The following is a 53,892-nucleotide window of genomic DNA, read 5'->3' on the forward strand; positions in this document are numbered from 1 at the left end:
ATCACATGCGTGGTGACCGTGGCGTCGCGGTTGGGGGCGATGTCAAAGTAATACGGCTGCGCCACCTCCACCCCGTTGACCGTGTCGACGCTGAACAGCGGTGGCAGCAAGCCGGATTTGCGTTCGTTCGTCAAGGGCAGGCTCAGGGAAGGTGCCGCGAAAATCGGCACGTCCTGAAAGCGGAACTGCACGCCTTTCGCGTCGATCGTGGACTCTTCTTCGTTGATCGTCAGTTGGGTGGCTTTCAGCAGCCATTCGGGCAGCCATTCCGGCCCAGGCGTGCGTCGGCAGGTCGTGTAGTTGGCTTGGCGAAGGATGGTGCGGTTGTTGTCCACAAACTCCACTTCGGCCGCCTGGCCATAGCCGCCACTGCTGTACAGCTCAAAATCCGGTTTTTCAAAAATGCCCTGAAAGCTGTCGACTTTCAGATTCAGATGCGGCCCCATGAAGACGCTGCTTTCACGGCTCACACGCACGTGGCCTGAAGCGTCCACCACATCCTGGGTTTGGTCGTAGTCCACCCGGTCTGCGCTCACGGCCAATCCGGGCCGCCGGATGCTGGCCTGGCCCTTCACGACCAGGTCCATGTCGGGGCGTGCGGTGATTTGCTCGCCCTTCACAAAGACCGCCCCTTCGGATTGCTGGCGCTCGGAGACTTTTTCTTCCAGCAAAGGGCTGCTGCGCAAGGGCAAGCCTGCGGGTTGGGCTTGGGCCCAGCTGGCACCCAGCGTCAACAAGGCGGCCGCGACCGCCACAGCGCGTGGGGCAGAGAGGGCAGCGGGGGTTAACGGCAGGGATGGCGAAGAAAAATGGGTGACCACAAATGGCAAAAATGATGGAAAGTGGCAGCCTGTCATTGCCCAGAAAGGACGCTGGCGGGCTTTGTAGAATGCGATTATCCATGAGCCACCCCTCTTCACCCCCAATCCCCTCGCCTGCACCTGTTTCTGAAGTCAGCTGGGCAGACCCTGTACGGCAAGCTTTGTTCCAGCACTGGATCGCAGGCATCGCCTCAGCGCAAGGACTCTTGCCCAAAAGCGTGCGCATCGCCTCGGCCGATGCCAGCTTTCGCCGCTATTTGCGGGTGGACACCGTACAAGGCGACAGCCGCATCGTCATGGACGCCCCACCCGACAAAGAAAACTCGGAGCCCTTTGTCCGCATTGCCGCCTTGATGAAAAACGCGGGCCTGAACGCCCCCGTAGTGCTGGACTGGCACGAAGCCCATGGCTTCATGCTGCTGACCGACCTGGGCGACGCCACCATGATGTCGGCCATCGATGCCGAGCGCCCACAGGCCAACCATGGCCTGTACATGCAGGCGGTCGACACGCTGGTGCAGTGGCAATTGGCCTCGCGCCCCGGTGTGCTGCCGCCCTACGACGCCGCCTTGCTCAACCGCGAGCTGAGCCTGTTCCCTGACTGGTATTTGGGCCAGCACAAAAACGTGCAACTCGCTGGCCAAGACAAAGAGACCGTGGACAAGGCGTTTGCCCTGATCGTGCAGCGCAACCTGGCCGCACCCAGCGTGTATGTGCACCGCGATTTCATGCCGCGCAATTTGATGATGCCTTTCGGCGGGCGTGCGCAGCTCGGTGTGCTGGACTTTCAGGACGCGGTGTACGGCCCCATCACCTATGACATCGCCAGCCTGATGCGCGACGCCTTCCTGACGTGGGACGAAGACTTCGTGCTCGACATCACCATCCGCTATTGGGAAAAAGCCCGCAAGGCCGGGCTGATGGATTTTGAAGACTGGCACAGCGACTTTGGCGCGTTTTACCGCGCTGTGGAGTGGATGGGCTTGCAGCGTCACCTCAAGGTCGCGGGCATTTTTGCCCGCCTGACCCTGCGCGACGGCAAACCCAAATACCTGGCCGATGCGCCGCGCTTCATCCACTACATCCGCAAGGCCTGCGACCGCTACCGCGAACTTGGGCCCCTGCTCAAACTGATCGACGAGATCGAAGGCACCACGCCCCAGGTTGGTTTCGCTTACGGTCGGATGTGAGCACCCCATGCCGCGTTTTTACTGCCCCGCCCCCCTGGCCACCGGCCTGGCGCTCAGCCTGCCCGCTGGAGCTGCCCGCCATGTGCAGGTGCTGCGCATGCAACCGGGCGATGTCATCACCCTGTTCAACGGCGAAGGCGGCGAGTTTGACGCCACCGTGACCCGCATGGGCCGCAGCGATGTGGAGGTTGAGGTTGGCGAGCACCGCGCAGTGGAGCGAGAAGCCGCCCGCGCCGTGCATTTGCTGGCGGGCATCACCGCCAACGACCGCATGGACTGGCTGGTCGAAAAAGCCACCGAGCTGGGTGTGGCCAGCATCACACCGCTCATGGCCGAGCGCAGCGTGCTCAAGCTCAAGGGCGAACGCGCCGACAAAAAGCTGGCCCACTGGCAAGGTGTGGCCGTGGCTGCAGCCGAGCAGTGCGGCCGCAACCGCGTGCCCACCATTCACCCCGCCGTGACCCTGAACGAGTGGCTCAAACACGCCGCAGCCGGTGAGCGCTGGGTGCTGTCTTTGTCTGAAGGCACCCGACCGCTGTCGCAAATGACAGGCACGGCATCCGTGACCGTGCTCAGCGGTCCTGAAGGTGGTTTGAGTCCCACCGAAGAAGCGGCGGCCCTTTCGGCCGGTTTTGTGCCCGTCACACTGGGCCCGCGCGTGCTGCGCGCTGAGACCGCTCCCTTGGCTGTGTTGGCCGTTTGCGCCTGACCCGTCCAGCACGCTTTGTGTTGTAGGAGCTTGCCTGCAAGCGATGGCAGGCGAGACGTTTGATTTGCAGGAGCCAGTTTGTTGGCGACAGGTGCTTGTGGTTTGCGAGAGTGATCGCTTGCAGGCAAGCTCCTACAGAGATGGGCAGGCCAAGGCGACATGGCTTTATCTGCGGCAGGCGATACACTGCCCGGCATGAACGCCAACCTGATCCTCCTCACGCTCTGCCAGGGCTTGTTCCTGACCAACAACGTCACCTTCATCGCCATCAATGGCTTGGTGGGTCTGAGCATTGCGCCGCTGGGCTGGATGGCGACTTTGCCCGTCATGGGCTACGTGGTGGGCGGTGCCGTGTCAACCGGCCTGGTGGCCAAGAGCCAGTCACGTTGGGGGCGAAAAGTGTCGTTTCAGCTGGGTTTGGGTGTGGCTTTGTTTTCGGCCCTGTTGGCCGCTTATGCCGCTTGGAGCCACAACTTCTGGCTGCTGGTGGCGGCCACCGTGATCGCGGGTTACTACAGCGCCAATGGCCAGTTGTACCGTTTTGCCGCTGCCGAACTGGCCGCTGACAGCTTCCGCGAAAAAGCGGTCTCACTGGTGTTGGCCGGTGGTTTGATCGGTGCCATCGTCGGCCCCAACCTGGCTTCGCGCACCCGCACTTTGCATGAAACGCCGTTTCTCGGGGCTTACATGGCCTTGGGTGTTGTGGCGGTGCTGGCCATGCTGTGCATGGCCTTCATCCGTTTCCCTGCGGTGCCCGCCAAAAAGCCCGGAGACAGCACGGGCCGCCCTTTGGGCGAGATCATGCGTCAGCCCGTGTTCATCGTGGCGGCAGCGGCCGCAGCGCTGAGCTACGGCGTGATGAACCTGCTCATGGCCGCCACCCCGCTGGCCATGCAGGTGTGCGGGTTCAGTTTTGACGACGCGGCGCTGGTGCTGGAGTGGCATGTGATCGGCATGTTCGCGCCTGGCTTCTTCACGGGCCACTTGATCAAGAAATTCGGCACTCTGCAGATCATGGCTGTGGGTGTGGTGATCAACTTCGCCTGCATCGTCATTGCGCTCACCGGGGTTGGGCTGCACCAGTTCCTGATCGCGCTGTTCTTGCTGGGTCTGGGCTGGAACTTTTTGTTCACCGGCAGCACCACGCTGGCCATGAAGGCCTGGACGCCGGCTGAAAAAGACCGGGGTCAGGCCGCCATCAACTTCTTTGTGTTCACCACCATGGCGTTCACGTCGTTTGCATCGGGTGCCTTGGTCACCACGCAAGGCTGGGCCTGGTTGAACATTGGCTCATTGCTGCCTGTGGCGCTGACCGGTGTGGCCTTGGTGTGGATGGCGATCAAACAGAAAAGCGTCATGAAAAGCGGGTCATCAGCCAGCGCTTGAGCGCGGTGAACACCTGGGCGCGGTAGAGGTCGTTGAAGATCTCGTGGTACATGCCTTCAAAGCACTGGGCCTGCACCACGGCCTGCGGTGCCGCTTGCGCGAAGTCGGCGCTGGCCTGCGCATTCACCAGCTTGTCCTGGCCTGCATAGAGCAGCAAAGTGGGGACTGACCACTGCGCAGCATCTTCCAGCGTTTGGGTGCCGTTGTTCAGAATCCAGGCGGCCAGACCTGTGGAAATGCGCCGGTGCACCATCGGGTCGGCTTGGTAGGCTTTGACCACGTCGGGGTCACGTGCCACCAGCTCGGTTTTCAGACCGTTGTCCACCCGCAGGTGCGGCACCACGCGGGGCAAAGTGGCCAGCAGCATTTTTTGAAACAGCGTGGGGAACGCCCCCAAGGCCGGGGAAGACAAAACCGCCGCATCCACCGGGCGCAGTTGTTCGGCCAGTGTGCGCGCCACCACCAGGCCACCCATGCTGTGGCCCAGCAAGATCAGGGGGCTTCCCATCAACGCGGGCTGTTGCCGTGTGTCGTCGATCACCCGGCACAAATCGGCTTGCAAACTGCCGGGGCGCAGCAGGTCGCCGCGTGCACCGTCGGACCGGCCATGGCCTTGCTGGTCGTAGGCGCGCACCGCAAAACCCCATTGGTGCAAATTGGCTGCCAGTTCGCCATAGCGCCCGGCGTGTTCGCCCAGGCCGTGGACCAAGAGCACCGTGCCCAAGGGCTTGGCCGCAGGCAAGATCCAGTCATGCACGGCCAGCTGGCCTGCTTCTCCTTGCAGTTCTGAAATCGTCGGGCGCGAGATGGAAAGCCGCTGCGAAAACATCATGGCATCCGGGCCATGACTTCGGCCACCGCCGCCGTGAGTTTTTTGGCATAGGGCACATGCAAAAACTCGTTCGGGCCGTGTGCGTTGCTCTTGGGGCCGAGCACGCCACACACCATCATTTGCGCTTTGGGGAAACCCGCGCTCAGCATGTTCATGAGCGGAATGGTGCCGCCCTGCCCGATGTAGCCCACGCCCGCGCCAAAGTGCGCCTGGCTGGAGGCGTTGAGCGCTTGCTCGAACCAAGGCAAGGTGTCGGGCGCGTTCCAGCCGGTGGCACCGCCGCCGCTTTCAAAGGTGACTTTGGCTTGGTAAGGCGCGTTGTCTTCGAGCAAGGCTTTCATCTCGGCCACGGCCTGCGCCGCGTCCACCAGCGGAGGCAGGCGCAGGCTGAGTTTGAAGGCGGTGTAAGGCCGTAGCACGTTGCCCGCGTCTTTCAGGGCCGGAAAGCCGTCGGCGCCTGTCACGCTCAATGTGGGCGTCCAGGTGCGGTTGAGCAGGGCCTGGGTCGGGTCGGTGGTGGTGGGCAGGGCAAAGCTGGTCGAGCCACCGCAATCGTAGTGCGCCCACGGAAAACGCTTGTACACCTCGTCGCCCAGAATGGCGGCTGTGGCCTGCGCTTGCGCCAGCCGCTCGGCAGGCACTTCGCAGTGGAAGCTTGCAGGCAGCAGACGGCCCGTGGCGCTGTCTTCGAGGCGGTCGAGCACCTGCCGCATGATGCGGAAACTCGATGGCACCAGGCCCGAGGCGTCGCCCGAGTGGATGCCTTCGGTCAAGATTTGCACCTTGAGCGTGCCGCTGGCCATGCCGCGCAAACTGGTGGTGAGCCACAGCTGGTCGTAGTTGCCCGCGCCGCTGTCCAGGCAAATCACCAGACCCACATCACCCATGCGGGTGCGCAGTGCGTCCACATAAGGCAGCAGGTCATACGAGCCCGATTCTTCGCAGGTCTCGATCAAGCCCACGATGCGCGGGTGCGGTGTCTTCTGGCTCTTGAGCGCCTGCACCGCCGCGATGCTGGCGTAGACCGCATAACCGTCGTCGGCGCCGCCCCGGCCATACAGCTTGCCGTCTTCGTAAACCGGGGTCCAGGGGCCGAGGTCGTTGCGCCAGCCGTTGAACTCGGGCTGTTTGTCCAAGTGGCCGTACATCAGCACCGTCTGGCCTGAACCCTCGTCTGGGCTGCGGGTGGCAGCGACTTCGAAAAACATGACCGGCGTACGGCCGGGCAGGCGGATGACTTCAAGTTGGAGCCCTTCCACTTTTTGGGCTTCCACCCACTGCGCGGCGTTGCGCAGCACGGTCTCGATGTGGCCGTGCGCGGCCCAATCGGCATCAAATGAGGGCGACTTGGCCGGGATTTCGATGTAATTTTTCAGCTCGGGCAGGATGCTGCTGTCCCAGGCTTGGGTGACCTGGCTCAGGGCTTGGGCGCTGTCCAAGGTGCCAGCGGGCATTTCGCGGTGCAGGGGTGCGTTCATGGGCGTACTCCGAAAATGACAACACAAGATCAAAGACTGTAGCGGTTTTGTGCGCGGGATGTCACGGCAGACATGGACCAAGGTGACACGAACGGGCCTCTGTGGGTGGACGGCACCGGCACAATCGGCAGACCGCAGTCTTCAGGGTGTGAACACCCCCAAACGGGAGCAGCCGATTGAGCACACATTCGATGAAATCGCCAACGCCAAGCGGGGCCATGCCCCTGCGGATCGGCGGCATTGTGCTGGCTGCTGGCGCGGGCAGCCGCATGGGCTATCGGCCCAAATGCTTGATGCAGAGGGACGGCGAAAGCCTGCTGACGGGGCAACTGAAGGCCTTGTCGCAAGTGGGCGTGACAGAGCTGCTGCTGGTGCTGGGGCACCATGCCGAGCGCATCCAGCAAGAGGCTTGCCTGAGGCAGTTTCCAGTCCGCACCGTGCGCAATCCGCAGCCCGACGCTGGCCATGTGGGTTCTTTGCGAGCAGGCCTGCAGGCCTTGAGCCCAGAACCCGATGCCGTCATGGTCGTGCTGGCCGATCAAGCCCTGATCAATGCCCAGGACATGGCTGACTTGGTGGGTGCTTTTGTGTCTCGTCCGAAAGGCATGGACATGCTGCAACCCTTTGTGCAAGGCTTGCCCGGCAACCCGGTGGTGTTTTCGATGTCGGTTGCCCGGCAAATCCTGGCATCTGATGCGCAAGTGGGTGCACGGCAATGGCAGCAAGCCCACCCCGAAGGGCTGTACCGGTGGGAAACACCCAATCCGCACTACCGCATGGATGTGGACAATGAAGAAGACCGGCAGACGCTGCAAGCGTTGACGGGACATCGTCTGTGCTGGCCGGATGATTTGAGTCAAGCGCTCGGCGGCTGGACAGAGCCCGTCAAGCCCAAAGAGTGAGGGGCTGAATGCGTGGCTTGGGGTGAGTGTGTTTCAGCGCCAGGCTTGAAACCAGCCCAAGCCCCGCGATGTGCCGCCAGCCGAGGCATCGGCCGGGTTGTATTCGCAGCCCACCCAGCCGTCCCAGCCGCACTCGGCGCTCACGCGGTCAATGGTCTGGAAGATGTGCTGCCAGTTCACCTCGCCCGTGCCAGGCTCGTTGCGGGCGGGCACATCGGCGATCTGAAAATGCCCCACGCGGCCCGTGGGCAGGTATTGGGCAATCTTGGCGCTCAGGTCGCCTTCGACGATCTGGCAATGGAACAGGTCCATCTGCACCTTCACGTTGGCCGCACCCACCGCTTGCACAATGCGGTGCGCGTGGTCTTGCCGGTTGAGGTGAAAGCCCGGCACGCTGCGCGTGTTGATCGGCTCGACCAGCACGTCGCGCCCGGCCTTGGCGGCCTCAAGAGCCGCCCATTGCAGGTTGCCAATCAGCGTGGCATCGGCGGCTTCAGCGCTTGCACCTTCAGCACGCAAACCCACCATGGCGTGCACGCGTGGGCACTGCAGGGCATCGGCCCATTCCAGCGCGTGCACAAAGCCCGCACGGAACTCGGCCTCGCGCCCCAGCACACTGGCCGTGCCCCGGTGCCCATCGGCCCAAGCCACGTTGAAGCCCGCCACATCGGTGCCACCGGCCGGGGTGTTGAACAGCACCTGCTGCAGGCCGTTGTGTTTCAGGCGTGCCGTGATGTCTGCTTTGGCAAACGCATAGGGAAACAAATATTCCACCGCTTGGAAGCCGTCTTGGGCTGCCGCTTCAAAGCGGTCCAGAAACGGCAGGTCGGGGTACATCATCGACAGGTTGGCGGCAAAGCGGGGCATCGTGTTCTTTCGTTGTGCAATGGATTCAATCGCGGCGAGGGCGCTGCGCCTACAGGGTCACCAACGGGCACCAAAGGTCTGGCGCAGTTCGTCCAGGTCGGTGGCGCGCAGCGGTGGGGTGTGCGGTTGCAGCAGCATGAGCCGTGCGGTTTCTTCAAGTTCTTCGAGCGTGGCCATGGCCGCTGCGGGCGTGTCGTGCCACACATTGGGGCCTAGGCGCGGCAGCATCACGGCACGGATCGGCGTGCCTTGGGCGGCGTGGCTGCGGATCAAGGCAGCCACTTCGTGCGCGGCATCGGGGCTGCCCGGGCGGTGGTAGCGCACCAGCGGCACATGGCCGACTTTCATCACAAAGTAAGGCGTGATCGGCGGCAGCAACTCAGGCCCGTGGGCGTTCAGGCTCAGCGCCACACAGTGCGTGCTGTGGGTGTGGATCACGCAGCGCGTGTCGGCGTCGGTCTCGCAGGCGGCGGTGTAAATCTGGCGGTGCAAGGCGATGGTCTTGCTGCCTTTGTCGCCACTCACTTGCTGGCCTTGCAGGTCCAGCTTGGCCAGCCGCGCCGGGTCCAGAAAACCCAGACACGCGTCGGTGGGCGTGATGAGGAATCCATCGTCGAGGCGCACGCTGATGTTGCCCGCTGTGGCGTGCACATAGCCGCGCTCAAACAGGCTGCGGCCCACGCGGCAGATCTCTTCGCGGGCTTGGGATTCATTCATGCGCGGTCTCCAACTGAGGTGCTTCGATTGTAGGAGCGAGCGTGTGCTTGCAAAGCTGGTTTTCGTGGGAGGTCGCCCCTGAGGCCGAATGCCTGCAGTGGCGCACGGCCCACATTCGCGAGCGGGGGCTCGCTCCCACAGGGAGATGGCTCATTGCAAGGTCGCAAAGGCTTTTGTGAAAAAGTCTTCGGTCCCGAAGTTGCCCGACTTGAGCGTGATGTGCACGCCGCCGTTTGGGGTGGGCGCATGGCACCACGGCACACCTGGGTCGATCTGCGGGCCGATCTGCAGCTGCGCAATGCTCATCGCCTGCACGCACGCGCCCGAGGTTTCGCCACCCGCCACCACCAGCTGCTGCACGCCCAGGCCCACCAGGCCCTGGGCCACAGCGGCCAGCGCGTGTTCGACCAAAGCACCCGCCTCGGCCACACCCAGCTGCGCCTGCACGGCTTTGACGGCCTCGGGTTCGGCGGTGGAGTACACCAGCACCGGGCCGTCTTGGAGCAGCGGCGCGGCCCATGCCAGCACCTGCTGCACCACGGCGTCACTTTGGCCATTCATCAAGCTGGCGGGGTCAATGGCCCGAGCGGGCCGACCAGTGGCTTTGAAGTGCGCCACCTGCGCGTTGGTGGCCACCGAGCAGCTGCCCGAGACCACGGCTTGCAGACCCTTGGCAGGCTGCAGTTGGCTGGCCTGCAGCGAAGGCTTGAGGCCAAAGTTGGCGGGCAGGCCAATCGCCACGCCCGAGCCTGCGGTGACCAGTGGCATGTCTTTCAAAGCAGGCCCGAGCCGATGCAGGTCGTCGTTGCTGGTCGCGTCCACCACGGCCACGCCCACGCCTTCGGCGCGCAGCGCGGCGATGCGCTCGCGAACCGCCGTTTCGCCCTGCGCCACCGTTTTGTAGTCGATCAAGCCCACCTTGCGTTGGGTTTGCGCCTGCATCACACGCACCAAATTTGCGTCGGTCATGGGCGTGAGCGGGTGGTTTTGCATGCCCGACTCGTTGAGCAACACATGGCCCGCAAACAGGTAGCCCTTGAACACGGTGCGCCCGTTGTCCGGAAAGGCGGGCGTGGCGATGGTGAAGTCCGTCTTCAACGCTTCCATCAGCGCCTCGGTCACCGGGCCGATGTTGCCCTCGGGCGTGCTGTCAAAGGTCGAGCAGTATTTGAAATAAATTTGCTGCGCCCCTTGCGCCTGCAACCACTTCAAGGCGTCGAGCGATTGGGCGATGGCCTCAGCGGCTGGAATGGTGCGCGACTTGAGCGCCACCACCACCGCGTCTACCTCGGCGGCCAGTGACGAAGTGGGCACGCCAATCGTCTGCACCACCCGCATGCCTGAGCGCACCAGGTTGTTGGCCAGGTCCGTGGCACCGGTGAAGTCATCGGCGATACAACCGAGTTTGATTTTCATGCCTTGCCTTTCGGCAGTTCAATGCCCGGAAAGATCTTGATCACCGCGCTGTCGTCTTCCTTGGCAAATCCCGCGGTGCTGGCCTGCATGAACATCTGGTGCGCGGTGCTCGACAGCGGCAGCGGGAACTTGCTGGCACGCGCCATGTCGAGCACGATGCCCAGATCCTTCACAAAAATGTCCACGGCCGATAGCGGCGTGTAGTCCGCCGCCAGCACATGGGCCATGCGGTTTTCAAACATCCAGCTGTTGCCTGCGCTGTTCGTGATCACCTCGTACAAAGCCGCTGCGTCCACACCTTCGCGCAGGCCCAGGGCCATGGCTTCGGCCGCAGCAGCAATGTGCACGCCCGCCAGCAATTGGTTGATGATCTTGACCTTGCTGCCCGCGCCCGCGCTGTCGCCCAGCTTGTAGACCTTGGCGGCCATGGCGTTTAAAAAAGGCTCGGCCAATGCATAAGCCTCGGGCTTGCCTGCCGTCATCATGGTCATCTGACCACTGGCCGCCTTGGCCGCGCCGCCCGAGATGGGTGCGTCCACGTAACGCAGACCCATGGCCTCCAGCCGGGCTTCGAGCGCGACCGACCAATTGGGGTCCACGGTGGAGCACATCACGAACACGCTGCCCGGCTTCATGCTGGCGGCGCAACCGGGGGTGGTGCCGTCGCCAAACAGCACGCTCTCGGTTTGCGCGGCATTGACCACCACTGACACGATCACATCGCACGCTGCGCCGAGCGAGGCCAGCGTGTCGTGCGCCACACCGCCGTCAGCGGCAAAGGCCGCAGCGACTTCGCGGCGCACATCAAACACCTGCACGCTGTGCCCGGCGCGGCGCAGCGATGTGGCCATGCCCGAGCCCATGGCCCCCAAACCGATCAATCCGACTGTTGTCATGTTGGCTTCCTCAATCCAGTGAAATTTTGGCGAACGCTGCGACTTTTTTCCATTGCGCCATGTCGGCCTGCATGAAGCTGCCTAGGCCTTGCGCGTTGGCCCAGGCTGGCTCTGCGCCTGCCTTGAGCATGGCCGCTTTGACCTCGGGCTGACTGGCCACGCGTTCCAGCGCTTGTTCCAGCTTTTGCTGCACCGGGGCAGGCAAGCCAGCAGGCGCTGCTACGCCAAACCAAGCGAATACTTGGTAGCCCTTCATGCCGGCTTCTTCCATGGTGGGCACGTTGGGCAGGGCACTGCTGCGTTGGGGCGTGGTCACGGCCAAGGCCTTGAGCTTGCCGCTTTGGATCAAGCCCAGCGCCGAAGGCAGGTTGTCAAACATCATGTTCACTTCCCCCGCCATCAGACCCGTCAGGCCCGCTGCGGCCCCACGGTAAGGGATGTGCGTGACGAATGCGCCCGATTGGCTTTTGTAGAGCTCGGCACTCAAGTGCAGCGAGGTGCCCTGTCCGTTCGACGCGTAATTGAGCTGTCCGGGCTTGGACTTGGCCAAAGCCGTCAATTCGGTCAGCGTTTGAATGCCCGAAGCCGGGTTGACCATCAGCACATTGGGCACACGGCCCAGCAGGGCGATGGGGGCGATTTGCTCGGGTTTGTAGGGCAGTTTGCTGTACAGCGCCGGGCTGATTGTCAGCGGCGGTGAGGCCATGAGCAAGGTGTAGCCATCGGCCGCAGCACGGGCTGCTTCTGCCGCACCCAAGTTGCCGCCGGCACCGGGTTTGTTGTCCACCACGATGGACTGCCCCAGCTCTTGCGCCAGCTTGGGTGCCACCAAGCGGGCCATGTTGTCGATCAGGCCACCAGGCGGAAACGGCACCACCAGCTTGATGGGGCGTACGGGCCAGGCTTGTGCCAAAGCGGATGATGAGAGAAAGGGCATGGCCATGGTCAAGGCGGCCACGATCCAGTTTCTGCGTTGCATGTGTCTCTCTCGGTGGGTAAATTGATCAGGTCATCATACAAATTTTTATGCGGGCGTGCATTGGGATTTGTCCTGTGTAGGCCCATGCAAGAGATTCCGCTCGGCAGCCCTCTGCGTTAGCATCTGTCCTCAATACAAAAGAGGGAGATCCAGCATGCGTGCCATTGGTAATTTTTTGTGGTTCATTTTGGGCGGCGTTTTCATGGGCCTGCTGTGGTGGTTGGCAGGATTGCTGGCTTTTGTCTCGATCGTGGGCATTCCGTGGGGGCGGGCTTGCATGGTGATTGGCAACTTCACGTTTTTCCCGTTTGGGCGCGAAGCCATCAGCCGCAAAGAGTTGACGCAAGAGGATGACTTGGGCACCGGCACTTTGGGTTTGCTGGGCAACGTCGTCTGGTTTTTGTTGGCAGGCGTGTGGCTTGCCATTGGCCATGTGGTGTCGGCCGTGGCCTGCTTTTTCACCATCATTGGCATCCCTTTCGGGATTCAGCACCTCAAGCTGGCGGGCATTGCGCTGGCGCCCGTGGGCAAAACCATTGTGAGCAAAGAGATGGCAGCGGCTGCGCGTGCGCGCAATGCACAGGCCGAGGTGGCGCGTCTGCGCCGCGATTGAGCGCTGCACGCCGGGTCGGCAAGGCGACACGGCCGCCAGTTTGGCCCTGTAAGATCGGTCGCCCCAGCTGGAGCCCTTTTTGACGGAGTCCCCCATGAACGCCCCGCTTTCACACGCCGCCCTGTCTTCGGTGCAGGCCGCCGACCTGGCCGCCTTGCCCTTGATCGAAAAATGGATCGCTTTTGCCACCGTCTCACGCGACAGCAACCTGGCTTTGCTCGACTGGACCGAGGCCTATCTGAACGACTTGGGCATTGCCTGCAGCCGCACCTATGACGACAGCGGCCAAAAGGCCAACCTGTGGGCCACGCTGCCTGCGCACGATGGCGAAACCAAAGTGGGCGGTCTGGTGCTGTCGGGCCACACCGATGTGGTGCCGGTGGACGGCCAGCCTTGGGACACCGACCCGTTCAAGGTGACCGTGATCGGCGACAAGATGTTTGGCCGGGGCGTGACCGACATGAAGAGTTTTGGCGCCACCTGTTTGATGATGGTGCCGGAGTTGCTGAAAAGAAAACTCAAGCGCCCGATTCACCTGGCTTTCAGTTACGACGAAGAGGTGGGCTGCATTGGCGTGCGCCGCATGATCGCCGACATGCAGGCCCAAGGTTTCAAGCCTGCGGGCTGCATCGTGGGCGAGCCCACTGGCATGCAGGTGGTGATTGCGCACAAAGGCAAGCATTCGTACAAAACCACGGTGCACGGTTTTGAGGCACATTCTTCGCTCACCCCGCTCGGTGTGAACGCCGTTGAGATCGCTTGCGAGTTTGTGGCCAACCTCAAAAGCATGCACCGCGAGTTGGTGCAAAACGGCCCGTTTGACCCGATTTACGATGTGCCGCACACCACGGTGCACACCGGCGTGATTGCGGGTGGCACCGCGCTCAACATCATTCCGCGCCAGTGCGAAGTGACCTGGGAGATTCGCCACCACCACATGAACTCACCCGAAGACCTGTTTGCCCGGGCCAAGGCGTTTGGCGAGAGCCTGGTGCCTGCCATGCAGGCGGTAGCAACAGACACGGGCATCACGCATGAACTGAAATCGGTGTTGCCCGGCTTTGCCACGGCGGCCGACAGCGAGATCGCGCAGCTGTGTTTTGACTGCGCCGAGGTCGACCCGGCCAGTGGCGCGGGCAAGGTGTCGTTTGGCACGGAAGCTGCATTGTTTCACCAGGCGGGTGTGCCCACCATCGTGTGCGGCCCTGGCCACATTGCGCAGGCGCACCAGCCCAACGAGTGGGTCACGCTGGCGCAGCTGGCTTGGTGCGAGCGCTTCATGCGCCGCCTGGCCGACCGGGTGTGCGTGGCCTGATTGTTCTTAACAGTTTGAACCCTTCACAAGGAAACCCTCATGATTCAACGGCGTGAACTTTTGGCATCCAGCTTGGGCGTGGCCATGTTGTCTGCGGTGGGCTTAGCCCAAGCGCAATCCACCAAAACGGTGCGCATCGTGGTGCCTTTTGCCTCTGGCGGGGTGCAAGACACTTTGGCTCGCGCTTTGTCGCAAGAAATGGGCATGGCCTTGGGGCAGACCGTGATTGTGGAAAACCGTGCGGGTGCAGGGGGCACGGTGGGCACCGGCTATGTGGCCCGTGCTGAGGCCGATGGCTCGGTCATGGTGGCCGCAGCCGCGAGCCACAACATTGCAGGGTCGCTGTACACCAAGCTGGCTTATGACCCGCAAAAGGATTTCACGCCTTTGGCGCACATTGGCAGTGCGAGCTATGTGCTCATGGTGCACCCCGATGTGCCCGCCAAGAACGCAGCCGAATTCATCCGGTATGCCAAGGCCAACCCGGGCAAGATGAACTACGCCACAGCCGGTGTGGGCAGTGCCACGCACTTGGCCATGGCTTATTTCACGGGTTTGGCGGGCATTGATGTGGTGCACATTCCGCTCAAGGCCACGGGTGAGGCGATCAACGAAGTTTTGTCGGGCCGGGCGCAAGCCGTGATTGCGGCCAGCATTGGCGCACTGGCTTTTGCCAAGGACAGCCGGGTGCGTTTGTTGGGCGTGACATCGCCCAAGCGCAGCAAATACCTGCCCGACTTGCCCACCATTGCCGAAAGCGGTTTGCCCGGTTACCAGTTTGATTCGTGGTTTGGTTTGCTGGGCCCTGCCGCCGTGCCTGCAGAACAGGCCAACCGCATTCATGCGGCTGTGAGCAAGCTGCTCAAAGACCCCGTGATTTTGGAGCGCCTGGACAAACAAGGCATTGAGCCACGCGACTTGAGCAATGCCGATTTTGGCAAGCTGCTGGCCGCCGACTATGTGCGCATGGCGCAGGTGGTCAAGGCGTCGGGCGCGAAGCTCGACTGAGCTTGACACCCCAAGGTGCGTGGCTCAGTCAAAGCCCCGCACCATCAGCACCGGCACGGGCGACATGCGCATGACTTGCTCTGCCCCGCTGCCCAGCAGAACCCGGCCAATGCCACGGCGGCCATGCGTGCCGAGCACGATCAGGTCAGCGCCCCAATCGCCTGCGGCATCGGCCACCGATTCGCCCAGACGTTGCCCGATACGGTCAATCAGGCGCGTGTCGGCTTTGACCTTGGCGGCACTGGCCAGCGCCATGCCTTTTTGCAAAATCGTGTGGCCGTTTTCTCGGGCCAGCTGGACCATCTCGCCTGAATATTCGTGGCTGCTGAGCAAAGACAATTCGTCAATGCAATAGATGAGCCGTACTTCGGCTTGGTCAGCCTGTGCCATCTTGAGCGCATAGTCCAACGCTTTGTTGGACGTGTTGCTGCCATCAATGGGCACCAAAATTTTCTTGAACAAGGGCATGGTGATCTCCAGTGCATGTTGCGGGGCCAGGCGCATCCGGGTGTAAGCCGCTGGTCTCATGGGCTGACTCCGTGGTGTCCATCGGTCCTTGATGCTAGAGACAAGCCCACCCCACCAACAGCCATCTTTCGGTCTGTTTTTCTGTCAATTGGCCTATGCCAGAAGGTGTATGCCCGGCACAGGCCCTGTTGCAGATTTTTTAGGAGCTGTGGGTTTTGTAGGAGCTTGCCCTGCAAGCGAAAGCCTGTGGTCCACAAGCGTTTGATCGCCAGCAGGGCTGGCTCCTACAAGGTGCAAGCTTGAAACCAGTTTCGCAGGTCGGTGGCGGATTTTGTAGGAGCTGTGGGTTTTGTAGGAGCTTGCCCTGCAAGCGAAAAGTCTGTGGTCCACAGGCGCCTGATCGCCAGCAGGGCTGGCTCCTACAAGGTGCAAGCTTGAAACCAGTTTCGCAGGTCGGTGGCGGATTTTGTAGGAGCTGTGGGTTTTGTAGGAGCTTGCCCTGCAAGCGAAAAGCTTATGGTCCACAAGCGCCTGATCGCCAGCAGGGCTGGCTCCTACAGGGTGCAAATTTGAAGCCAGCTTCGCAGGTCGGTGGCGGATTTTGTAGGAGCTGTGGGTTTTGTAGGAGCTTGCCCTGCAAGCGAAAAGCCTGTGGTACACACGCGCCTGATCGCCAGCAGGGCTGGCTCCTACAGGGCGCAAGTTTGAAGCCAGCGTGCAGACTTCGCAGGGCCGGATCAAGGGTTGCGGGCGAAAAAAAACCGCCCGGGTCACCCCGGGCGGCTGGTGCGGCTGGTGCGGCTGGCGCTACAAATGTGGCTTACTGGGCCATGGCTTCGATGGCGATGTCGATGCGCACTTCGTCACCCACGTAAGGCGCGTATTTGCCGGCGTTGAACTCGGTGCGCTTGATGGTGGTGAAGGCGTTGGCGCCCAGGGCTGGCTTTTTCATCATGGGGTGGGGCATGGCCTGGAAGCTGGTGACTGTCAGGGTCACGGGCTTGGTCACGCCTTTGATGGTCAGGTTGCCTTCGATGGCTTTGGGCTTGTCGCCTTCAAACACCACTTTGGTGGACTTGAACGTGGCGGTGGGGAACTTGGCGGTGTCCAGGAAATCTTCACCCTGGATGTGGCCGTTGAAGTCGGCAAAGCCGGTGTTGACGGATTTCATGTCGATGGTGATGTCGACCGAGCCCGTTTTGGCGGCGGCGTCAAACACGACTTTGCCGCTGGTGTTGCTGAAGCTGCTCAGTTGGTTGGAGTAGCCAAAGTGCGAGTACGAGAAACGCGGGAAAGTGTGGGTGCTGTCCACGTCATAGGTCACGGGTGCGGCCAAGGCCGAGCCTGCGGCCACCGATGCGAAAGCCAAAGCGGCGGCGAGTTTTTTCAAAGATGTCATGGGAAAGCTCCTGGGTAAAAAAAGAAAGGGTGAGGTTGAAAAAATGGCAGGCGTGGGTTTATTTGCCCAGCGCCGTGGTGATGGAGAAGTTGACCTGGATGTCGTTGGCCACCACGTCGAACTTGGCCCACATGCCTTCGCCGATGGTGTAGTCGGCGCGCTTGAGGGTGAAGCTGCCGGTCAGCAGGCCGTCTTTGCCCTGTGCGGTGTGCTTCATGGGGAACTTCACGTCGCGGGTCAGGCCCTTGATGCTGAGCGTGCCTTGCACTTCGTATTGGTTGGGCGCGGTTTGCTTGATTTGTTTGGCCACAAACTGGGCTTTGGGAAAGGCCGAGGCGTTGAACCACGACTTGGTCACGACTTCGTCATCGGCTTCGCTGGAGCCTGCGTCCACGCTGGCCAGCTCGACTTCAAAGCTGGCCTTGGCCTGCTCGGCTTTGGCCGGGTCGAAGTTCACTTGTGCGGCAAATTTCTTGAACCGGCCATTCATGGCCACGCCCATTTGCTTGTACGTGAAGGTGACGCTGCTCTTGGCAGGTACGATGGTCTGGTAGGGCGCGGCTTGGGCTTGCAAGGCCAGCGCGGTGGCCGACATGGCCAGCAGGGTTTTCAAAACGGTGTTCATGGCGGTTCCTCAATCGTGGGTGGTAGGACGGCCCGGCAGCATGCGGCGCAGCGTGTCGTCTTTGTGAAAAAAGTGGTGGAAAAACGCAGCCGCAGCGTGGCCTGCGATCAGCAGCAGCAAGCCGATGTTCAGGGCCTCGTGCAGCTCGGCCAGGCTTTTGCCCAGTGCCTTGTCTTTGGCCAGCAGGTCGGGGATGGGCAGCACGCCAAACCAGACGGTTTGCACGCCCTTGGCCGAACTCATCAGCCAGCCGCTCAAGGGGATGGCGATCATCAAGGCGTACAACGCAAAGTGACCGCCGTGGGCCGCCCATTGCATGGGTGCGGGCATGTGGTCCGGCATGGCGGGTGGGCGGTGCGTGGCGCGCCAGAGCAGGCGCAGCCAGACCAGCGCTAACACGCTCACACCGGCCCATTTGTGCCACGAGTAGTACTGCAATTTCTCGGGTGACAGCGGCAGGTCGCTCATGTAAAAGCCCAGGGCCAGCAGGCCGAAGATCATCAGGGCCATCAGCCAGTGCAGGCTTTTGGCTGTGCGGGTGTAGTGCCGCGTCGTGGGGGTGCTCATGGTTTTCTTTCTGTCCGGACTCAGTGGAATGTGTAGCCGTCCATGGCGATCACATGGTCACTGACGCCTCGGAAAAACGCTTCGGGCTGTGCACCTTCGCCTGCAGCGCCCAGGGCGGTAAACAAAGGCAACAGGTGTTCATCGGTGGGGTGGGCGCGCTGGCCTGTAACTTGTTGGCGGTAAGCCAGCAGGCCGGGCACATCGCGCTGGACCATGTGGGTGTGAATCCAGTCGGCAAAGGCCTGCACATAGGTGGGGGTGGTCCCGCCTTGCATGCTGACCATCATGAAGTCGCGCAGGTTGTGGGTGATGTTGCCGGAGGCAATGATCAGGATGTTTTGGTCGGCCAAGGAGGCCAGGGCCTGGCCCACGCGGTAGGCGTGTTCAGGGCCTTGGTGGCTTTGCACCGACAGCGGCACCACCGGGATGTCGGCATCAGGGAACATCTGGCGCAAAGGCACCCAGGCACCGTGGTCCAGACCGCGCTGGGCGTCTTGCGCAACGGGCAGGCCTGCTGTTTGCAGTGCCGCCATCACTTGGGCAGCGACCTCGGGGCAGCCGGTGGCGGGGTATTGCATCTCGTACAGGCGGGGGTCAAAGCCACCGAAGTCGTGGATGGTGGAGAGTTGGGTGGCCGTGCCCACGGTGGGCAGCGCGGTTTCCCAATGCGGGCTGACCACCACGATGGCGCGTGGGGTGTCCAGGGCTGCGGCGATCTGGCTCATGGCTGCGCCTGCCGCACCAGGGTGCAGGGCAAACATGGGGGAGCCGTGGGGCACAAAAAGGACGGAGCGGCGGGCAGTCATGGCGGTGTGACCTGAGGTTGGGGGTTGAAAAGGACAGCCCCGAAACGGGTTGGGGGCTGTCGATGGATGGACTTTAGGCGTTTCAACCGATTTGAAAAAGCATCCAATCTACAAATCTTTGTTGCTTAAATTGCAACAATTAAGGCGAAGAACCGTTTTGAACAGGCATTCGCGAGCAGGGGCTCGCTCCCACATTGGACTTTTGCGCGTGGGCCAAGTTGGGAATTTTGTGGGAGGCCGCCCCTGCGGCCGAATGTGTGGGTTGGCGAGGCTGGCATTCGCGAGCGGGGGCTCGCTCCCACATTGGACCTTTGCGCGTGGGCCAAGTTGGGAATTTTGTGGGAGGCCGCCCCTGCGGCCGAATGTGTGGGTTGGCAAGGCTGGCATTCGCGAGCGGGGGCTCGCTCCCACATTGGACTTCTGGGGGCGGCTTCAGGTCTTGAGCGTGCCTTTGGCCAGCTGGCCCACCAGCTCGGGCAGCAGGGTCTGCGGGTCGCCCGCCTGGCAGGCTGCGGCCAGCGTGGCCTGCATGGCTTGCGCGGCCGCGTCGTGCGAGCCGGTTTGCTGCGCCATGTCGGCGTAGTAGCCCAGGTCCTTGAGGGCGTTGCCCATCGAAAAACGCAGGCCGGACGTTTCGCCGCGCAGCAGGTAGGGCTTGAGGCGTTCCAGCGCCGCGCCCCAGCCACCGCCTTTTTCGAGCACTTCGACAAACACCGCGTCGTCGATGCCCGAGCGGCGTGCGCACGCGGCCGCTTCGGCCAGCAGCGTGACCGAGCCGAGCGAGACGAAGTTGTGCAGCAGTTTCATGCTGTGGCCTGCGCTCACGCCACCGGCATGCACGATGTTTTCGGCAAAGGTGGACAGCAAGGGGCGCACTTCTTCAAGCAGCGCCGCATCGCTGCCGATCAGCAGGTTCAGCCGGCCTTGCATGGCTTCGTTGGGCGTGCGGGTCATGGCCGCGTCCATGAAGCGCACGCCACGCTGGGCCAGCGTGGCGGCCACTTGCTGGGTGGAGCCGGGGATGCTGGTGGAGCAGTCGATCACCGTCATGCCTGCACGCAAGCCCGCCAGCAAGCCGGTGTCGCCCGCCAAAATGGCTTCAACCTGGGCCGAGCCGTTGACGCAGAGGATGACGATGTCGCTGGCTTGGGCCACGGCTTGGGCGGTCGGTGCGGTGCTTGCACCTGCGGCGATCAGGTCACCCAAGGGCTGGTTGCCCGGGTGGTCCATGGCGGTGAGCGCGAAGCCTTTTTTGACGATGTTGGTGGCGATGCCCAGGCCCATCAGGCCCAGGCCGATCATGCCGATGCGGGGGTTTTGCATGTGCTGCTCCAACGGCGTTCAGCCGTGTTTGATGGTGACGGTCTTGAGCGTGGTGAAGCTGTAGAGCGCTTCAAAGCCTTTTTCGCGGCCATGGCCGCTGGCCTTGACGCCGCCAAACGGCAGCTCGATGCCGCCGCCCGCGCCGTAGTTGTTGACAAACACTTGGCCGCTTTGCAGGCGACGCGCCATGCGCAGCTGGCGACCACCGTCTTGCGTCCACAAGGCAGCGGCCAGGCCGTATTCGGTGCCGTTGGCCAGTTCGATGGCGTGGTCTTCGTCGTCAAAGGGCGAGATGGTCAGCACCGGGCCGAAGATTTCTTCTTGTGCCAGGCGGTGTGCGATCGGCACGTCGCGGATGAGTGTGGGCACTTGGTAGAAGCCACCCTTTGGCGCTTCGGGCACCAGTTGGCCTTGCGCGGCGATCGGCAGGCCATCGTTCTTGGCCAGCTCCACAAAGCTGCGCACGCGCTGCATTTGCGATTCGCGGATCAAGGGGCCGCAGTTGAGGTCCATGCTGGCGGGGCCGGTGCGGGTGGCGGCAAACGATCTCGCCAGGCGTTCGACCACGGCTTCGTACACCGGGCGGTGCACCAAGGCGCGGCTGCCAGCAGAGCAGGTTTGCCCGGCGTTTTGCACGATGGCGTTGGTCACCACGGTGGTCATGGCGTCCATGTCGGCGTCGCCAAAAATGATCTGTGGCGACTTGCCGCCCAGCTCCAGCGTGACGGGCGCATGGTGCTCGGCCGCGGCCTGCACCACCAGCTGGCCCACACGCGGCGAGCCGGTGAAGGACACGTGGTCCACGCCGGGGTGGCGCACCAGCAGGTCGCCTGCTTCGTGGCCGTAGCCGGTGACGATGTTGAGCGCCCCGGCCGGAAAGCCGACTTCGGCGGCCATCTCGGCCACACGCAAGATCGACAGACAGGCGTCTTCTGCGGGCTTGACCACGCAGGCATTGCCCACCGCCAGCGAGGCCGCCACGCTGCGGCCAAAAATCTGCAGCGGGTAGTTCCAGGGAATGACATGGCCGGTCACGCCAAACGGCTCGCGCAGGGTGAAGACGGTGTGGCCGTTGTAGAAGGGAATGGTCTCGCCCATGAGCTTGTCGGCCGCACCGGCATAGAACTCAAAGTAACGCGCCACAGCAGTCACGTCGCCACGCGCCAAGGTGCTGGGTTTGCCGCAGTCACGCGACTCGATGGCGGCCAGCTCGTCGATGTGCGCCAGCATGTGCTGCGACAGGCGCTGCATCAGGCGGCCGCGCTCGGTGGCGGTCAGGCGGCCCCAGTCGCCTTTGAAGGCGTCGCGGGCGGCGTGCACGGCGCGGTCGATGTCGGCCGCGTTGCCTCGGGCGATGGCGTCGAACTGCTCACCGGTAGAGGGGTCGATGACCGGGATGTCCTGGCCCGATGCCGGGGCGACGTGCTGGTTGGCGATGTAGTGCAGTTTCATGGGGCCGATCTCCGATATTTTTCATTCAGTTTACAGCTTGCCCGCAGATGGCCTTGCCTTGTTGCAAAATCAACAACAATGGACAAGCTCGATGCAATGCAAATTTTTGTGCGTGTGGCCGAAGCGGGCACATTCACCGCCGTGGCCGACCAAATGCAGGTGGCCCGCTCGGTGGTCACGCGCCAGATTGCGGCGCTCGAAAAGCACCTGCGCATCAAGCTGATCACCCGCAGCACCCGCAGCCTGACCCTGACGGCGGCAGGCGCCGCTTATCTGGAAAAGTGCCGGGTCATCCTGAACATGGTGGACGCGGCCGAGGCCAGTCTGGACGAAGAAAACGCCGTGCCGCGCGGTCGCATCCGTTTGGGCTTGCCGATCAGCTTTGGCTTGCAGCGGCTCATGCCCGCCTTGCTCGAATTTGCGCAGGCGCAGCCCCACATTGAGCTGATGATGGATTTCTCGGACCAGCGCGCCAATCTGATTGAAGAGGGCATCGACCTGTCCATCCGCATCACGGCCGATTTGCAGCCTGGCGACATCGTGCGCCACCTGGGTTCGGTCCGTTTGCTGGCGCTGGCATCGCCCGCCTACCTGTCGGAACACGGCGAACCCTTGCACCCGCAAGCGCTGGCTCACCACGAGTGCCTGGTGTATTCGATGTCGATGAACACCGCGACCTGGCCTTTTTGGGTGGATGGGCGGGCGCAGCCGTTCCCGGTGCGTGGGCGTATTCGCGCCAACAATGGCCTGGCCCTGACGCAGGCGGCTGCGCGTGGCATGGGCATCACTTTGCAGCCGGATTTCATCGCTGAGCCTTTTTTGGCCAAGCAGGAGGTGGTGCAAATCCTGTCGGCTTTTGAAGCCCCCGCTTTGGGCATTTACGCGGTTTTGCCCAGCAACCGCTACATTCCGCACCGGGTCAATGTGTTGCTGGAGCATCTGGCCAGGTTTTTGCGCCCGGTGTAAACCCCGGGCACCGAATGCCCTGCACGCGCAGGGGGCTGTCTCGGGCTTGACCCTGTTGGCGCGAAATCCGGCCACAATTTGCGCTCTGTCCGGGCAGCCCGTGCTGTGTGTGCCCCTGCTTTTAAAACCACCCGGAATCCGATTTCAGGAAAACGACATGACTTACCCCAACACCCAACTTTTCATCAACGGCCAGTGGTGCGATGCCGCAGATGGCCGCACGCTGGCGGTGTTCAACCCCGCCACCGGCACCGAAATCGGCCGCTTGGCGCACGCTGGTGTGCCCGATCTGGAGCGTGCCGCGCAAGCTGCGCAAAAGGGTTTTGAAATCTGGCGCGACACGCCCGCCAACGAGCGCAGCGCCATCATGCGCAAAGCCGCCGCTTTGATGCGCGAGCGCGCCCCGCAAATTGCCGGGCTGTTGACGCAAGAACAAGGCAAGCCCCTGGCCGAAGCCAAGGTCGAAGCCATGTCGGCCGCCGACATCATCGAGTGGTTTGCCGAAGAAGGCCGCCGCGTGTATGGCCGCATCGTGCCGCCGCGCAACATCAACGTGCAGCAGCAGGTGCTCAAGCAGCCTTTGGGGCCAGTGGCCGCGTTCACGCCCTGGAACTTCCCGGTCAACCAGGTGGTGCGCAAGATGTCGGCCGCGCTGGCCACGGGCTGCTCGATCATCGTCAAGGCACCCGAAGAAACCCCTGCTTCGCCTGCCGAGTTGATCCGTGCTTTTCATGACGCAGGCGTGCCCGATGGCGTCATTGGTTTGGTCTATGGCACCCCCGCAGACATTTCCCAATACCTGATCGCGCACCCGCTGATCCGCAAGATCACCTTCACCGGCTCCACGCCCGTGGGCAAGCAATTGGCGGCCTTGGCTGGCCAGCACATGAAGCGCGTGACCATGGAGTTGGGCGGTCATGCCCCGGTCATCGTGGCCGAAGACGGCGACATCGCGCTGGCTGTCAAAACCGCAGGCGCTGCCAAGTTCCGCAACGCGGGCCAGGTCTGCATTTCGCCCACGCGCTTTTTGGTGCACCACAAAATCGCCGACGAATTTGCCCGCCTGTTGGCCGCGCACGCCGAGTCGCTCAAGGTGGGCGATGGCCTGACCGCAGGCACCCAGATGGGGCCCTTGGCCAATGAACGCCGCTTGGTGGCGATGCAGGCCATCATGCAAGACGCCCGCGCCAAAGGGGCCAAAGTGCTCACAGGCGGCGAGCGCATTGGCACGCAAGGCCACTTCTTTGCGCCCACGGTGCTGTCGCATGTGCCGCTGGATGCCGACGTGGTCAACAACGAGCCCTTTGGCCCGATTGCCGCGATCCGTTCGTTCGAAAAAATCGAAGACGCCATCGCCGAAGCCAACCGCCTGCCCTTCGGTTTGTCGGGTTACGCGTTCACCAACTCGCTCAAGACCTCGCACCTGCTGAGCCAGCGCCTGGAAGTGGGCATGCTGTGGGTCAACCAGCCTGCTGCGCCTTGGCCCGAGTTGCCTTTTGGCGGCATCAAGGATTCGGGCTACGGCTCCGAAGGCGGCCCCGAAGCGCTGGAGGCTTACCTCAACACCAAGACGGTGTCGATCTTCAACGCCTGAAAGACGGGGTGGTGATGCGCATCCTGGTCACGGGTTTCGAGCCTTTTGGCGGGCAAAGCCTGAACCCATCCTGGGAAGTGGCGCGTGCCTTGCACGGCACTTTGGTGGACGGCGCGCAGGTCACGGCGGTGCAGTTGCCCTGCGTGTTTGCCGATGCGCTGCCGGCCTTGCAGGAGGCGCTGGCAAGGCATCGCCCCGACATCGTGCTGGCGCTGGGTCAAGCCGAGGGGCGCTGCGATTTTTCGGTGGAGCGTGTGGCCATCAACGTGATGGATGCGCGCATCCCCGACAACGCGGGCGAACAACCGATCGACGTGCCGGTGATCGCAGGTGGCCCGGCGGCGTATTTCAGCACCTTGCCCATCAAGTCTTTGGTGGCGGGTTTGAAGGCGGCAGGCTTTGCGGCTTCGGTCTCGCAAACGGCGGGCACCTTTGTCTGCAACCAGGTGTTTTATGCCTTGCAGCATGCGCTGGCTGGGCAAGGTGTGCACAGTGGTTTTGTGCACTTGCCGCTTTTGCCCGAGCAAGCGGCCGACTGGAAAGGCCCCAGCTTGCCCAGCTGGCCTGCCAGCGTTCAGGTGGCCGCGGCGCAGCGGGCGCTGGCTTTGCTGGTGGCGCACCGACAGCAAGGTTTGGCCGATGCGGCCATCGGTGGCGGCACGCTCAATTGAGTGCTGGCGTGCCTTGAAGGCATGGGCGTACTGGTTTGGGGGTATCCCGAAGGGCTGTTTTTGGCGCGACAGCACACAGACGCACCGTGGTGATTTTCCGATCATGAAGCTCCTTCAAAACAACAGGAGCCAACATGACAAGCAACACCATCAGCCAAGCCGTGATCGCCAGCATTTTGAGCATCACGGCCACATCATGGGCGCAAACATCGGTGGGCCTGGGTCGCACCGATTTCAAGGAAAACTGCGCCAGTTGCCATGGGGTGTCGGGCAAAGGCGATGGCCCTGTGCACTCGTTTTTGGTCAAGCCACCGTCTGACCTGACCACCATTGCGCGACGCAATGGCGGCGCGTTTCCTCAGGAGCTGATGTGGGAGGTGATCGACGGCCGCTGGTCGGGCGAGGTGGGACCGCACGGTTCGCGTGAAATGCCTGTGTGGGGCAATGAGTTCAAGGCACGCGCCATGACGCAGCCGGGTGATTCGCCGCGCACAGCCGAGTGGTCTGCACGCAACCGCATCGTGTCCTTGCTCAAATACCTGGAGACGATTCAGGTGCCTTGAAGCCCCGGGCTCTTCACCCCCCGCGCTTGGCTTTCAAGGCGCGCTGATTTCGAGCCGCTTCAGGTCAAAACCCAAGGCGACCAGTTTGTTTTGCAGTTGTTGGAGTGTGGCCGCTGGCATTTGCGGCGTGCGCGACAAAATCCACAGGTACTCGCGTTTGGGCTCGCTCACCAGCACCCACTGGTATTGCGGGTCGAGATCGATGATCCAGTAATCGCCACAGACGAAGGGCAGGAATGACAACCACTCGGGGGCAAAGCGCACCTTGAGTTGTGCCGAAGTCGGACCGCCCACTTGGCGTGCCGCGCCCAGCGCTTCGCTCCATTCGCCCTTGTCGGTTTTGCACCGGTTGAGCACCTGCACCTGGCCATTGGCCAGCAAGCTGTAGGTGGCTAGCGTGCTGCTGGCGCATTTTTTCTGAAACCAGTTGGGGTACTTGGCAATCTCATACCAGGTGCCCATGTAGCGGGCAACATCGACCGAAGGCACGGTGACCAGGGGGGCCGTAGCGCTCTGGGCGTGGCAGGCCGCAGCCCAAGTGGCCAGGCAGACCAGTGCATAAAGACAGAATGCCCGTGTCGTGTTCATGAACAAATGCGACCTCACACCACGATCGGGTTCAGGGCACCGTCCATGCCCATGCAAATGCCCGTGACGTAACTGGCTTTGGACGAGGCCAAAAACAGCACCGCGTTGGCAATCTCTTCGGGTTCGGCCATGCGCCCCAAGGGGATCTTGCCCACGGCTTGTGCCATGGCTTCTTCTGTGCTGATGCCTTTGAGCCGTGCATCGGCCGCCATGCCTTCTTGCAGGCGGTCGGTCAGCGTCAGGCCGGGGTTGATGGCGTTGACGCGAATGCCTTGTGCGCCATAAGCGGCTGCCAGGCCCACGCTCACCAGCATCAGCGCCGCATTGGCTGCGCCGCCGGGCAGGTGAATGGGGCTGGCCACCTTGCCGCCGTTGCCCACCACGTTGACCACGGCACCTGTGCCGCGTGCCGCCATGCGCTGGATGGTGGGCGTCATCATGTGGATGTAGGTGAAGTACTTGGCTTGCATGGCATCGGCAAAAGCCTCAGGCGTGAGTTCGGGGGCGGGCGTGCGCTTGGCCGCACCTGCCGAGTTGACCAGCACGTCCACCGGGCCAAACGCGGCTTCGGCCGAATCGAGTGCGCTCAGTGCTGCCGCAGCATCGCGCAAATTGGCGGCCACGGTGTGGATGCGGTCTGCCGCGAATGTGGCCTGCAGTTTTTGCCGCGCAGCGTTCAGGTTGGCCGTGTCACGCGACACCAAAGTCACTTTGGCACCCTCTTGCAAAAAGGCTTGGGCGCAGGCCAGGCCGATGCCTTTGCTGCCGCCGGTGATCAAAACGTGCTTGTCGCGCAGGTGCAAGTCCATGGGGTTCTCTTCTGCTGAAATGATGAAATTGGAATTCGCGATTTAAACACTCTTCAACAACATTTGCCTCATGAATACCAAAACCTCTGCTTTGCGTGCGCGTTTGAACCAGCCCGGTCTGGTGGTGGCCCCCGGCGTGTTTGACATGGTGTCTTTGCGCCTGGCCGACAGCTTCGGTTTTGACGCTTTGTACATGACCGGTTACGGCACCGTGGCCTCGCACATGGGCTTGCCCGACGCGGGCTTGGCCACCTACAGCGACATGGTGGGCCGCGTGACGGCCATGGCAGGCATGGCCCGCACGCCCTTGATTGCCGATGCCGACACGGGCTACGGCGGCTTGCTGAACATGCGCCACACCATCCGGGGTTACGAAGCCGCAGGCGCTTGCGCCATCCAGCTCGAAGACCAGGAGTTCCCCAAAAAATGCGGCCACACCCCGGGCCGCCGCGTGATCCCCATGGCCGACATGGTGCGCAAGATCAAGGTGGCGGTGGACTCGCGCGCGTCCAAAGACTTTTTGATCATCGCCCGCACCGACGCCCGCACCACGCTGGGCCTGGATGAAGCGTTGCGCCGGGCCGAGGCCTATGCCAAGGCGGGGGCCGACATTTTGTTTGTCGAGTCGCCCGAATCCGAAGAAGAGATGCGCCGCATTGGCCAGAGCTTTGACGTGCCGCTGGTGGCCAACATGGTCGAGAAGGGCCGCACCCCGGTGCTGACCCGCCCCGAGCTGGAGGCGCTGGGCTACAAGATCGCCATCTTCCCGGTGACGGCTTTGCTGGCGGGTGTGCAGGCCATGACGCAGGTGTACCAGCAGTTCAAGGACACGGGTTCGTCGGCCAACAGCGCAACGCCTTTGTACGACTTTGCCGACCTGACGAAGCTCATGGGTTTTGAAGACGTGTGGGCTTTTGAAAAGCGCTACGCCGAAACCGATTGACGCGACCCGAAACCTCCGGAGACAACGATGCAAAAGAACAGCACAACACCCCGTCGCCAATGGCTCAAAACCCTGTTGGCCGCCAGCCTGGCGTTGGGCGCAGGCACAGCCTTTGCACAATCGACTTACCCCAGCAAACCGATTCGGCTGGTGGTGCCTTTTGCCACGGGTGGCGTGACCGACACCAGTGGCCGCCTGATTGCCGAGCAGCTGTCCAAGCGGCTGGGCCAGCAGGTGATCGTCGACAACAAGCCCGGCGCTTCGGGCAACATCGGCACGCAAATGGTGGCCGCCGCCGAGCCCGATGGTTACACGTTGCTGTTGGGCTTTGACGGCACTTTGGTCATCAACCCGCATGTGTTCCCCAAAGTGGGTTTTGACACCGCCAAAGACTTTGCCCCGATCGGCAAGATCGGTGACGCCATTTTGATTCTGGTGTCGCACCCCGGCGTGCCCGCCAAGACACTCAAAGAGGTGATCGCTTTGTCCAAAACCCAGTCGGGTGGCTTGTCTTATGGCACGTCCGGCACGGGTGGCACGCCGCACATTGCGGGCGAGTTGCTCAAGCAGCGCACCGGTGCCAACCTCACGCACATTCCCTACAAAGGCGGTGGCCAGGCCATGACCGATTTGTTGGGCGGCACCATTCCGCTGGTATACACGGCGGTGGCCGGGGCGATCCAGCACGTCAAATCAGGCAAGCTGCATGCGGTGGCTGTGTCCAGCGCGCAGCGTGCGCCGTCGATGCCCGATGTGCCCACCTTCATTGAAGCCGGTGTGCCCGATTTCGACATCAACTCCTGGGTGGGCTTGCTGGCCCCGGCCAAAACGCCCCGTGCCATTGTGGACAAGCTCAACACCGAACTGAACGTGGTGCTCAACGACCCGGCTGTGCGCGAGCGCTTGAACACGCTGGGCATCGCCGCCAGCCCAGGTGGCCCTGAGAAGTTTGGCCGCGACATGGCGCGCGACCTGTCGCGCTACGCCACAGTGGTCAAGGCGGCCAACATCAAGGTCGAGTGAACGCGGGGGCCACGGCTGGCCCGAGGTTTCAGGCCCGCAAGCCTTTGACCAGCGGCTGCGCCAAGCGCTCGCCTTCTTGCTGCCAAAAGTCGGCCGGTGCACGCTGAATGCGCACGATGGCGTTGCCCATGTGCGTGGCTGCCGCTTGCCTGGCGGCTTCGGCGTCACCCGCTTCCACTGCCTGCAAGATGGCCTGGTGCTCGGTTTGCACTTCGGCTGCAAAGTCCACGCGCCGCGCTTCGTTGGCCCGCGTGACTTGTGTGGCCCCGTGCAAAAACTGGCCCAGGTATTCCAGCGTCTGGATCAAAAACGGGTTGCGCGTGGCGTCGGCAATCGCCCGGTGAAACTTCACGTCTTCGGCCACGCCGTTGCCGCCCGCTTGCACGGCGGTGTCCAGCGCTTTGACGGCTTGCTTGAGGGCGCGAATGTCTTGGGCGTTGCGCCGCTGCGCGGCCAGTGCGGCCACTTCGGCCTCTAGAGCCCGGCGCACCTCGACCATTTGAATCACCGCTTCTTGCGATGCCGCATGCCGCGACTCGAAGTTGAGCGGCGCAAAGGGCAGCTTTTGGCTGACAAATACCCCGCTGCCTTGACGCGAGTCGACCAGGCCTAAAGACTTGAGCCGCGACACTGCTTCGCGCACCACCGTACGGCTGACTTGAAACTGCTCGACCAAACGGGCTTCGGTGGGCAGTTTGTCGCCCGGCATCAGGCGGCCTTGCTTGATTTCGGTGGTCAGTTGTTCGGCCACCTGGTCTGACAGGCGTGCGCCGCTGGATACGGGGGTGAAGTTCTGAGTCATGGGCTTGTCATACAAAAGACAGGTTTGGAGCATAGCCTGACTTGGCGCTTGCCGCCTGAAAACGCACTTTTTGAGGCAGCTGGATCAATAGCCCTTCGGCTTAGCAAGTTACGGATAGGTAAATTGATTTATCTATAGTAAATTATGGCCTGTCGCACCACAAGGTGCTTTTCTCAGGGCCGGAGACCACGCATGGGCGCTTACATCAACCCGATCTATCCCTACAAGTCGCCTGCCGACTTGATGTCCACACCGCCGCAGCGCAAACCGCTGATCGTCATTGGCGCGGGGCCTGTGGGCTTGGCTGCTGCCATCGACGCCCGCTTGCAGGGTTTGGACGTGCTGGTTCTGGACGACGACAAAACCGTCTCGGTCGGCTCGCGGGCGGTGTGCTACGCCAAGCGCTCGCTCGAAATCCTCGACCGTCTGGGCATTGCCGAGCAGGCCTGCAACATGGGCGTGAGCTGGAACATTGGCCGCACCTTTTTGGAAGAAGACGAGGTCTACCAGTTCAACCTGGTGCCCGATGCGGGCCACAAGCGCCCCGGCATGATCAACCTGCAGCAGTACCACGTGGAGGAAATGCTGATCGCCCGCGCTTTAGAGCTGGGTGCCGACATCCGCTGGCAGCACAAGGTCACGGCCGTCACCCGCCACGACGACCACGCTACGCTGACGGTGGAAACGCCCGATGGCCCGTTTGAAATCGAAGCCGACTGGCTGGTGGTGGCCGATGGCGCACGCAGCCCGATCCGCCGTCACTTGGGGCTGGACATCGAAGGCCGCGTGTTCCAGGACCGCTTTTTGATCGCAGACGTGATCATGAAGGCCGACTACCCGGCCGAGCGCTGGTTCTGGTTTGACCCGCCGTTTCACCCCAATCAAAGCGTGCTGCTGCACAAGCAAAGCAACAACGTCTGGCGCATCGACTTTCAGCTCGGCTGGGACGCCGACCCCGAAGAAGAAAAGAAGCCCGAAAAAGTCATCCCGCGCCTGCAAGCCATGCTGGGCGACGACCGGCCGTTTGAGCTGGAGTGGGTCAGCATCTACACCTTCCAGTGCCGCCGCATGACCGACTTCCGCCACGGCCGCGTGCTCTTTGTGGGCGACGCGGCGCACCAGGTCTCACCCTTTGGCGCACGCGGGGCCAACTCGGGCTTTCAGGATGCGGACGACTTGATGTGGAAACTGGGCTTGGTGATCAAAGCCCAAGCCAGCGAAAAGTTGCTCGACACCTACGCGCACGACCGCCAGTTTGCGGCCGACGAAAACATCATGAACTCGACCCGCTCGACCGACTTCATCACACCCAAGAGCCGCACCAGCAAAACCTTCCGCAACCAGGTGCTGGCGCTGGCCAAGCATTACCCGTTTGCCCGCAAGCTGGTGAATTCGGGCCGCTTGTCCATGCCGTCCTTCCTGACCGAATCGGTGCTCAACACGCCCGACACCGACGCCTTTGAAGGCCAGATGGTGCCCGGCGCACCGATGGACGACGCGCCCGTGCAAGTGAACGGACAAGACGCGTGGCTGCTCGACCAAGTGGGCAAGGGTTTTCAGGTTTTGTTGTTTGTGGGCGCAGTGCCTTCGCCCGACGTCCTGGCCCAACTTGCGAATATCTCCGCTGAATGTGGGAGCGCGCCCCTGCGCGCGAATGCCCAGCCCGTCCAAGTGACCCCCCTCATCGTCACCCCAAGCCCCTTGAACATCCCCGGCGTGAAAGTGATCGTCGACACCCAAGGCCTGGTGGCCAAACGCTACGACGCCCAACCCGGCACCACCTACCTGCTGCGCCCCGACCAGCACGTGGTGGCCCGCTGGCGTACGCTGGACAGCGCCAAGCTGCAAGCGGCGTTGGTCCGCGCCTTGGGCGCCAACATCGGCCAAGCCTGAACCGCAACAAGGACTGACATGAACACCTCATTGAAAACAGATCCCAACTTCCACGAAGCCGGCCGCCGCTTCTTCCGCGACTTTTCGCCCGGCGACGAGTTTTATGAACACCTGATCGAAGCCCACAACGGCCTGACGGACGAACAAAGCGAAGCGCTCAACGCCCGCTTGATCTTGCTGCTGGCCAATCACATTGGGGATTTGGGGGTGTTACGGGAGGCGTTGGACAAGGCGCGGGGGAGTGCTTGAGGGAAGAGGTGTCGGGAAGCTATGCAGCGGTTGCAGTCATTAACCGTAGTAGCTTCACGCAGTTATCGTTCAATATCGGGTAATTTATGATCTATTTTAAAGCCGTCAGCCTGCAACACCAATACAGTTGAGTGGTTGAAAGGCTCAGTGAAGATTCAGCATTCAAAATTGAACAAATGGATATCGCGTGATTCGCTGAACCAAGTTCAAGTGCAACACCGTTCTTGGCACCTTAAAGACTTTTTGAAAAAATGAAAAACTACAACTTTCTTTACATGGTGGTTCTTGCGTGCTGCCCCTTTTTTGCCTTGGCCGCTACAGAACTCGAAATTGACGTCAGGAATGAAATTGACCTAAAGGATGGGACCTATATTGCAAAGGAGTATGGGGGGCAAGGTCGTCATGCTTTGATCAGTCACAGTCATGGTCGTTTTGAAGGTGGCGATATTGCAAGAGCCCTTTGCACAGAAGGTTTCGTGGTTTCGAAGCTACCCGCCACATTTATCAAAATAAAAAAAATCCTCAGGCCGACAGATTTCGTTCTAACGAAATGCAATGAATCAAACTGAATCGTTGGCCAAATCATCTTTGCACCAAGCGTAGCGCGACAGAGTTTAGAAGCCCCCACTTCTGTTTTTGGTACTTCCGACCAGAAATTTTCCTCATCGCAAAGACGGCTCCTTGCCTTAAGCCGACCACCAAAATTGGCTGCCTTATTGGTTTTTATACGTCTGTTACGTGGGGTTAGATGGGCATTGATGGAGTTAAAGATGCGATTTGATGCCTTATTGCATCAAATATTGATATGATTAAGTCATGAAATCGCATCAACACTGGATTTGGCAGCTGCCTGAGTGGCCAGCGCTGGTGTTTGACGCGCAGACAATCCAGACCCTTCTGGCTGCGGCCAGACAATCCCAAGGGCACCTTCTTGGCAAAGCCGAGTTGATCGGCCTGGAGGGGTTGCAGCCTCATATGCTCGACTCGCTGACACAAGAGGCGCTGACCACGTCCGCGATTGAGGGCGAGAAGCTGGACCCTCAAAGTGTTCGCTCTTCCGTGGCTCGGCGTTTGGGGCTCGACTTGTCTGGTGCCCCTGTGCGCGAGGGGCAGCGCAACATCGAGGGGCTGGTGGATGTGCTGCAGGATGCCACGCTCAACACCGAATCGCCGTTGACGCTGGAGCGGTTGTGCAGTTGGCACGGTGCCCTTTTTCCGACGGGTTTTTCGGGCATGCAGCGCATTGATGTGGGCGCTCTGCGCTCAGTCCCCATGGAGATCGTCAGTGGTGCCATCGGTCGCAGCAAGGTGCACTACGCCGCACCGCCAGCTGAAGGTTTGGCCGAGCAAGTGGACGCGTTTTTGACTTGGTTCAACCAAACCCAACCGAAGGTCGGCTCACAGCCCATGGACGGCTTGGTCCGTGCCGCGGTTGCGCATCTGTGGTTTGAGACGCTGCACCCGTTTGACGATGGCAACGGGCGCATCGGCCGCGCCATCTTGCAATTGGCACTGGGTCAGGACATGGGCCAGCCTGGGCGGATCGTGACGCTGTCACGGCAAATCGAGTCTTGCAAAGAACGTTATTACAACGAACTGGAGCGGGCGCAGCGCTCCAAAAGCATGGACGTGACGGCATGGGTCGAATGGATGCTTGAGCAAATGTCTCTTGCCAGCGAATTTGCCAGCCGCACGATCGACGTCGCGATCCAACGCATCCGGTTTCAGGCAACGATGTCGGCCATCTCGCTCAATGAGCGTCAGCAAAAAACCATGAAGAAGCTGTTGGATGCGGGCCCCAAGGCTTACGAAGGCGGCATGACGACGCGCAAGCACGAGCGCATTGCGCAAACGTCAACACCCACGGCGGCGCGAGACCTGATTGAACTGGAACGGCTTGGGCTGCTCACAAGATACGGTGACGGGCGCTCGACCCGGTATTACCCGGCGATAGAAGGTTGGGCCGAGGACGGAGCCAAGTTGCCCAAAGCAAGCGGTAAGTCTGAACCGCTCAATCACGCGCCGACTTGATCGCCCCCGCCAACAACCCCGCCAACCCCACCACATTGCTCGGATGCGTCACGCTGTCCGTGCTCCAGAATTCGCCCACGCCTGCCTGGTGGATGCGTTGCAGCGCATCGCCGGCCAGCAGGGCGTGCGTCACGGCGACATCGACGCTGGCCGCGCCTGCGGCCAGGGCCAGTGCGGCGGCGGTGGCCAGGGTGTGGCCGCTGCTGGCCACGTCGTCCAGCAGCACCACGGCTTGGCCGCGCAGATCGCACGCGGGCAGTGCAATGCTCACGGCGTGGTCGCCGTGGCGCACTTTGTGGCACACCGCATGGGGCAGGCCGTGGGCAGCGGTGGCTTGGGTGATCCATTGCGCTGATTCGCTGTCGGGCCCCAGCAAGAACGCGCCGGGCCGGTGCTGCGCAATCCAGTCGCCTAGCAGCGGGGCGGCGCTGAGCGTGATGGCCTGACGGGCGGGCACGGCTTCGGCCAGGGTGGCCACGCGGTGCAGGTGCGGGTCCACCGTGATGACCGCATCGAACAGCGTGGCCAGCCAGGCACCCACGATGCGTTGGCTGACGGCCTGGCCGGGGGCAAACGCCATGTCTTGCCGCATGTAGGCCAGGTACGGCGCGACCAGGCTGATGTGTTGTGCGCCCAGTTGGCGGGCGGTCGGCGCGGCCAGCAGCAGCTCGGTCAGTTTGTCGCCCGGCTGGTGCAGGCTGCGCAGCAGCACCACATGCGGGGGCAAGCGGGTGGGCAGCGTGAGCTGGATTTCGCCATCGGGAAAGCGATGGCGCTCCACCCGGTGCGGCACCAAATCAGCGGCATCGGCCAGGCGCAGTGCGGCGGGGGTTTCATCTTCAAAGTAGAGCAATGCACCGCGCTCAGACATGTGTCGTCCTTCGTCAAAACTCGACAAACACATGCGGCACTTCATGGGCCTGGCCCAGCGTGTAGCCGCTGGCTTTGCGGCACAGCTGCATGGCAAATTCCAGATCGCTCGGGTAGGCGGCGTGTACGCGGTACAGCGGTGCACCTTGCGAGACGCTGTCGCCCAGTTTGTGCAGCAGGTCCACCCCGGCGCTTTGCACTTTGGGGGCACCGGCCATGCGGGCCACGCGGGCGATTTGCAGGTTGTCGATGCCGGTGACCACGCCATCGGCCGGGGCGCACACCTCCAGCGTGAGTGCACCCAGCGGCGGGTGGTTGTGGTCAAACGGGCGTGCGCCTTGCGCGGCGATGATGGCCTGCATGCGGCTGAGGGCCCGGCCGGAGTCGAGGATGTCGCGTGCGATGGCAAAGCCGTCGCCGCCGCGCACATCGGGGTCGGCTTCGATCAGGCGACCGGCCAAGCGCAGCGATTTTTGCCGCAGGTCGTTGGGCGCACGCGGGTCGTTTTCGAGCACGCGCATCACGTCGCGGGCTTCGAGCATGGGGCCTACGCCCTGCCCCACCGGTTGGCGGCCGTCGGTGATGAGCACTTCGAGCGACAGGTGCATGCGCGTGGCCACGTATTCAAACAGCCTGCGCAGGCGCTGTGCCTCGGGCATGGAGCGCACTTTGGTCGTGGGGCCAATCGGGATGTCGAGCACCAAGTGGGTGGAGCCCGCTGCGATTTTTTTGGACAGGATGGAGGCCACCATTTGCGCGGGCGAGTCCAGCGACAGCGGCCGCTCGACCGCGATCAGCACGTCGTCGGCGGGCGACAGATCGGCCGTGCTGCCCCAGGCCAGGCAGCCCCGGTGCGTGCGCACGATCTCGGCCAGTTTTTCAAAAGGCAGCTCCACATCGGCGAGCACTTCCATGGTGTCGGCGGTGCCTGCGGGCGAGGTGATGGCGCGTGACGAGGTCTTGGGGCACAGGATGCCGTAGGCCGCCAGGATGGGCATGACCAGCATCGAGGTGCGGTTGCCGGGGATGCCGCCGATGCAGTGTTTGTCGACCACCAGCGGCTCGCGCCAGTCCAGGCGGCGACCGGCCTTGACCATGGCTTCGGTCAGGAAGTAGACCTCTTCGCGGTCCATCTCGCCCCGGTTGGTGGCCACCACAAAGGCGGTGAGTTCGATCTTGGAGTAGTGGTGTGCGGCGATGTCTTGCACGATGGCGTGGAAGTCGTCTTTGTCCAGCCGCTCGCCGTTGATCTTGCGAAACAGCGCTTCCATCGACGCGGGCGGTTCCGCTTGCGAGACCGAAGCGGTGTGCCCATCGGGGATGCCCAGGTGCCGGAAGGCGTCTTCGGACAGGCCCACTTCGCCGCAGGCCACGATGCTGTCGTCGTCCACCACATTGAGCGTGGCCAGCACGTGCCGCCCGTTGGCCTGCACTTGTATTTTGGACAGCGCCTGAAAACCTTCGGCGCGGTACACCGCGCAGTTGCGGTTGAGGTAGGCCACGTTTTCGCGGTAGGTGTCGATGGCCACGCGGCGCAAGGACAAGGGCGAGGCCCTGTCAGCGGGACTGGCAAGCGAAGTGGCCGTGATGGCTGCGGACGGGGTTGCGGCGGCTGGTGCTGGGGTGTCCATGCTTTTCAGGCTACACCGAAAACGCCCACTGCGGCACACCTGCCCGGGGTCAGGCTTTGCTGTGGCTCAACGTCTGCGCAGAAAAAACTGCGCCGTCGCACCGGTCAAGGCAAAAGCCAGCATCATCCAGCCCAGGTTGACCGCGCCGTGGTGCGGCACCAGGCCCACCAGATAGCCTCCGGCGGCCCCGGTGAGTTGCTGCATGAGGCCGGCCACTGCCGCCGCAGACCCGGCCAGCGCGGGCAGCACGCCCACGGTGCCCGCCAGCGCCGGCGGGTTGAGCAGACCGTGACCAAAGCCGAGCAAGAGCAGCGGCAAAGCCACGGCCAGCGCCGTTTGCACACCGCCCAAGCCCAGTGCCAGCATCACGACCAGGCCGCCCAATGTCAGGGCCTGGCCCCAAGCCATCACGTGCGATTCGCCCGCCTGCTGGATGAGCCTTGACGTCATGAAGTTGCCCAGAATGTACGAAACGGGCACGACCATGATGAACCAGCCAATGCCGTCGGGGCCAATGCCGTAACCCTTGAGCACGATGGGTGCCCCAGCGAGGAAGGCATAAAACGTGGCGGTGGTCGCGGCGAGGATGGCGACATACAACAAAAAGCGGGGCTCGCGCAGCAAACGGGCATAAGCGCTGAGCATGGTCCGCAGCCAGTGGCCCGGTGCAGGCGCGGGTTTGGCCACACGCGGCAAACCCAGCCACGCGGCCACCAGCAGCACAGCCGCCAACACCGCCAGCAGCACGAAGTTGGTCTGCCAGCCATAGCGCACATGGATCTGCCCACCGATCAGCGTGGCCAGCGGCGGGCACATGCCCAGCGCCATGCCGATGTAGGCCATGACCCGGGTGCGTTGCGCGCCGGTGAACAGGTCTTGCACCATCGAGCGGCTGACCACCATGCTGGCCGCGCTGCCTGCGCCTTGCAACACGCGCGCGGCTGTCAGGGTGGTGATGTCGGTGGCCAGCGCCGCCATGACCGACGCCAGCCCGGCCACGGCCAGTCCCAGCATCAGGATCGGTTTACGCCCATGGTGGTCAGACAGCGGGCCGTAGACCAGTTGCAAAGCGCCGTAGGCGACCACGTAACCGCTGAAAGTCAGTTGTACATCGGCTTGGCTGGTGCTGAAGATGGTGCCCCACTCCTGCATGGAGGGCAGGCACAGCGTCATGGCGAGCAAGCCAAAAGCGATTTGGGCCAGTACGTTGGCGATCAGCCAGGGGCCGTGGGCGGGCGCGCCCTTTTGCGCTTGCGCGGCTTGCATCTCAGCCGCGTTGCAATTTGTAGACGGCGGTGCCGGCCATCAGGTTGGGCAAAACCCGCACTTCTTGGCCGTGCTGCAGGCCAAAAGCGTCGACCACTTGCAGATGGTTTTTGCGGGCCAGGTCACCAAAATCGGCAAAGGTGCCCACGCGGATGTTGGGCGTGTCGTACCACTGGTAAGGCAGACGCTTGGTCACCGGCATGCGGCCTTGCAGTACGCTCAGGCGGTTGAACCAGTGTGCAAAATTGGGGAAGGCCACGATGCCCACGCGGCCCACACGCACCGTCTCGCGCAACATGGTTTCGGCATTGCGCAGGTGTTGCAGGGTGTCGATCTGCAGTACCACGTCAAACGATTGATCCGCAAACAGGCTCAGGCCTTCGTCGAGGTTCAGCTGCAGCACGTTCACACCGCGCTGCACGCAGGCGTGCACATTGGCATCGTCCAGTTCCACGCCGTAGCCGGTGCAGCCATTGTGTTGTTGCAGATAGGCCAGCAAGGCGCCATCGCCGCAGCCCAAATCCAGCACGCGGGCGCCTTGTGGCACCAGGCGGGCAATGGCTTGCATGATCAAGGGGTCGCTCATGCGGCACCTCCTGCGTTCAGGGCTTGGGCCATGTTGTCAAAGTAAGAGCGCACCACATTCAGGTAGCGCGCATCGTCGAGCAAAAAGGCGTCGTGCCCGTGCGGCGCGTCGATCTCGGCGTAGCTCACGTCGCGGCGGTTGTCGAGCAGGGCCTTGACCATCTCGCGGCTGCGGGCGGGCGAAAAACGCCAGTCGGTGGTGAAGCTGACCAACAAAAATTTGCAGCTGGCACGAGCCAGCGCGGCAGACAGGTCACCACCAAACGAGCGCGCCGGGTCAAAGTAGTCGAGCGCCCGGGTGATCAGCAAATAGGTGTTCGCGTCAAAGTATTCGCTGAACTTGTCGCCCTGGTAGCGCAGGTAGCTTTCGATCTGGAACTCCACTTCTTGTGTGGAGTATTTGTAGCCGGTGGCGCTGTTGACCGCGCTGCGCAGCTCGCGGCCAAACTTTTCGTTCATCACGTCGTCGCTCAGGTAGGTGATGTGGCCGATCATGCGGGCGATGCGCAGGCCGCGCTTGGGCACCACGCCGTGTTCGTAAAAGTGGCCGTTGTGAAAGTCCGGGTCGGTCACGATGGCGCGGCGCGCCACTTCGTTGAAGGCGATGTTTTCCGCGTTGAGGTTGGGGGCGCTGGCCACCACCACCGCGTGCTTCATGCGCTCGGGGTATTGCAGCGTCCAGCTCAGCGCCTGCATGCCGCCCAGACTGCCGCCCATCACGGCGGCCAGTTGTTCAATGCCCAAGGCATCGAGCAAACGGGCCTGTGCGTTGACCCAGTCTTCGACGGTGACCACCGGGAAATCCGCGCCGTACACGCGGCCGGTGTCGGGGTTTTTGTGCATGGGACCGGTGGAGCCGAAGCACGAGCCCAGGTTATTCACGCCGATCACGAAAAAGCGGTCGGTGTCCAGCGGTTTGCCGGGGCCGATCATGTTGTCCCACCAGCCGGTGTTTTTGGGCTGGTCGGCATAGACGCCCGCCACATGGTGCGAGGCATTGAGCGCGTGGCAGATCAGCACCGCATTGGATTTGTCGGCATTGAGCGTGCCGTAGGTTTCGTAGCTCAGCGAATAGCCACGGATGAACGCGCCGCTTTGCAGGGGCAAAGGGGCGTCAAACAGCATGCTTTGGGATTCGGCGATCAGCATCGAATGTGTTCAGGTGTCAAAAAACAAAACCCGGCTTCGCAGTCAGCTGGGCCGGGCTTCAGTGAGTTGAAACACACGCCATTTAGCTGAATTTCGGGACCCTGGGGTTCCGGCGCCCGCAATCGGGTTCAAATCGGCGCATGGGAGCAAGTATAAGACGAACAGTTTCGCCTCATGACAGGAGCATGCATGTCAGATCTTTATGGCTCGGACGCCTACAGTCCCGTCGAAATTGCCCGCCGCATCGAGTCGGTGGGCGAGGCCAAGGCCCGCATGGCCGCGCTGCCGCTGGCTTTGCTCGGCGTGCTGGCAGGGGCCTTCATTGGTTTGGGAGCCATGCTGTTTGTGCTGGTCAAGTCCGACCCGACCTTGGGCTTTGCCGCCAGTGCGGTGCTGGGCGGTCTGGTGTTTTCGGTAGGCTTGTTCATGGTGGTGGTGGCCGGGGCCGAGCTGTTCACCGGCAACAACCTGATCGTCATGGCCTGGGCCGATGGCCGGGTCAGCGCGGCGCAGGTGTTGCGCCATTGGGGCATCGTGTGCCTGGCCAATTTGGTGGGCGCGGCCGGGCTGGCGCTGCTGGTGTTTGCCAGCGGGCATGCGGGTTTGAACGGCGGGGCAATCGGGCACAAGGTGGTGCAGATCGCTGTGGCCAAGCAGGAACTGCCCTTTGTCACCGCGCTACTGCGCGGTGTGTTGTGCAATGTGCTGGTCTGCATGGCCGTGTGGATGGCGATGGCCGGGCGCAGCGTGACCGACAAGGCGGTGGCCGTGATGCTGCCGGTGATGGCGTTTGTGGCGGCGGGCTTTGAGCACAGCATCGCCAACATGTACCTGATGCCGCTGGCCATGCTGCTGCAGCACGGCGGTTTGAGCGGCTACCCGGCCATCACCTGGGGCGGCATGCTGGGTAACTTGCTGCCCGTCATTTTGGGCAATGTGCTGGGTGGCGCGGTGCTGGTGGCTGGGGTCTACCACGTCATATACAAGCGCCAACCGCAGACCTGAAAGGCGTCAGCTGCCCCAGCCAAACAGCGCGGACCTGATGTGACCCTTATTCGGGCGCATGGTTGATGTGCATCAATTTGGGCCTGCTTCTTGCTTTTGTTTGGTGCGCCGAAGGCTTTTTGGGCCTTTGCGCACCAATTTGATTCAAATATTCTCAAGAGACGGTCATGGACGCACTTAAACAGGGCGCGGATGCGCTATTTATTTTGTTGGGCGGCATCATGGTGTTGGCCATGCACGCCGGTTTTGCGTTTCTGGAGCTGGGCACCGTCCGCAAAAAAAACCAGGTCAATGCGCTGGTCAAAATCCTGGTGGATTTTTCTGTCTCCACCGTGGTTTATTTTGTGGTGGGCTACAGCGTGGCCTACGGCACGACCTTTTTTGTGGGCGCAGAGCAGCTGGCCGCCAAGAACGGTTATGACCTGGTCAAGTTCTTCTTTTTGTTGACCTTTGCTGCGGCCATTCCCGCCATCATTTCGGGCGGGATTGCCGAGCGGGCCAAGTTCTGGCCCCAGCTGATTGCCACGGCGGTGATCGTGGGTTTTGTGTACCCGTTCTTTGAGGGCATCGCGTGGAACCAGCACTTTGGCGTGCAGGCCTGGATCAAGGCCGTCACGGGCGACGAGTTCCATGACTTTGCCGGCTCAGTGGTGGTGCATGCCATGGGCGGCTGGATCGCATTGCCCGCCGTGGTGCTCTTGGGGGCCCGTTACAACCGCTACCGCAAAGACGGTGTGGTGTCGGCACACCCGCCATCGAGCATCCCGTTTCTGGCCTTGGGCTCCTGGATTTTGATTGTGGGCTGGTTTGGCTTCAATGTGATGAGCGCGCAAACCCTGGACAAAATTTCGGGCCTGGTGGCGGTCAACTCGTTGATGGCCATGGTCGGCGGCACCTTGGTGGCCTTGGTCTTGGGCAAAAACGACCCGGGCTTCGTGCACAACGGCCCCTTGGCCGGTTTGGTGGCCGTGTGTGCCGGATCGGACCTGATGCACCCCTTTGGTGCGTTGGCGGTCGGTGCCGTGGCCGGTGGTTTGTTTGTGGTCATGTTCACGCTGACCCAAAACAAATGGAAGATCGACGATGTGTTGGGTGTTTGGCCATTGCACGGCATTTGCGGTGCATGGGGCGGCATTGCGGCGGGCATTTTTGGTGCCCAAACGCTGGGTGGTTTGGGTGGTGTCAATCTGGCCGCGCAATTGATGGGCACCGCCATGGGTGTGAGCTGGGCCTTGTTGGGTGGTTTTCTGGTCTATGGCGTTTTGAAATTGACTTTGGGCTTGAAACTCAGCCCCGAAGAAGAGTTCGATGGCGCTGATTTGAGTGTCCACAAAATCAGCGCCACACCCGACCGTGAGGTGAGCTGGTAAAACAACAGATTGGTGCTGCAAAGCACATTCTGCGGGGCTTCGGGGGAATACCCCTTGCGTTTTTTTTTGTTTTATCGCTCATAATTAATGGACTTCACTGTCAGAAGCAGCGAAGTCATGTTTGCGGTGACCAGATCAGTTTCGCTTTCCATCCGATGTTTTCAGGTTTGTTGAATGCGTTTTCGGAGCTCCATCGCTTTTATCTCTGTGTTTTGAGGAGTCCCTTTCATGGGCAACAAACTTTACGTCGGCAACCTGCCTTACTCCGTTCGCGACGGCGACCTGGAACAAGCCTTCGGTGAATTCGGTGCTGTGACCAGCGCCAAAGTCATGATGGAACGTGACACTGGCCGCTCCAAAGGCTTCGGCTTTGTGGAAATGGGCAGCGATGACGAAGCGCAAGCGGCCATCAACGGCATGAATGGTCAGCCCTTGGGCGGCCGTAACGTGGTGGTCAACGAAGCCCGCCCCATGGAAGCGCGTCCTCCCCGCACAGGTGGCGGCGGTTTTGGTGGCGGTGGTGGCTTTGGCGGCGGTCGCCGTGAAGGTGGCGGCGGCTACGGCGGTGGTCGCGAAGGCGGCGGCGGTGGTGGTTACGGCGGCGGCCGTGAAGGTGGCGGCGGTGGCTACGGTGGTGGTCGTCGCGAAGGCGGTGGCGGCTACGGTGGTGGCGAAGGCGGCGGTGGCGGTTTCCGCAGCCCCTACGGCGCTGGCCCACGTGGCGGCGGTACTGGCGGTGGCGGTCGTCGCGAAGGCGGTGGCGGCTACGGCGGCGGTTACTGATTCACGCCCCCGGCCGATCTGAGCATCGGCCGTTGAATCCTGACAAAGCCCTGCACTGCAGGGCTTTGTCGTTTCTGGCTTGTGCGGCCGTCAGGGTTTTGCTTTGGGCATCAACATGCCACGCACGCGCCCTTGCAGAACATATTCGCCCGTGTTGCTGTTGAAGTTCATGGTTTCTGCTGTGAACACATCGCGGTCACGGGTGATGTGGACCGGGTCTGCAGACACCAAGCGGTCTTCGTCTGGCAGGGCCTCCAGCCGTTCACCGCGCAGTTCCACTTGGGCACTTGTGCCATGAGGGTGTCGGATGGCATACGCATCACCGATCAAGGTGACCCGCGTACCATCGTCTGTGGCGATGCCTTGCACCGCTTTGGCATTCATGGTGGCGCCCGTTTCGCTTTCGGCATAAATGCGAATTTGCTCGATGTCCAGGGCTTCGGTGGCCGGGTAGTGCTGCGCTTTGTCACCACTGACCTCGCGTGTCATGCGGCCGGTGATGTCGAATGATTTGACCGAAAAATCAGCCAGTCTGTAATCCGGATCCTGACGCACAGGTTTGTTGCTTGTGGGGGCCAGCAGTTCGGGCGCACTGCGCACCAGCCACCAGCTGCCGGATGCCAGCAAAGCCATCACGATCAATGGCAGGTAGACGCTCAGTTGGTCCAGCAGGCGGCGAAAAACATTCATGCCGATGGGCCCGTGTGGGCGTTCACGCCGACCTGTGCCAGCAACCGTGCGTAATGCCCGCTGGCCACCAGCAAGACATCGCAAAACGCCCGGGCTGCACCTTCGCCACCGCGCTCTGCGGTGACGTGGTGCGCCAGCGCTTTGGCTTGCGCATGCCCGTTGGCAGGCGCACAGGCAAAGGCCGCACGTTGCATGACCGGCAGATCGGGCCAATCGTCGCCCATGGCGGCCGCTTGTGACCAGTCGAGCCCCATGTCTTGTAAAAACGCTTCGGCGGCGGGCCGTTTGTCTTCTGTGCCAAAACGCGCATGGGTGATGCCCAAGGCTTTTAGACGCAAACGCAGGGCGGGCGAGTCACGCCCGGTAATGACCACGGGCGTGATGCCGGCTTGCTGCAGCAACTTCAGGCCTTGTCCGTCGAGGGTGTTGAAACGCTTGAGGGCTTCGCCTGCTTCAGAAAAGTAAAGGCCCCCATCGGTCAGCACGCCGTCTACGTCAAAAAACGCCACGCGAATGCCTTGGGCTTGCAGCAACAACTCGGGGGCGTAATGCAGGGCGGGTGTCAAAGCTTGCATGTCAGATCACCTTGGCCCGCATCAGGTCGTTGGTGTTGATGGCGCCGCACAGGCGTCCGGCCTCGTCCACCACCAGAATGCTGGTGATGCGACATTGCTCCATGATCTCGACCGCTTCGACGGCCAGCGCATCCACACGGATGGTGCGCGGCTGGGCGTGCATCACATCGCGGGCCTTGAGATCGCGCAGATCAGCGCCCTTTTCGATCAGTCGGCGCAAATCGCCATCGGTGAAGATGCCCAGCACTTTGTCTTGCGCATCGACCACCGACGATGCGCCCAGACCCTTGTGGCTCATCTCGCGCATCAGCTCCGTGAAGCTGGCTTCGGGACCCACGCGGGGCAAGGCATCGCCTTTGCGCATCACATCGCTCACATGCGTGAGCAAGCGGCGGCCCAATGAGCCACCGGGGTGTGAACGGGCAAAGTCTTCGGGTTTGAAGCCCCGTGCATCCAGCAGCGCCACGGCCAGCGCGTCGCCCATCGCCAGCTGGGCGGTGGTGCTGGCGGTGGGGGCCAGATTCAGGGGGCAGGCTTCTTTGTCGACAGAACAATCCAGCACCACATCGGCGTGTTGCGCCAAAGAAGAGGTTAAGCCGCCTGTCATGGCAATCAAGGGCACGCCTTGGCGCTTGAGCACAGGCAGGATGGCGACCAGTTCATCGCTCTCACCGCTGTTGGACAAGGCCAGCACCAGATCAATGACCTGGATCATGCCCAGGTCACCGTGGCTGGCTTCGCCTGGGTGAACAAACATGGCGGGTGTGCCGGTGGAGGCCAAAGTGGCAGCGATCTTGCGGCCAATGTGCCCGCTTTTGCCCATGCCCGTAACAACCACGCGGCCTTGCACACCCAGCACCATGTTCACCGCATTGACAAAGCGGTCGTCCAGGCGTGCTTTGAGTTGCAGCAAGGCCGAGGCTTCGATGTCGAGGGTCTCGCGGGCGAGTTGCAGGGTTTGGGCGGAATTGGCGAGCATGAGCGGCATTTTATCGGGCGCCGTGTGTGGGCTGCGCAGATGGCGTTCAAGCCCACACAAGACCCTTGTTCGCTCGGTTGAACTGGCCGTCTTGTCACAAGTGCTTGTTACCATTGAAACATGAGCGCTTTGGAGTTGACCCTGTTGTACCTTTTGGCCGCCGTGTTGGGGGTGGTGGGCTGCCGCATGCTCAAGCTGCCGCCCATGCTGGGCTATTTGGCAGTCGGCGTGGTCATTGGCCCCAATGCGCTGGCGCTGGCCCAAAACTCCGAGGGCGTGAAGCACCTGGCCGAATTCGGCGTGGTGTTCCTGATGTTTGTGATTGGTCTCGAGTTCAACCTGCCCAAACTGCGCTCGATGCGCCAACATGTTTTTGGTTTGGGCTTGCTGCAGGTGGTGCTGACCTTGATCATCGTGACCATGCTCTCCTTGTTTGTGGCCACCATGGCACCCACGCTCTGGAAGATGGAGTGGCAAACGGCCTTGGCCTTGTCGAGCGCCATGGCCATGAGCAGCACGGCCATTGTTGTGAAGCTGGTGGCCGATCGTTTGGAGCTGGAGTCCGAGCACGGCAAACGGGTGGTCGGTGTGTTGCTGTTCCAGGATTTGGCGGTGGTGCCTTTGATCGTGATGATTCCGGCATTGAGTGCACCGGCCGATGAAATGTTGTCGGCCTTGATGCTGGCGGGCGTCAAGGCGGCCATCCTGATCACTTTGCTCATGACCGGCGGTCAGCGCGTCATGCGCTGGTGGCTCACCATCGTGGCGCGGCGCAAAAGCGAAGAGCTGTTTGTGCTGAACCTGTTGCTGGTGACGCTGGGTCTGGCCTGGATCACCGAGCTGGCGGGCCTGAGTCTGGCCTTGGGCGCCTTCATTGCGGGCATGCTGATTTCCGAGACTGAATACAAACACCAGGTGGAGCTGGACATCCGGCCGTTCCACGATGTGTTGTTGGGCCTTTTCTTCATCACCATCGGCATGATGCTCGATTGGCACATCGTGGTCGACCGATGGCCTTTGGTGTTGCTGCTGACCACGTTGCCGGTGATTTTCAAATTGGTGCTGGTGACCGCGCTGGCCAAGCTGACGGGGGCACCGAATGGCGTGGCGCTCCGCACCGGTTTGTATCTGGCGCAGGCGGGTGAGTTCGGTTTTGTTTTGCTCACACTGGGATCACAAAGCAACCTGATACCGCCAACCTTGCTCAACCCGGTGTTGGCCAGCATGGTGCTGTCGATGATGGCCACGCCGTTCATCATCATGTACAGCAACACCATCGTCATGAAAGTGGTGGCCAGTGAGTGGTTGCAACAGTCGCTGCAAATGACGACCATTGCGCGCAAGTCGATCAACACCAGCAAGCACGTCATCATTTGTGGCTACGGGCGCTGCGGCCAGAACCTGGCCCGCATGCTCGAAAAAGAAAACATCCCCTACATGGCGCTCGACCTGGACCCGGACCGGGTGCGTCAGGCGGCGGCAGCCGGTGACTCGGTGGTGTTTGGCGATGCCGGCCGTTTGCAGTCGCTGATGGCCGCAGGTTTGGCGCGGGCCAGTGCGGTGGTCATCACCTATCTGGACGTGCCCGCGGCCATGAAGGTGCTGGACCACACCCACAGCCACGCGCCGCAGGTGCCGGTGATTGTGCGCACGCAAGACGACCTGGATCTGGAAAAGCTGCAGCTGGCCGGTGCCACCGAGGTGGTGCCCGAGGCGCTGGAGGGTTCGCTCATGCTGGCCAGCCATGCGCTGGCGCTGGTGGGCGTGCCCATGCGCCGGGTGATCCGCATCGTGCAAGACCAGCGCGACGCGCGTTACAACCTGCTGCGGGGGTATTTTCACGGGGCCGATGACGACACGCTGGACGAGATCGACCACGAGCGACTGACCACGGTGGGTTTGCCCATGGCCTCGCCTTGGTTGGGCAAGCAAATCCAGGATCTGGCTTTTCATGCCATGGGCGTGCGTGTGGTGAACCTGCGCCGTGCCAATGGCCAGTCCGAAAACGTGAGCGATGACACCGAGCTGCATTCTGGTGACACCTTGGTGCTGTCGGGCAAGTCGCAAACCTTGGCGGTGGCTGAAGAAAAACTGTTGCGAGGGTGAAGGCTCGGGCCAGCACGCCATGCCACCCTGCTGTCACCCCCGGTGCTGACAGACAAGGGTAGGCGTTTTAAGCTGAGGGTTTGATTCTTGCCAGAGACACCATGACACCCGTCCCAACGCCATCTGCTGCCGCAGACGACCGCATCCCCTACGCCAAACCCCAACCTTGGGGCATGTCGCCCGACATGGTCATCCCCGATGTGGACACCGACGACGAACGCCTGTGGGCCCCGATCGCGCCGGGCATCTGGTCACGGCCTTTGCACCTGAACACGTCTGGCGGTTTTTATGTGCATTTGCTCAAGGTCAAGCGCTCGGGGCTGTTGCAGCGCCACCGCCACTCGGGCATGGTCCACGCCTATGTGTTGCGCGGCAAATGGCTGTACCTGGAACACGACTGGGTGGCCGAACAAGGTGGCTATGTGTTCGAGCCGCCCGGCGAAACCCACACCCTGGTGGTGCCCGATGATTGCCAGGACATGGTCACCATGTTCACCGTGCACGGCGCGCTGATGTATGTGGACACGCAGGGCAATGCGACCGGTTATGACGATGTGTTCACCCGCATCGAAAAATACCGTGCCCACTTTGAGGCCGTGGGCCTGGGCGCGGATTACGTGAAGAACTTCATGCGCTGAAGTCACCGACGAAGACACCGCATCCCCGTAGGTCGGAGCTTTAGCTCCGACGATGCTGGCTTCGCTGCAGTACTTGTCGGGGCTAAAGCCGCCGACCTACCACCATTGACGGGGATTTTTGCTGCGACGGTTACAGCGGCTTTTTAATCCAGTTGGCAATCTCGCCCACGATGCCGCGCCGGAACGCCAGCACGCAGATCACGAAGATGAAGCCCTGCACCACAGTGACCCAAGCCCCGAGTTGGGCCAGGTAGTTTTCCATGCTGACGATCACGGCCGCACCGATCAACGGGCCAAACAAGGTGCCCATGCCGCCCACCAAAGTCATCAGCACCACTTCGCCCGACATGGACCAATGCACATCGGTCAGCGAGGCCAGCTGGAACACCAGCGCTTTGGTGCTGCCCGCCGTACCGGCCAAAGCCCCCGAAATGATGAAGGCCAGCAGCTTGAAGCTGTCGGTGTCGTAACCGAGCGAGGTGGCGCGGTCGGGGTGCTCGCGGATGGCCTTGAGGATCTGACCGAACGGTGAGTGGATGACACGCCAGATCAGCAAGAAGCCCATCAGGAAGATGGTCATCACGAAGATGTACATGTTGAAGTTGTCTTCGAGGTTGATCAGGCCAAACAGTTTGCCGCGTGGCACCGCCTGGATGCCGTCCTCGCCGCCCGTGAAAGGCACTTGCAGGCAGAAGAAAAACACCATTTGGGCCAGTGCCAGTGTGATCATGGCAAAGTAAATGCCTTGGCGTTTGATGGCCAGGAGGCCCACCACCAAGGCCAACAGGGCCGACGCACCAGTGCCCAGCAAGACGCAGACTTCGGGCGGCAAACCCCAGGATTTGGCCGAATAGGCCGCGACATAACCGGCCGAGCCCATGAACATGGCATGCCCGAAAGACAGCAGCCCGCCAAAGCCCAGCAGCAGGTTGAAGGCGCTGGCAAACAAGGCAAAACACATCACCTTCATCAGGAACACGGGGTAGACCCACATCGGGGCCACCGCCAGAACGACCACCATCAGGGCAAAAGCCACCCACAGGTGCTTGGAGGATTTGGCCGACACAGCGGCAGACATCGCGTTGGACATGGTGTTACTTCTGTGTGCCGAACAGACCGGCGGGCTTGATGAGCAAAACGATGGTCATGATGACAAAAATCACCACATTGGACGCCTCGGGGTAAAACACCTTGGTCAGGCCTTCGATCAGGCCGAGGCCAAAGCCCGTGACAATGGCGCCCATGATGGAGCCCATGCCGCCAACCACGACCACGGCAAACACGACGATGATCAGGTCCGCACCCATGGTCGGATTGACCTGGTAAATCGGGGCTGCCATGACGCCCGCCAATGCGGCCAGGCCCACGCCAAAGCCATAGGTCAGCGTGATCATGCGGGGCACGTTGATACCGAATGCCTGCACCAGGCTGGGGTTTTCGGTGGCGGCGCGCAGGTAGCCGCCCAGCTTGGTGCGCTCGATCACGTACCAGGTGGACAGGCAGATCACCAAGGACGCCACGATCACCCAGGCCCTGTACTTAGGCAGGAACATGAAGCCGGTGTTGAAGGCGCCTTGAAAGACTTCGGGCACGGGGTAAGGCATGCCCGAGGAGCCAAATTCGTTGCGGAACAAACCCTGGATGATCAGGGCCAGACCGAAAGTGAGCAGCAGACCATAAAGGTGGTCGAGCTTGTAGAGTTGTTTGAGCATGGTGCGCTCGATCAGCACACCGGTGGCACCCACGACCAGAGGCGTGAGAACCAACGCCAGCCAGTAGTTGATGCCCAGCTTGTTGAGGCCCAGATAGGCCACAAAAGCACCCAGCATGTACTGGGCGCCGTGGGAAAAGTTGATGATGTTCAGCAAGCCGAAAATCACGGCCAGGCCCAAGGAGAGCAGCGCGTAAAAGGACCCGTTGATGAGTCCGATCAGCAACTGCCCGAACAGCGCTTGAGAGGGAATGCCAAAGATTTCCATGGTGATTTCAGGCTTGCGTGAACAGGGGTTGGATTACTTCTTGACCAGAGGGCAATCGCCTTCGTTCAGAGGGCGGAAGGCTTCGGCGGCCGGAATGGTCGCTGCGACCTTGTAGTAGTCGTAAGGGCCTTTGGATTCAGAAGGCTTTTTGACTTCAAACAGGTAGGCCGGGTGGATCTTGCGGCCATCGGCGCGGATGCTGCCTTTGCCAAACAAGACGTCGTCGGTGGGCAGCTCTTTCATCTTGGCCACAACTTTGGTGCCGTCATCGGTCTTACCGGCATCGACAGCCTTCAGGTAGTGCAGCACACCGGCGTACACACCGGCGTGGTCAGACGAAGGCATTTTGCCGCCGTGCAATGCGGCAAAGCGCTTGGACCAGGCGCGGGTGTTGTCGTTCAGATCCCAATAGAAGGTCTCGGTCAGCAACAGGCCCTGGGCTTTGTCCAGACCCAGCGCGTGCACGTCGGGCAAGAACACCAACATGCCGGCCAGGTTCTGGCCGCCTTTGACGATGCCGAACTCGGATGCTTGCTTGATCGAGTTGATGGTGTCGCCACCGGCATTGGCCAGACCGATGATCTTGGCTTTAGATGCCTGAGCCTGCAGCAAGAAAGACGAGAAGTCTTGTGTTGGGAAAGGGGTGCGGACTTTGCCGACCACTTTGCCGCCGTTCTTGACCACCACGGCTTCGGTGTCGCGCTCCAGGGCATGGCCGAAAGCGTAGTCAGCGGTCAGGAAGTACCAGCTGGTGCCGCCGTTTTTCACAATGGCTTTGCCGGTGCCGTTGGCCAGCATCCAGGTGTCGTAGAGGTAGTGCACCACGTTGGCATTGCATGATTTGCCCGTCAGGTCGGCGGTGGCCGAGCCGGTGTTCACGTGGGCCTTGTTTTTGTCTTTGGAGATTTGGGCAATGGCCAAACCGACGGACGATGTGGGCACGTCGGTGATCATGTCGACTTTGTCGGTGTCGTACCACTGGCGGGCAATGCTGGAGCCAATGTCGGGCTTGTTCTGGTGGTCGGCGCTGACGACTTCCACTTTCAAGGTGCTCTTGGTGGCCTTGATGTAGTCTTCGACAGCCATTTTGGCCGCCACCACGGAGCCGGGGCCACCGATGTCGGCGTAGGGGCCAGACATGTCGCTGAGCACACCGATTTTGACGATGCCGTCCGAGACTTGGGCTTGCGCAGTGCCAGCCAATGCACATGTGGCCAATGCGGCCAGGGCGAGAAGTTTGCGTTTCATGGTGATGTCTCCTGTGAAAGTCAGTGGAAAAGAAAAAGGTTCAGACGCCAAGGTATTCGTGCAGCATGGCCATCTTGGATTTGAGCTCGCTGGCAGCAAAGCCTTCAATGATGCGGCCGTGCTCCATGACGTAAAAGCGGTCGGCCAGTGGTGCGGCAAAACGGAAGTTTTGCTCGACCATGATGATGGTGAAGCCTTTGGCCTTGAGCGAGAGGATCATGCGGGCCAGGGCTTGCACGATCACCGGGGCCAGGCCTTCGGAAATCTCGTCGAGCAACAAGAGCTTGGCCCCGGTGCGCAGAATGCGGCCCACGGCCAACATCTGCTGCTCACCACCCGACAGGCGGGTGCCGGGGCTGTTTTTGCGCTCCAGCAGGTTGGGGAACATGTCGTAGATTTCGTCGATGGGCATGCCGCCACCCGCAATGACCGGTGGCAGCAACAGGTTTTCTTCGCAACTGAGCGATGCAAAGATGCCGCGCTCTTCGGGGCAGTAACCTATGCCGAGTTTGGCGATCTGGTGCGGCGGCATGTCGATCGACTCACGACCGTTGATGGTGATCGAGCCGGTGCGCTTGCCCACCAAGCCCACGATGGATTTGACGGTGGTGGTGCGGCCTGCGCCGTTGCGGCCCAGCAGGGTCACCACTTCGCCTTTGTGCACCGTCAGGTCCACGCCGTGCAGGATGTGCGACTCTCCGTACCAGGCGTGCAGGTTGCTGATGCGCAGGAATTCTGTGGGCTCAGCCATGGGCACTCTCCAGCTCGTTCTCGACGGTGCCCATGTAGGCTTCCAGCACCTGCGGGTTTTTGGAGACCACTTCGTAAGGCCCTTCGGCAATGACCTGCCCGCGTTGCAGCACGCTGATGGTGTCGGCGATGCTGGAGACCACGTTCATGTTGTGTTCCACCATCAAGATGGTGCGGTTGGCGCCTACTTTTTTGATCAGCTGCGTCACGCGGTCCACGTCTTCGTGGCCCATGCCCTGGGTGGGTTCGTCCAGCAGCATCAGCTCGGGGTTCATGGCCAAGGTGGTGGCAATCTCGAGGGCGCGCTTCCGGCCATAAGGCAACTCCACCGCCAGCAGGTCGGCCATGCTGCCCAAATCCACTTCGTCGAGCAAGGCCATGGCTTTGTCATTGAGTTGGTCCAGCACGCGCTCGGAGCGCCAGAAGTGCATGGACATGCCGGTGTTGCGTTGCAAAGCGATGCGCACGTTTTCCATCACTGTGAGGTTGGGGAAGGTGGCCGAAATCTGGAAGGATCGCACCAGCCCGCGACGCGCCACTTGGGCGGGTTTTTCGGCGGTGATGTCCTTGCCGTTAAACAGGATTTGCCCACGCGTAGGAATTAAAAACTTGGTCAGCAGGTTGAACACCGTGGTTTTGCCCGCACCGTTGGGGCCGATCAGTGCATGGATCTGCCCACGCTGAACGCCCAGGTTGACACCATTGACGGCGACGAACCCTTTGAACTCTTTGACAAGCTCCCGGGTTTCGAGGATGAAATCTTTTGACATGACGTGTGAACAAGCCCCGTGATGGACGCTGCAACCGTGGGTGTTGCAATGCAAGTTTGTATTCTGGGTTCTGCCTGCGACGCCCGACGTAGTGGTTATCCCGGGGGCTTGTCTCTCACGTGTCTGGGGCGAAGAAAAAATTCACAACGCGCATGAGAGAAGTTCAACTCAGCACCATGCCGCCATCGACGTGGATGCTCTGGCCGGTCATGCCGCTCGATTCGGACGAACCCAGATAGACCGCCAGCCCCGCAATTTCTGAGGGGTTCAGCACCCGACCCAATGGCACGCGGGTCAAGGCGGCCTTGACCATTTCTTCGCCGGTGATGCCGGAGCTTTGTGCGACTTGGGCCTTGAGCGCTTCCACCATGTCGGTTTGGATGAAGCCCGGGCAAATGGCATTCACGGTCACGTTGTGTGGGCTGGCTTCGAGCGCCACGCAACGGGTCAGTCCCACCACCGCGTGCTTGCTCACGTTGTAAGCACTTTGGTTGCGTGAACCCCATTTTCCTGCGGTGGACGCCATGTTGACGATGCGGCCGTGTCTGCGTGCCTGCATGCCGGGCAGCACCGCTTGCATGAAGTGCAGCACACCGAACAGGTTCACGTCGAGCATGTCCTGAAAGTCCTGTGGGGCGTAGTCGAGGAACGGCTTGGCACGGTAAACGCCCGCGTTGTTGACCAACACGTCGACGCGTCCAAAGCGCTGCTCGACTTGCGCGACGGCGGCAAAACATGCGTCGCGCTCGGTCACATTCAGGCCCACCGTCATGACGCGCTCAGGCGGCAAACCCAAGCTGTCTTTGACTTCCTGCAGCCGGGCCACATCGGTAGCAACCAGGCACAGGCTGGCCCCTTCTGCGGCATAGGCCTCGGCAATGGCGCGGCCTATGCCACGGCTGGCGCCCGTGATGATGGCCACTTGTTGGTCGAGTCGGTGTGCCATGTTCAATCCTTGAAGTGAGGGGAAGTCAGATCAACGCGGAACGCTTGCGTTGGTCACCCGGTGAGCCGTGATTCGGGTCGTCGTGTGGGTTGGACACCGCTTTGCGCAGCACGGCCAGATAGCCTGAGGCCAGTTCCATGCGCGTGCCAAAACCTTGCGCGATCAGCATGCGGTGTGCCGCAGGCAGCTTCCAGCAGGGGGTGAACACAAACAGGTGGTGTTCCAGGTGGTAATTGACCCAGTAGGGCGCGAGCACCATGCGCATGCCCCAATTTGTCAGCGTCGTGCGTGTGTTGCGCAGGCGGTCATCGTTGTTGCCCACCACCGCGTGCTCGGCTATGTTGCGGATCCGGCTGATCACCTGATACCAGGTCAGCAAGGGCAGCAACCATAAAGCAAAATAAGCCCACCACACGCCTGCGGCCGCTGTGACAGCGAAGATGGCCAGGTTGGTTAAAGCGAAATATTTTTCGGCCTGAAACAGGTTTTTCCATCGCTGCAGTCGGCTGGGGCTGTCACCCATCTCCATGCGGAAAAACTCCATGCGCCGTTGGTAGCCGGTGATGCCCAGAATGTCGCGTCGCATCTTGCGCCAGAAGCTGTCCTTGCTGATCGGAAAAGGTGCCGACAGGATCAGGTCGGGATCTTCTT

Annotated in this window: 55 protein-coding genes (2 of these 55 running past the window's edge); 22 read left to right on the forward strand and 33 right to left on the reverse strand. The window is 61.8% G+C overall.

Annotated elements, in window-relative coordinates:
• Positions 1–755, reverse strand: the 5' end (the start) of a protein-coding gene (locus ACZ5VE_RS15525; RefSeq protein ID WP_464456006.1) for an LPS-assembly protein LptD. The gene continues 1,615 nt to the left of window position 1, outside the view; only the first 755 of its 2,370 coding nucleotides appear in the window; the start codon lies at positions 753–755; the stop codon falls past the left edge of the window.
• Positions 756–901: 146 nt separating this feature from the next.
• Here ACZ5VE_RS15525 and ACZ5VE_RS15530 point away from each other — a divergent pair, with 146 nt between their 5' ends.
• From ACZ5VE_RS15530 to ACZ5VE_RS15540, 3 genes are all read left to right on the forward strand, one after another.
• Positions 902–2,011 carry an aminoglycoside phosphotransferase family protein gene (locus tag ACZ5VE_RS15530; RefSeq protein WP_464456007.1) on the forward strand — a complete coding sequence of 370 codons (1,110 nt, stop codon included), beginning with the start codon at positions 902–904 and terminating at the stop codon, positions 2,009–2,011.
• A 7-nt stretch (positions 2,012–2,018) separates the two neighbouring features.
• Positions 2,019–2,720: a 16S rRNA (uracil(1498)-N(3))-methyltransferase gene (locus ACZ5VE_RS15535; RefSeq protein WP_464456008.1), complete on the forward strand. Its 702-nt coding sequence runs from the start codon at positions 2,019–2,021 to the stop codon at positions 2,718–2,720.
• 195 nt (positions 2,721–2,915) lie between these two features.
• Entirely contained in the window at positions 2,916–4,106 is a 1,191-nt protein-coding gene (locus tag ACZ5VE_RS15540) for an MFS transporter (RefSeq protein ID WP_464457519.1), read from the forward strand.
• Here the strand turns inward: ACZ5VE_RS15540 and ACZ5VE_RS15545 are convergent.
• Together ACZ5VE_RS15545 and ACZ5VE_RS15550 are read right to left on the reverse strand one after the other, a co-directional pair.
• Positions 4,075–4,935, reverse strand: a complete 861-nt coding sequence (locus tag ACZ5VE_RS15545) for an alpha/beta hydrolase (protein WP_464457520.1) — start codon at positions 4,933–4,935, stop codon at positions 4,075–4,077. The genes ACZ5VE_RS15540 and ACZ5VE_RS15545 overlap by 32 nt on opposite strands.
• Positions 4,935–6,416 (reverse strand): M20 family metallopeptidase, encoded by a 1,482-nt coding sequence (locus ACZ5VE_RS15550; RefSeq protein ID WP_464456009.1) that lies wholly within the window; start codon positions 6,414–6,416, stop codon positions 4,935–4,937. Before ACZ5VE_RS15550 ends, ACZ5VE_RS15545 begins: the two co-directional genes overlap by 1 nt.
• A 218-nt stretch (positions 6,417–6,634) precedes the next feature.
• On the opposite strand from ACZ5VE_RS15550, the gene ACZ5VE_RS15555 reads away from it, so the two are divergent.
• Positions 6,635–7,318, forward strand: coding sequence for a nucleotidyltransferase family protein (locus ACZ5VE_RS15555; RefSeq protein ID WP_464456010.1), 684 nt, complete (start codon positions 6,635–6,637; stop codon positions 7,316–7,318).
• Positions 7,319–7,351: 33 nt separating this feature from the next.
• Here the strand turns inward: ACZ5VE_RS15555 and otnI are convergent, their stop codons facing one another.
• The 5 genes from otnI to ACZ5VE_RS15580 form a co-directional block, all read right to left on the reverse strand.
• Positions 7,352–8,185 (reverse strand): 2-oxo-tetronate isomerase, encoded by an 834-nt coding sequence (gene otnI / locus ACZ5VE_RS15560; RefSeq protein ID WP_464456011.1) that lies wholly within the window; start codon positions 8,183–8,185, stop codon positions 7,352–7,354.
• A gap of 57 nt (positions 8,186–8,242) precedes the next feature.
• Positions 8,243–8,902 (reverse strand): class II aldolase/adducin family protein, encoded by a 660-nt coding sequence (locus ACZ5VE_RS15565; RefSeq protein ID WP_464456012.1) that lies wholly within the window; start codon positions 8,900–8,902, stop codon positions 8,243–8,245.
• 150 nt (positions 8,903–9,052) lie between these two features.
• Positions 9,053–10,318 carry a 3-oxo-tetronate kinase gene (gene otnK, locus ACZ5VE_RS15570; protein WP_464456013.1) on the reverse strand — a complete coding sequence of 422 codons (1,266 nt, stop codon included), beginning with the start codon at positions 10,316–10,318 and terminating at the stop codon, positions 9,053–9,055.
• Positions 10,315–11,214: an L-threonate dehydrogenase gene (ltnD, locus tag ACZ5VE_RS15575; protein WP_464456014.1), complete on the reverse strand. Its 900-nt coding sequence runs from the start codon at positions 11,212–11,214 to the stop codon at positions 10,315–10,317. Before ltnD ends, otnK begins: the two co-directional genes overlap by 4 nt.
• Before the next feature lie 10 nt (positions 11,215–11,224).
• Positions 11,225–12,193 carry a Bug family tripartite tricarboxylate transporter substrate binding protein gene (locus ACZ5VE_RS15580; RefSeq protein WP_464456015.1) on the reverse strand — a complete coding sequence of 323 codons (969 nt, stop codon included), beginning with the start codon at positions 12,191–12,193 and terminating at the stop codon, positions 11,225–11,227.
• 154 nt (positions 12,194–12,347) lie between these two features.
• On the opposite strand from ACZ5VE_RS15580, the gene ACZ5VE_RS15585 reads away from it, so the two are divergent.
• The 3 genes from ACZ5VE_RS15585 to ACZ5VE_RS15595 all read left to right on the forward strand — a co-directional run bounded on the left by ACZ5VE_RS15585 (position 12,348) and on the right by ACZ5VE_RS15595 (position 15,129).
• Entirely contained in the window at positions 12,348–12,806 is a 459-nt protein-coding gene (locus ACZ5VE_RS15585; RefSeq protein ID WP_464456016.1) for a YccF domain-containing protein, read from the forward strand.
• A gap of 94 nt (positions 12,807–12,900) precedes the next feature.
• Positions 12,901–14,121, forward strand: coding sequence for an acetylornithine deacetylase (gene argE, locus ACZ5VE_RS15590; protein ID WP_464456017.1), 1,221 nt, complete (start codon positions 12,901–12,903; stop codon positions 14,119–14,121).
• A gap of 39 nt (positions 14,122–14,160) precedes the next feature.
• Positions 14,161–15,129, forward strand: a complete 969-nt coding sequence (locus ACZ5VE_RS15595) for a tripartite tricarboxylate transporter substrate binding protein (protein ID WP_464456018.1) — start codon at positions 14,161–14,163, stop codon at positions 15,127–15,129.
• 24 nt (positions 15,130–15,153) lie between these two features.
• Here ACZ5VE_RS15595 and ACZ5VE_RS15600 read toward each other — a convergent pair whose 3' ends face one another.
• The 7 genes from ACZ5VE_RS15600 to ACZ5VE_RS15630 form a co-directional block, all read right to left on the reverse strand.
• A complete protein-coding gene (locus ACZ5VE_RS15600) occupies positions 15,154–15,657 on the reverse strand; it encodes a universal stress protein (protein WP_464456019.1) in 504 nt (167 codons plus the stop codon).
• Positions 15,658–16,417: 760 nt separating this feature from the next.
• On the reverse strand, positions 16,418–16,987 hold the full coding sequence (locus tag ACZ5VE_RS15605) for a YceI family protein (protein ID WP_464457521.1): 570 nt from the start codon (positions 16,985–16,987) through the stop codon (positions 16,418–16,420).
• Positions 16,988–17,054: 67 nt separating this feature from the next.
• Complete coding sequence (locus ACZ5VE_RS15610) at positions 17,055–17,621, reverse strand: YceI family protein (RefSeq protein WP_464456020.1); 567 nt, start codon at positions 17,619–17,621, stop codon at positions 17,055–17,057.
• Positions 17,622–17,630: 9 nt separating this feature from the next.
• Positions 17,631–18,188, reverse strand: a complete 558-nt coding sequence (locus ACZ5VE_RS15615; protein ID WP_464456021.1) for a cytochrome b — start codon at positions 18,186–18,188, stop codon at positions 17,631–17,633.
• A gap of 20 nt (positions 18,189–18,208) precedes the next feature.
• Positions 18,209–18,994, reverse strand: a complete 786-nt coding sequence (locus ACZ5VE_RS15620; protein WP_464456022.1) for a DODA-type extradiol aromatic ring-opening family dioxygenase — start codon at positions 18,992–18,994, stop codon at positions 18,209–18,211.
• A 432-nt stretch (positions 18,995–19,426) separates the two neighbouring features.
• Complete coding sequence (locus tag ACZ5VE_RS15625; protein ID WP_464456023.1) at positions 19,427–20,317, reverse strand: NAD(P)-dependent oxidoreductase; 891 nt, start codon at positions 20,315–20,317, stop codon at positions 19,427–19,429.
• 18 nt (positions 20,318–20,335) lie between these two features.
• Positions 20,336–21,769, reverse strand: a complete 1,434-nt coding sequence (locus ACZ5VE_RS15630; RefSeq protein WP_464456024.1) for an aldehyde dehydrogenase family protein — start codon at positions 21,767–21,769, stop codon at positions 20,336–20,338.
• Between the two features lie 78 nt (positions 21,770–21,847).
• On the opposite strand from ACZ5VE_RS15630, the gene ACZ5VE_RS15635 reads away from it, so the two are divergent.
• From ACZ5VE_RS15635 to ACZ5VE_RS15650, 4 genes are all read left to right on the forward strand, one after another.
• The gene (locus ACZ5VE_RS15635) at positions 21,848–22,735 is read left to right on the forward strand and encodes a LysR family transcriptional regulator (RefSeq protein WP_464456025.1); all 888 of its coding nucleotides are present in this window, start codon (positions 21,848–21,850) and stop codon (positions 22,733–22,735) included.
• A 157-nt stretch (positions 22,736–22,892) separates the two neighbouring features.
• Positions 22,893–24,329, forward strand: a complete 1,437-nt coding sequence (locus ACZ5VE_RS15640) for an NAD-dependent succinate-semialdehyde dehydrogenase (RefSeq protein ID WP_464456026.1) — start codon at positions 22,893–22,895, stop codon at positions 24,327–24,329.
• 11 nt (positions 24,330–24,340) lie between these two features.
• The gene (pcp, locus tag ACZ5VE_RS15645; RefSeq protein WP_464456027.1) at positions 24,341–25,000 is read left to right on the forward strand and encodes a pyroglutamyl-peptidase I; all 660 of its coding nucleotides are present in this window, start codon (positions 24,341–24,343) and stop codon (positions 24,998–25,000) included.
• A gap of 134 nt (positions 25,001–25,134) precedes the next feature.
• Entirely contained in the window at positions 25,135–25,563 is a 429-nt protein-coding gene (locus tag ACZ5VE_RS15650; RefSeq protein WP_464456028.1) for a c-type cytochrome, read from the forward strand.
• 33 nt (positions 25,564–25,596) lie between these two features.
• On the opposite strand, the gene ACZ5VE_RS15655 is transcribed toward ACZ5VE_RS15650, so the two are convergent.
• Together ACZ5VE_RS15655 and ACZ5VE_RS15660 are read right to left on the reverse strand one after the other, a co-directional pair.
• A complete protein-coding gene (locus ACZ5VE_RS15655; protein WP_464456029.1) occupies positions 25,597–26,151 on the reverse strand; it encodes a lipocalin family protein in 555 nt (184 codons plus the stop codon).
• A 14-nt stretch (positions 26,152–26,165) separates the two neighbouring features.
• Complete coding sequence (locus tag ACZ5VE_RS15660) at positions 26,166–26,960, reverse strand: SDR family oxidoreductase (RefSeq protein ID WP_464456030.1); 795 nt, start codon at positions 26,958–26,960, stop codon at positions 26,166–26,168.
• Positions 26,961–27,030: 70 nt separating this feature from the next.
• Here ACZ5VE_RS15660 and ACZ5VE_RS15665 point away from each other — a divergent pair, with 70 nt between their 5' ends.
• A complete protein-coding gene (locus tag ACZ5VE_RS15665) occupies positions 27,031–27,903 on the forward strand; it encodes an isocitrate lyase/PEP mutase family protein (RefSeq protein ID WP_464456031.1) in 873 nt (290 codons plus the stop codon).
• Between the two features lie 27 nt (positions 27,904–27,930).
• On the forward strand, positions 27,931–28,926 hold the full coding sequence (locus ACZ5VE_RS15670; protein ID WP_464456032.1) for a Bug family tripartite tricarboxylate transporter substrate binding protein: 996 nt from the start codon (positions 27,931–27,933) through the stop codon (positions 28,924–28,926).
• A 28-nt stretch (positions 28,927–28,954) separates the two neighbouring features.
• On the opposite strand, the gene ACZ5VE_RS15675 is transcribed toward ACZ5VE_RS15670, so the two are convergent.
• Complete coding sequence (locus ACZ5VE_RS15675; protein ID WP_464456033.1) at positions 28,955–29,728, reverse strand: FadR/GntR family transcriptional regulator; 774 nt, start codon at positions 29,726–29,728, stop codon at positions 28,955–28,957.
• A gap of 192 nt (positions 29,729–29,920) precedes the next feature.
• Between ACZ5VE_RS15675 and ACZ5VE_RS15680 the strand changes: the two genes are divergently transcribed.
• The 4 genes from ACZ5VE_RS15680 (at position 29,921) to ACZ5VE_RS15695 (ending at position 33,901) form a co-directional block, all read left to right on the forward strand.
• On the forward strand, positions 29,921–31,621 hold the full coding sequence (locus ACZ5VE_RS15680) for an FAD-dependent oxidoreductase (protein WP_464456034.1): 1,701 nt from the start codon (positions 29,921–29,923) through the stop codon (positions 31,619–31,621).
• 18 nt (positions 31,622–31,639) lie between these two features.
• Positions 31,640–31,870, forward strand: coding sequence for a DUF2783 domain-containing protein (locus tag ACZ5VE_RS15685; protein WP_464456035.1), 231 nt, complete (start codon positions 31,640–31,642; stop codon positions 31,868–31,870).
• Positions 31,871–32,121: 251 nt separating this feature from the next.
• A complete protein-coding gene (locus ACZ5VE_RS15690) occupies positions 32,122–32,439 on the forward strand; it encodes a hypothetical protein (RefSeq protein ID WP_464456036.1) in 318 nt (105 codons plus the stop codon).
• Between the two features lie 247 nt (positions 32,440–32,686).
• Positions 32,687–33,901: a Fic family protein gene (locus tag ACZ5VE_RS15695; RefSeq protein ID WP_464456037.1), complete on the forward strand. Its 1,215-nt coding sequence runs from the start codon at positions 32,687–32,689 to the stop codon at positions 33,899–33,901.
• Here ACZ5VE_RS15695 and ACZ5VE_RS15700 read toward each other — a convergent pair.
• From ACZ5VE_RS15700 to metX, 5 genes are all read right to left on the reverse strand, one after another.
• Entirely contained in the window at positions 33,882–34,772 is an 891-nt protein-coding gene (locus ACZ5VE_RS15700) for a ribose-phosphate diphosphokinase (protein WP_464456038.1), read from the reverse strand. The two genes, ACZ5VE_RS15695 and ACZ5VE_RS15700, sit on opposite strands and share 20 nt — an antisense overlap.
• A gap of 13 nt (positions 34,773–34,785) precedes the next feature.
• Positions 34,786–36,402, reverse strand: coding sequence for a thymidine phosphorylase family protein (locus ACZ5VE_RS15705; RefSeq protein ID WP_464456039.1), 1,617 nt, complete (start codon positions 36,400–36,402; stop codon positions 34,786–34,788).
• 66 nt (positions 36,403–36,468) lie between these two features.
• Positions 36,469–37,668 carry a Bcr/CflA family efflux MFS transporter gene (locus ACZ5VE_RS15710; protein ID WP_464456040.1) on the reverse strand — a complete coding sequence of 400 codons (1,200 nt, stop codon included), beginning with the start codon at positions 37,666–37,668 and terminating at the stop codon, positions 36,469–36,471.
• Position 37,669: 1 nt separating this feature from the next.
• Entirely contained in the window at positions 37,670–38,254 is a 585-nt protein-coding gene (gene metW / locus ACZ5VE_RS15715; protein ID WP_464456041.1) for a methionine biosynthesis protein MetW, read from the reverse strand.
• The gene (metX, locus tag ACZ5VE_RS15720; protein WP_464456042.1) at positions 38,251–39,402 is read right to left on the reverse strand and encodes a homoserine O-succinyltransferase MetX; all 1,152 of its coding nucleotides are present in this window, start codon (positions 39,400–39,402) and stop codon (positions 38,251–38,253) included. Before metX ends, metW begins: the two co-directional genes overlap by 4 nt.
• Before the next feature lie 189 nt (positions 39,403–39,591).
• Here metX and ACZ5VE_RS15725 point away from each other — a divergent pair, with 189 nt between their 5' ends.
• The 3 genes from ACZ5VE_RS15725 to ACZ5VE_RS15735 all read left to right on the forward strand — a co-directional run bounded on the left by ACZ5VE_RS15725 (position 39,592) and on the right by ACZ5VE_RS15735 (position 42,560).
• Entirely contained in the window at positions 39,592–40,407 is an 816-nt protein-coding gene (locus ACZ5VE_RS15725) for a formate/nitrite transporter family protein (protein ID WP_464456043.1), read from the forward strand.
• A gap of 167 nt (positions 40,408–40,574) precedes the next feature.
• Complete coding sequence (locus ACZ5VE_RS15730) at positions 40,575–41,777, forward strand: ammonium transporter (protein ID WP_464456044.1); 1,203 nt, start codon at positions 40,575–40,577, stop codon at positions 41,775–41,777.
• A 228-nt stretch (positions 41,778–42,005) separates the two neighbouring features.
• The gene (locus ACZ5VE_RS15735; RefSeq protein WP_464456045.1) at positions 42,006–42,560 is read left to right on the forward strand and encodes an RNA recognition motif domain-containing protein; all 555 of its coding nucleotides are present in this window, start codon (positions 42,006–42,008) and stop codon (positions 42,558–42,560) included.
• Between the two features lie 90 nt (positions 42,561–42,650).
• Here the strand turns inward: ACZ5VE_RS15735 and lptC are convergent, their stop codons facing one another.
• From lptC to ACZ5VE_RS15750, 3 genes are read right to left on the reverse strand one after another with little or no spacing between them, the layout of a single operon-like run.
• On the reverse strand, positions 42,651–43,250 hold the full coding sequence (gene lptC / locus ACZ5VE_RS15740; RefSeq protein WP_464456046.1) for an LPS export ABC transporter periplasmic protein LptC: 600 nt from the start codon (positions 43,248–43,250) through the stop codon (positions 42,651–42,653).
• Positions 43,247–43,825: a KdsC family phosphatase gene (locus ACZ5VE_RS15745; protein WP_464456047.1), complete on the reverse strand. Its 579-nt coding sequence runs from the start codon at positions 43,823–43,825 to the stop codon at positions 43,247–43,249. The genes lptC and ACZ5VE_RS15745 overlap by 4 nt, the downstream gene beginning before the upstream one ends.
• A gap of 1 nt (position 43,826) precedes the next feature.
• Positions 43,827–44,804 (reverse strand): KpsF/GutQ family sugar-phosphate isomerase, encoded by a 978-nt coding sequence (locus tag ACZ5VE_RS15750; RefSeq protein ID WP_464456048.1) that lies wholly within the window; start codon positions 44,802–44,804, stop codon positions 43,827–43,829.
• A 120-nt stretch (positions 44,805–44,924) separates the two neighbouring features.
• On the opposite strand from ACZ5VE_RS15750, the gene ACZ5VE_RS15755 reads away from it, so the two are divergent.
• The gene (locus ACZ5VE_RS15755) at positions 44,925–46,910 is read left to right on the forward strand and encodes a cation:proton antiporter domain-containing protein (protein WP_464456049.1); all 1,986 of its coding nucleotides are present in this window, start codon (positions 44,925–44,927) and stop codon (positions 46,908–46,910) included.
• Between the two features lie 101 nt (positions 46,911–47,011).
• Positions 47,012–47,548 carry a 2,4'-dihydroxyacetophenone dioxygenase family protein gene (locus tag ACZ5VE_RS15760; RefSeq protein ID WP_464456050.1) on the forward strand — a complete coding sequence of 179 codons (537 nt, stop codon included), beginning with the start codon at positions 47,012–47,014 and terminating at the stop codon, positions 47,546–47,548.
• A gap of 130 nt (positions 47,549–47,678) precedes the next feature.
• Here the strand turns inward: ACZ5VE_RS15760 and ACZ5VE_RS15765 are convergent, their stop codons facing one another.
• The 7 genes from ACZ5VE_RS15765 to ACZ5VE_RS15795 all read right to left on the reverse strand — a co-directional run.
• Complete coding sequence (locus tag ACZ5VE_RS15765; protein ID WP_464456051.1) at positions 47,679–48,638, reverse strand: branched-chain amino acid ABC transporter permease; 960 nt, start codon at positions 48,636–48,638, stop codon at positions 47,679–47,681.
• Positions 48,639–48,642: 4 nt separating this feature from the next.
• Positions 48,643–49,527, reverse strand: a complete 885-nt coding sequence (locus ACZ5VE_RS15770; protein WP_464456052.1) for a branched-chain amino acid ABC transporter permease — start codon at positions 49,525–49,527, stop codon at positions 48,643–48,645.
• 33 nt (positions 49,528–49,560) lie between these two features.
• On the reverse strand, positions 49,561–50,775 hold the full coding sequence (locus ACZ5VE_RS15775; RefSeq protein ID WP_464456053.1) for an ABC transporter substrate-binding protein: 1,215 nt from the start codon (positions 50,773–50,775) through the stop codon (positions 49,561–49,563).
• Positions 50,776–50,815: 40 nt separating this feature from the next.
• Positions 50,816–51,526, reverse strand: a complete 711-nt coding sequence (locus tag ACZ5VE_RS15780; RefSeq protein WP_464456054.1) for an ABC transporter ATP-binding protein — start codon at positions 51,524–51,526, stop codon at positions 50,816–50,818.
• On the reverse strand, positions 51,519–52,295 hold the full coding sequence (locus ACZ5VE_RS15785) for an ABC transporter ATP-binding protein (RefSeq protein WP_464456055.1): 777 nt from the start codon (positions 52,293–52,295) through the stop codon (positions 51,519–51,521). Before ACZ5VE_RS15785 ends, ACZ5VE_RS15780 begins: the two co-directional genes overlap by 8 nt.
• Positions 52,296–52,458: 163 nt before the next feature.
• The gene (locus ACZ5VE_RS15790) at positions 52,459–53,241 is read right to left on the reverse strand and encodes an SDR family NAD(P)-dependent oxidoreductase (protein ID WP_464456056.1); all 783 of its coding nucleotides are present in this window, start codon (positions 53,239–53,241) and stop codon (positions 52,459–52,461) included.
• Positions 53,242–53,266: 25 nt separating this feature from the next.
• A protein-coding gene (locus ACZ5VE_RS15795) for a fatty acid desaturase family protein (protein WP_464456057.1) crosses the window boundary here: on the reverse strand, positions 53,267–53,892 show its 3' portion. 352 nt of this gene lie beyond the right edge of the window; the window shows 626 of its 978 coding nt (coding positions 353–978); its start codon lies off the right edge, out of view; its stop codon occupies positions 53,267–53,269.

The sequence above is a fragment of the Limnohabitans sp. INBF003 genome (assembly GCF_055396645.1).

What these genes read in the sequence shown, in the direction of transcription:
- ACZ5VE_RS15565 (WP_464456012.1), bottom strand. Translation starts at nt 8,902, where the DNA reads ATGAATGAATCCCAAGCCCGCGAAGAGATCTGCCGCGTGGGCCGCAGC.
- ACZ5VE_RS15610 (WP_464456020.1), bottom strand. Translation starts at nt 17,621, where the DNA reads ATGAACACCGTTTTGAAAACCCTGCTGGCCATGTCGGCCACCGCGCTG.
- ACZ5VE_RS15745 (WP_464456047.1), bottom strand. Translation starts at nt 43,825, where the DNA reads ATGCAAGCTTTGACACCCGCCCTGCATTACGCCCCCGAGTTGTTGCTG.
- ACZ5VE_RS15660 (WP_464456030.1), bottom strand. Translation starts at nt 26,960, where the DNA reads ATGGACTTGCACCTGCGCGACAAGCACGTTTTGATCACCGGCGGCAGC.
- ACZ5VE_RS15725 (WP_464456043.1), top strand. Translation starts at nt 39,592, where the DNA reads ATGTCAGATCTTTATGGCTCGGACGCCTACAGTCCCGTCGAAATTGCC.
- ACZ5VE_RS15695 (WP_464456037.1), top strand. Translation starts at nt 32,687, where the DNA reads ATGAAATCGCATCAACACTGGATTTGGCAGCTGCCTGAGTGGCCAGCG.
- ACZ5VE_RS15630 (WP_464456024.1), bottom strand. Translation starts at nt 21,769, where the DNA reads ATGAAACTGCACTACATCGCCAACCAGCACGTCGCCCCGGCATCGGGC.
- ACZ5VE_RS15730 (WP_464456044.1), top strand. Translation starts at nt 40,575, where the DNA reads ATGGACGCACTTAAACAGGGCGCGGATGCGCTATTTATTTTGTTGGGC.
- ACZ5VE_RS15615 (WP_464456021.1), bottom strand. Translation starts at nt 18,188, where the DNA reads ATGAGCACCCCCACGACGCGGCACTACACCCGCACAGCCAAAAGCCTG.
- lptC (WP_464456046.1), bottom strand. Translation starts at nt 43,250, where the DNA reads ATGAATGTTTTTCGCCGCCTGCTGGACCAACTGAGCGTCTACCTGCCA.
- ACZ5VE_RS15540 (WP_464457519.1), top strand. Translation starts at nt 2,916, where the DNA reads ATGAACGCCAACCTGATCCTCCTCACGCTCTGCCAGGGCTTGTTCCTG.
- ACZ5VE_RS15755 (WP_464456049.1), top strand. Translation starts at nt 44,925, where the DNA reads ATGAGCGCTTTGGAGTTGACCCTGTTGTACCTTTTGGCCGCCGTGTTG.
- ACZ5VE_RS15655 (WP_464456029.1), bottom strand. Translation starts at nt 26,151, where the DNA reads ATGAACACGACACGGGCATTCTGTCTTTATGCACTGGTCTGCCTGGCC.
- ACZ5VE_RS15620 (WP_464456022.1), bottom strand. Translation starts at nt 18,994, where the DNA reads ATGACTGCCCGCCGCTCCGTCCTTTTTGTGCCCCACGGCTCCCCCATG.
- ACZ5VE_RS15670 (WP_464456032.1), top strand. Translation starts at nt 27,931, where the DNA reads ATGCAAAAGAACAGCACAACACCCCGTCGCCAATGGCTCAAAACCCTG.
- otnK (WP_464456013.1), bottom strand. Translation starts at nt 10,318, where the DNA reads ATGAAAATCAAACTCGGTTGTATCGCCGATGACTTCACCGGTGCCACG.
- ACZ5VE_RS15735 (WP_464456045.1), top strand. Translation starts at nt 42,006, where the DNA reads ATGGGCAACAAACTTTACGTCGGCAACCTGCCTTACTCCGTTCGCGAC.
- ltnD (WP_464456014.1), bottom strand. Translation starts at nt 11,214, where the DNA reads ATGACAACAGTCGGATTGATCGGTTTGGGGGCCATGGGCTCGGGCATG.
- ACZ5VE_RS15535 (WP_464456008.1), top strand. Translation starts at nt 2,019, where the DNA reads ATGCCGCGTTTTTACTGCCCCGCCCCCCTGGCCACCGGCCTGGCGCTC.
- ACZ5VE_RS15555 (WP_464456010.1), top strand. Translation starts at nt 6,635, where the DNA reads ATGCCCCTGCGGATCGGCGGCATTGTGCTGGCTGCTGGCGCGGGCAGC.
- ACZ5VE_RS15705 (WP_464456039.1), bottom strand. Translation starts at nt 36,402, where the DNA reads ATGGACACCCCAGCACCAGCCGCCGCAACCCCGTCCGCAGCCATCACG.
- ACZ5VE_RS15650 (WP_464456028.1), top strand. Translation starts at nt 25,135, where the DNA reads ATGACAAGCAACACCATCAGCCAAGCCGTGATCGCCAGCATTTTGAGC.
- ACZ5VE_RS15785 (WP_464456055.1), bottom strand. Translation starts at nt 52,295, where the DNA reads ATGTCAAAAGATTTCATCCTCGAAACCCGGGAGCTTGTCAAAGAGTTC.
- ACZ5VE_RS15680 (WP_464456034.1), top strand. Translation starts at nt 29,921, where the DNA reads ATGGGCGCTTACATCAACCCGATCTATCCCTACAAGTCGCCTGCCGAC.
- metX (WP_464456042.1), bottom strand. Translation starts at nt 39,402, where the DNA reads ATGCTGATCGCCGAATCCCAAAGCATGCTGTTTGACGCCCCTTTGCCC.
- ACZ5VE_RS15775 (WP_464456053.1), bottom strand. Translation starts at nt 50,775, where the DNA reads ATGAAACGCAAACTTCTCGCCCTGGCCGCATTGGCCACATGTGCATTG.
- ACZ5VE_RS15765 (WP_464456051.1), bottom strand. Translation starts at nt 48,638, where the DNA reads ATGTCCAACGCGATGTCTGCCGCTGTGTCGGCCAAATCCTCCAAGCAC.
- ACZ5VE_RS15675 (WP_464456033.1), bottom strand. Translation starts at nt 29,728, where the DNA reads ATGACTCAGAACTTCACCCCCGTATCCAGCGGCGCACGCCTGTCAGAC.
- ACZ5VE_RS15625 (WP_464456023.1), bottom strand. Translation starts at nt 20,317, where the DNA reads ATGCAAAACCCCCGCATCGGCATGATCGGCCTGGGCCTGATGGGCCTG.
- ACZ5VE_RS15665 (WP_464456031.1), top strand. Translation starts at nt 27,031, where the DNA reads ATGAATACCAAAACCTCTGCTTTGCGTGCGCGTTTGAACCAGCCCGGT.
- ACZ5VE_RS15690 (WP_464456036.1), top strand. Translation starts at nt 32,122, where the DNA reads ATGAAAAACTACAACTTTCTTTACATGGTGGTTCTTGCGTGCTGCCCC.
- argE (WP_464456017.1), top strand. Translation starts at nt 12,901, where the DNA reads ATGAACGCCCCGCTTTCACACGCCGCCCTGTCTTCGGTGCAGGCCGCC.
- ACZ5VE_RS15770 (WP_464456052.1), bottom strand. Translation starts at nt 49,527, where the DNA reads ATGGAAATCTTTGGCATTCCCTCTCAAGCGCTGTTCGGGCAGTTGCTG.
- ACZ5VE_RS15600 (WP_464456019.1), bottom strand. Translation starts at nt 15,657, where the DNA reads ATGAGACCAGCGGCTTACACCCGGATGCGCCTGGCCCCGCAACATGCA.
- ACZ5VE_RS15580 (WP_464456015.1), bottom strand. Translation starts at nt 12,193, where the DNA reads ATGCAACGCAGAAACTGGATCGTGGCCGCCTTGACCATGGCCATGCCC.
- ACZ5VE_RS15710 (WP_464456040.1), bottom strand. Translation starts at nt 37,668, where the DNA reads ATGCAAGCCGCGCAAGCGCAAAAGGGCGCGCCCGCCCACGGCCCCTGG.
- ACZ5VE_RS15780 (WP_464456054.1), bottom strand. Translation starts at nt 51,526, where the DNA reads ATGGCTGAGCCCACAGAATTCCTGCGCATCAGCAACCTGCACGCCTGG.
- ACZ5VE_RS15550 (WP_464456009.1), bottom strand. Translation starts at nt 6,416, where the DNA reads ATGAACGCACCCCTGCACCGCGAAATGCCCGCTGGCACCTTGGACAGC.
- ACZ5VE_RS15750 (WP_464456048.1), bottom strand. Translation starts at nt 44,804, where the DNA reads ATGCTCGCCAATTCCGCCCAAACCCTGCAACTCGCCCGCGAGACCCTC.
- ACZ5VE_RS15685 (WP_464456035.1), top strand. Translation starts at nt 31,640, where the DNA reads ATGAACACCTCATTGAAAACAGATCCCAACTTCCACGAAGCCGGCCGC.
- ACZ5VE_RS15640 (WP_464456026.1), top strand. Translation starts at nt 22,893, where the DNA reads ATGACTTACCCCAACACCCAACTTTTCATCAACGGCCAGTGGTGCGAT.
- ACZ5VE_RS15545 (WP_464457520.1), bottom strand. Translation starts at nt 4,935, where the DNA reads ATGTTTTCGCAGCGGCTTTCCATCTCGCGCCCGACGATTTCAGAACTG.
- ACZ5VE_RS15760 (WP_464456050.1), top strand. Translation starts at nt 47,012, where the DNA reads ATGACACCCGTCCCAACGCCATCTGCTGCCGCAGACGACCGCATCCCC.
- ACZ5VE_RS15530 (WP_464456007.1), top strand. Translation starts at nt 902, where the DNA reads ATGAGCCACCCCTCTTCACCCCCAATCCCCTCGCCTGCACCTGTTTCT.
- ACZ5VE_RS15585 (WP_464456016.1), top strand. Translation starts at nt 12,348, where the DNA reads ATGCGTGCCATTGGTAATTTTTTGTGGTTCATTTTGGGCGGCGTTTTC.
- ACZ5VE_RS15700 (WP_464456038.1), bottom strand. Translation starts at nt 34,772, where the DNA reads ATGTCTGAGCGCGGTGCATTGCTCTACTTTGAAGATGAAACCCCCGCC.
- metW (WP_464456041.1), bottom strand. Translation starts at nt 38,254, where the DNA reads ATGAGCGACCCCTTGATCATGCAAGCCATTGCCCGCCTGGTGCCACAA.
- ACZ5VE_RS15635 (WP_464456025.1), top strand. Translation starts at nt 21,848, where the DNA reads ATGGACAAGCTCGATGCAATGCAAATTTTTGTGCGTGTGGCCGAAGCG.
- ACZ5VE_RS15595 (WP_464456018.1), top strand. Translation starts at nt 14,161, where the DNA reads ATGATTCAACGGCGTGAACTTTTGGCATCCAGCTTGGGCGTGGCCATG.
- ACZ5VE_RS15790 (WP_464456056.1), bottom strand. Translation starts at nt 53,241, where the DNA reads ATGGCACACCGACTCGACCAACAAGTGGCCATCATCACGGGCGCCAGC.
- otnI (WP_464456011.1), bottom strand. Translation starts at nt 8,185, where the DNA reads ATGCCCCGCTTTGCCGCCAACCTGTCGATGATGTACCCCGACCTGCCG.